The following is a 57671-nucleotide window of genomic DNA, read 5'->3' as shown; positions in this document are numbered from 1 at the left end:
CCATGTTTACAGTTGGCACAGCGGCAGGAACTGGGGCCTATATCTCAGAAGATCGCAGAACTAGTGGCATGTTCATCGAAGATGAGGGAATCGAGTTAAAGAGTGCGCGGCGCATTCATCAGCAATTTGGCAATAATGTGCACATCAATGTTACCAGTTATAACCGCCTTGTGCTGCTAACAGGAGAAGCCCCTACTGAAGCCGTTAAAACGGATATTGAAAGATTGATTATGGGCGTCGATAATGTGCGCAAGATCTACAATGAAATCGCTGTGGCAGGAAACACTTCTCTGACTTCTCGCAGTAACGATGCGTTGATCACATCCAAGGTAAAGACGCGCTTTCTCACTGAGCGCAAATTTCAAATCAATCACGTCAAAATTGTGACGGAAAATGAGGTAGTTTATTTGCTCGGGGTCGTTACACGGCAAGAAGCTGAAAACGCTGCTCAAATTGCCAGCTCTACCGCTGGTGTCAAAAAAGTTGTCAAAGTATTTGAATATATGAACTAATCTCTACCTATTACTTTCTTATGTTACCAGCTAATCTGCTAGCTCATTTGCATGCTGCATTTCCGCCTGATCGCTTTTATACGGATCCGGTGGATTGTTATGCCTACGCTTATGACAACAGCCGTAAAATCTTTCCACCAGATGCTGTGCTGTTTCCTCTGACGGCTAAAGAGGTGCAGCACATCGTTTCATTATGCAATCAATATCAGGTTCCTCTCATTCCCCGCGGGCGTGGCACTGGAACTGCTGGTGGTAGTCTGCCGGAAGTGGGCGGCATTGTTTTGTCCTTGGAGCGAATGCTTAGCATTATCTCGGTTGATCCCGCAAATCGGGTCATCGTGGCTGAGCCCGGCGTATTGAATCAATCTATACAGGACGCTGCAAAACCACATGGTTTCTTCTGGCCACCTGATCCTTCCAGTGCCACGTTCTCGAGTGTTGGTGGAAATATTGCAACTAGTGCAGGTGGACCTCATGCAGTGAAGTATGGCACAACTCGAGAACATGTTTTAGGTTTAAAGGCTGTGACCGGAGCAGGAAATTTCATTACGACTGGCTGCTACACCACCAAAGGTGTCGTCGGCTATGACCTTACGCGGCTTCTGATCGGATCGGAAGGCACATTGGCAATTATCACCGAAGCAACCCTTAAACTCACTGCACTGCCCGGTGCTGTTGCGGGTATTACTGCTCATTTCCATGATCTGTCAAGCTGTACAGCAGCTATTGTAAGAATTATGGCACTGCCACAGCTGCCAAGTGCATTGGAATTTTTGGACTCCGGTTCGCTAAACCTGATACGCGGGCGTTATCCTGATATGTTGCCTGCGGAAACAAACGCCATGCTAATGATTGAAGTTGATGGTTCTAGTACCGACATTTCTGCTGCTTTAGCTGCAATTCTTGAAGCATGCCAAACTGATGGATTGATTCATGCCAACCAAGTTGATAATGCCGAAGCGCTATGGAAAGCTCGCAAAGCTTTATCTCCTTTATTGCGTGAGATAGCACCCAAAAAGATCAATGAAGATGTTGTAGTACCCGTGAATACGTTGCCTCAATTTCTACACGAACTGGCACAATTAAGTGCCAACCATCAGTTACATAATGTTAATTTTGGGCACGCAGGCAATGGCAATATTCATGTGAATCTATTAATAGATCCGAATGATGCGAGTGAGGTCGCGCGAGCTGAACGCTGTTTGGATGAAATTTTTGACTTGGTTATTAAGCTTAGAGGTACATTATCAGGAGAGCACGGCATTGGCAGTGAGAAGCGGGCATTTATAACAAAAGAGATCGATCATGCTACATTGCAATTAATGAAGAACATCAAACAATTGTTTGATCCTAACAACATTCTTAATCCCGGAAAATTATTTCCTGCAGCCGAGTAAAATTAAGTTTCACTTTTCTTGCTCAATTTGCGCTTGCAATATTGCAAATGACCAACGATGTTGCAAGCGCGCAATGTGTTTTTATTGCTTAAAGTCTAGAAAAAGAAATAATGATCTACTAACAATGCTACAAATAGCAATGCTAAATAGAGAATCGAATAGCGAAATGCTTCCCGCGCCAACTGATCGCTATAATTACGATAAATTTCTATGGCATAGTACATAAAGATACCATTTAACAAAATCGAACTCACCAGATAGATCAGTCCGCTCATTTGCGTGATATATGGCAATGTTGTTACTATGCACAGAATGACTGTATACAGCAAAACATGCAAACGAGTAAATTGATCACCATGGGTTACTGGAAGCATAGGCATGCCAATCGAGGCATATTCATTCTTCCTATACAGAGCAAGAGCCCAAAAATGCGGTGGTGTCCAAGCAAAGATAATCAAAAATAACAATAACGCGTCGCTTGCAATTTCACCCGTGACTGCTGTCCAACCCAATACTGGCGGCATAGCGCCCGACGCACCTCCGATTACAATATTTTGTGGCGTTAATGGTTTCAAAATCACTGTGTAAATAATAGCGTAGCCCACAAAGGTACCCAGTGTTAACCACATTGTGAGTTCGTTAACCCAGTGATGGAGTATAAAAAGCCCTAATCCACCGACTATCAGCAGAAAAAAAGTTGTTTCTGGTACACTCACTTTTCCTTGTGGCAGTGGTCGACCTTTTGTCCTTGCCATAACAGCATCCATTTTTTGTTCTACCAGGCAATTTAAAGCAGCGGCCGCACCAGCTACTAACGCAATACCTACTGTCCCAAAAAACAAGACATCTAAAGGAACCGCACCAGGAACTGCCAGAAACATTCCAATAACTGCAGTAAAAACAATTAACGATACAACGCGTGGTTTGGTTAATCGATAAAATTGATTGATACGTGATGCTGTCTCATGCCAAGCTAAACTACTAGCCATGTCACTAATCTCCTCTATTCATACAAGTCGAATATTCTTTTTTTTAATTCATGCAGATCATCCGTTATGAATGCAATCTGTGCTTTTAATGCTCCAACTGCGATACGTGTAGTAATCGTTTTATGTCTTGACCCATTTTTGTGCCATTTACATTTTCAGGAAAACGCATCATTAAATTACCTATCGGGTCAATAAGATAGATATGCTTTGTTTGTGTTTCTTCAGTTTCAATAAAACTAAGAATTTCGCTTTCCTTTGCATTGACAAAGAATGTACCTTCATACTGCTTAATTAATTCAACATCCGGAACAACATTGTCATTAATGAGCCAAAGCCGCTCAATGCGATGCTTTTCTTTGCCTTGTACCAGCCGTACCTGACGCATGAAATATAATTTTTCCTGACAAGCCTTATCACAGTGGCCTGAATCTACAGTCACTAGAACCCACTTGCCTTGTAAATCCTTCATTCGGAGAATCGTATTGTCACTTTGATTTGTACCTTTTCCACTAACCTTGACAATAGGAATTAGATCGCCGTAATGAGTGCTTTCTGGTTTGTATTCTAATATATATAAGGTATAAGAAATAATCACCGGCGCGCACATGAGTGCCAGCAATAGTAAGAACTTACGCCTGTTAGCTTTTTGAATTTTTTCGTCTAACATTCAATACTAAAAAAATAATTATTGCTGTGGCTGCCAATGAAAACCATTGAACCGCATAACCTATATTTTTGGATGCACCAGAATCAGGTTTATCCCAATCTCGAACTAGACCATCTTCTGCTTGGTCTTTCTGTAGCACCATTATTGGTTGCATTTTTAGACCCGTAGCTTCCTGATATCGCTGCAGATCAAAATTGCTCCAAACCTTGCCGACCGGCAGTACCTTATCTGATAATTCTAAAGCTCTTGATTCTGGGGATACCACGACACCAGTTACTTTAACAGGTTCATTAGTTTCTGGAATCAACGGTAGTATTGTTCGATCATAACCTGTTGCAATCCATCCTCTGTTAATCGCAACATACAATGAACTATTCGCAATCTTAAGTGGTGTAACAACGTGATATCCTGCTCGACCTTTATAAGTTTTGTTGTCCAGATATACCGTATGCTCGGGCAAATACTCGCCCCGTACCTCTATATCACGGTACTGAAAATCTTCTAATTTTATTAATACCTCAGGAAGCGTGATGGCTGGCTCTTTCGCATATTGCTCTAATTGTTCATACCGTGCATTCTTTTCATCTGCCCGGGATAATTGCCACTTTCCTAATTCAATAAAAACAAATACTGAAACTGTAGTTGCGATAATCGCCCATAGCTTAGGCTCAAAACGGTATCCCAATACAATCATCTTCAGTTTGTATAAATTTTATAGGATTACTTAACCAACTATCAAAAAGAACAATTTCTATTTTTTTCATAGGGATCTGGAAAAAGATTCCGAGCTTTTACTCTTTACTCTTGGTGACCCTAAGCTTCAATTGCAATCAAGTAACTGAAAACCCGGAACCTTTATTTATGTTCCCAACTATCTGCTTACATCAAATATACGAAAATAAACAATCCTAACCATACCACGTCAACAAAGTGCCAATACCAAGCTACACCTTCAAATCCGAAGTGATGCTCAGGTGAGAAATGCCCTGCAACACTACGAAAATAGATGACAATCAGCATGATGGTACCGATGGTTACATGAAAGCCATGAAAGCCTGTCAACATAAAAAATGTTGAACCATACGCCCCGGTTGTTAATTTCAGATTAAGATCATTATAAGCATGTACATATTCATATGCCTGGCAGCCTATAAACAATGCACCCAAGAAAATAGTCGCGAGCAACCAATTTTTCAGAGCACTGCGTCTGTTTTCCTTCAATGCCCAGTGAGCTAGCGTAACTGTAACACCTGAAGTTAGCAATAATAATGTATTAAATGCTGGCAGCCCCCAAGCACCCATCGGAGTAAATTGCTCATGCACTCCAGGTCCAGCAGTCGGCCAGTTACCATCATATGTAGACCAAAATGTATTTCCTAATACTGTACTTTCTTCTATTAGCCATGGTATGGATAAATTACGCATATAAAATAAAGCACCAAAGAATGCGCAGAAAAACATTACTTCAGTAAAAATAAACCAACTCATTCCCCAGCGGAATGAAAGATCCACCTGCTCACCATACTTACCGCTTTCACTTTCCCGAGCTACAGTGCCAAACCAACCGAACAGCATATAGATCAAAATAGCAAAACCAATTGCTAATAAACCATAGCCCAATTCAATTTTATTCATGGTTAAAGCTGCACCAGTTCCCATAAAAAAAACTGCAGTCGATCCAATTATTGGATATGACGACGGAGCTGGGACATAATAATGCCCGGATTCCTGACTCATTCTTACCTCCTCCACCTTAATTTATTCATCTTTAATTAACAATTATCCTAACCAACAGTATCAAGCCTATTACAAATAATGCAGCCCCGATAATCCCACCTATAATTACTTGAGCTGGCTTTAATGTTGCAGCATCATGCTCAAGATCACTCTTTTTACGAATCCCCATAAAAGCAAACATTACTGCCTTGGCAATTTGCCAAATAATCGCACCAGTTTGTTTTTCAGTAACTTTATTCAAACTTTCGCTTCCTTATTTTTTGGCCGTACTCGCACTGTCAGGTAATTCAAAAAAAGTATATGAAACAGTCACAGTGTGTATATCTGCAGGCAATCCTGGCTCAATTACAAATTGAACTGGCATTTGCCTAGTTTCATTGGGCTTCAACACTTGCTTTGTAAAACAGAAGCACTCAAATTTCTTCAAATGCTTATCTAGAAAACGCGGGCTATAGCTGGGTATTGCTTGCCCGCTAATTTCACGATCTGAATTATTGGTAATCTCATACATTACACTGATCGATTCACCTGGATGAATACGAGCACTGGTTTGCAAGGGCTTAAATTGCCAAGGCAATCCTCTTGTATTGGCATCAAACTCAATTGTTACCCAGCGCTCTTCATCCACCCAGTTATCTTTCGCCAGTACATCTGGTCGCAACAGATTATTAATTCCGGTTACTTCACAAAACTTCTCATAGAATGGCACAAGAGCAAAGCCAAAAACAAACATTATCAATGTGAAAACTAACAGTTTTCTCATCATTAAAACGTTTGCCTTTATATTACTATTTACCATTCTTTTAATATAACCGTTATATAAATCGCTGCAACCATGATTAACAGAAATATTGCCGTTCTATATTTTTTACGCTTTATATCTGTCTCTTCTGACATATGTTTCTCTTGCTTATTTCTACTTAAGAACAGGTGGTTTTTCAAAACTATGATATGGAGCAGGTGTTGGTAAATGCGTCCATTCCAAAGTTGTGGCACCATCCCATGGTTTCTCCGGTGCTTTTTCTCCACCACGAATGCAATTAATCATAATGTACAGGAAAAGAAGCTGGGTCAATCCAAACCCAAATGCACCGATACTAGATATCATATTAAAATCTGCAAATTGCAGATTATAATCTGGAATTCTACGTGGCATACCTGCTAATCCTAAGAAATGCTGCACGAAGAATGTCAAATTAAAGAAGAACATTGACAACCAAAAATGCCATTTACCCAACGTTTCGTTGTACATACGACCGGTCCATTTTGGTATCCAGTAATAGGCACCCGCAAACAGTGAAAATAATGCTCCTGATACTAATACGTAATGGAAATGTGCAATTACATAATATGTATCTTGAACTTGTATATCAATTGGAACAATCGCGCAGATTACTCCACTCAATCCACCGATCACAAACAGGAAAATAAAACCTATTGCGAATAGCATTGGTGTTTCAAATGACATCGAACCGCGCCACATCGTCGCTGTCCAGTTAAATACTTTAACGCCAGTCGGCACAGCAATCAGCATGGTGGCATACATAAAAAACAATTGACCAATTGCTGGCATACCTGCTGTGAACATGTGATGCGCCCACACAATACAGGAAAGAATTGCAATTGATGCAGTTGCATAAACCATCGATGAATAACCGAACAGTGGTTTGCGTGAGAAAGTTGGAATAATCTCAGACACGATACCAAATGCAGGCAAAATCATAATATAAACTTCTGGATGACCAAAAAACCAGAAGATATGCTGAAACATCACTGGATCACCGCCACCAGCTGCATTGAAGAAGCTGGTCCCAAAATGACGATCTGTTAATAGCATTGTTACCACACCCGCCAGCACTGGCATAACCAGAACCAGTAAATAGGCAGTAATCAACCATGTCCATACGAACATGGGCATTTTCATTAATGTCATGCCAGGCGCCCGCATATTTAAAATGGTTGTAATGATATTAATTGAGCCCATGATTGAGGAAGCACCCAAAATATGAACTGCAAAAATCATCAGATCAACGCCTATACCCCCTTGAGTAGAAAGCGGTGGATAAAATGTCCAGCCACCTGCCGCAGCACCACCCGGCGCAAAGAATGAACCTACCAGCAAAGTTCCTGCTACTGGTAATAACCAAAAACTCCAGTTATTCATTCGCGCAAATGCCATATCGGGCGCACCAATCATGATGGGTACTTGCCAGTTAGCAAAACCCACAAAAGCCGGCATAATGGCGCCAAATACCATGATCAAGCCATGCAATGTTGTAAATTGATTAAATAATTCAGGCTCTAATATTTGAATACCCGGCTGATATAACTCAGCACGAATTCCCATGGCCAAAAATCCACCAATTAGGAACATCGTAAAACTAAACCACAAATACATTGAGCCAATGTCTTTATGATTAGTTGTTGTAACCCAGCGCATTATTCCACTGGGATGATGGTCATCATGTCCATGACCATGTACGTCACCATGTACTGCTGCCATAGTTATCTCCTTTTACTTATTTTCTATATGCATTGATGTTTTAACTGTAGATGTACTCAGCTGAGCAGCCGCCCATTTACTATACTCATCTGCTTCCATCACTTCTACCACAATCGGCATAAAACCATGATCTTTGCCACACAATTCAGCACATTGACCACGATAAATCCCTGGTCTATCTGCCGTGAACCATGTGTCACGAATAAAGCCTGGAATAGCATCTTGCTTAATACCCAGCGCTGGCACCCACCAAGCATGAAGCACATCATTTGCCGTTAGAATAACGCGCACTTTCTTGCCCACTGGCACAACCACGCGATTATCCACCTCTAACAAATAATTCTCACCCTTAGTTTCCTTATTCTCGACTTGAGCTCTTGGTGTAGATAATTTGCTAAAAAAACTAATTCCCTCGCCTTCACCCTGAAGGTAATCGTACCCCCACATCCATTGATAACCTGTAGCTTTAATGGTCATATCAGGACTTGAGGTATCTTTCATCGCAATAACTGTCTTTGTGGCTGGATATGCCATAAAAATAAGAATGAGACACGGTATGACAGTCCAGATAATCTCAACTGTTGTGCTATGATGAAAATTTGCTGCTTTATAGCCCAGAGATTTACGGTGTTTGAGTACAGAATAAAACATGACGCCAAATACACCGACAAAAATAGCCAAACAAACCCACAAAAGCATAAGATGCTGATCATAGATATCTTTTGCTATGATACTCTGCGGCTCGGGAAAGTTATACTTACCCACCGCCATGCTTGAGTATAAAGCGAGAGCAGATACTCCCGCCAAAGTTACTACTGATTTACTTCTCATATTTCCCCCACATGATTACTAATTTTACAGATTTCAGGTATGACCATGAACGAACGCTACAATCTGAATACCTATCTTGTTTAGTAGCTTACGGAAGTCATACACCAACATCTTATTTTTTAAAACCACACCATGATTGGCGATAATTACATTTTTGATTGAATTTCCTTGTTATCCGTAGCTTAGATTTCTTAGTTATAGATATCTTCTACATGCTAATTAATCAAGAAGAAATTTTAGCATGTCACTGCAGCCCAAACAAGGAAAATTCATGATTTTTATAGCAATATTACCCTGTTTATAAAATGGTATTGCTATTTTATTGTTTTCAAGAGCAGCTCTTTTCAAACAGAAAAACCTCCTTTTCTATAAATTTCATTCTTCTGGCATCTCACTTGTTTTATTCGATTTAATTAAGCACTCACTCCATCTAAATAAAGCACCCCGCCGCAAGCTGCGGGGTATTAACTGCGCTTTTCAATCTGCTGGTTTTTCAACCAGCTTTCGCCCCAAGGAGCGGAGAATTGAACCAGCAGAGATTAAAATCTGTTAAGCATCACGCCATTAATGGTTAGAAACTATTCACCGCTAATTTCCGATAAACTCGATATCAATTTTCCAAGATGTGCACCACATCGATCGATCTCACAATTTCTTATAACAATCAACACATACTCAATAAGTTGACAAAAGTGTGCCATGCATTTCTAGCATCGTCAGATGCTCGGTCAGCTGTAGTTTCGGACTAGGCCAGCATTGCGAAATTCGATTTTAAAACTGAATCTAAGATTTATTATAGATAATTAAAAGGCTTTAATCGGGGGGTAGGTACTAACAAAAACACAACCCTAAACTAACTTAATCAATAACATCACCAGCAAAACAATAATGATTATAGGTACAATAAAGCCCATCCAATCCGAAGAAGTGCCTTTAGGGCTATTTCTCATCCTATCCAAAGCAGCTGGAAACAGAATCACTATAAACATTACAAGCGCTAATGCAGAAATAATTTGCATCCAATCCATAAGAACTTTCCTTCATTCTCCATTTACCCAAAAAAAACCCCGGATAAACCGGGGCTCTGAATATTCATTTAAATATTGCTGGGATTAATCATCATTACCCATAATACCCAGAATTTGTAATAAGCTGATAAAAATATTGAAAATTGTCATATACAATCCAATCGTTGCTAATACATAATTGGTTTCTCCACCATGGATAATACGACTCGTATCATAAAGAATGAAACCACTCATAATCATGATCACAACAGCAGATATCATTAATGACATAGCCGGTATAGCTAGGAAAATGTTTGCCACTGCTGCAAGCAATACCAGCAGGAAGCCCACCATTAGAAAGCCACCCAGAAAACTAAAATCTTTTCGTGTGGCTAGTGCATAGGCAGATAAGCCCATGAATATAACACCTGTGCCCCCGAGCGATAGAGTAATAATATTCCCACCATTTGGCAAAGCAGCATACATACTCAGCACCGGTCCTAAACCAAATCCGAGCAAGCCAGTAATCAAGAAGACAATTCCGATACCAGCTGTCGAATGAGCAAAACGAGGCAGTACAAACATGGCAATTACCATACCGCCAATCACAGATATCAAATAAGTCATTGGTGGCATGTTCAGAAACATTGAAAGTGCAGCAGTAAAACCACTGAACAATAATGTCAGCGACAAGAGCATGTAGGTATTGCGCAATACTTTGTTAGTCGCTAAAGCCGATGAGGATCTTTGAGCAACTGTTGGGTAGTCTTGATTCATTTGAAATAACCTCCAATTTAAGAATTAAATACTGAACCATTCTAACAAGATAATAAGACTAATGTGTCTCATTTATAGTTCAAAACATACCAAAATGGGTAATTAGCTTAAAACTACAACCTCATTTTCTGAAAATCATAATTCCCATCTCATAACATACTTATCTTTTGGGCCGACTATTTTTCCGTAGCTTTCGTTAGCGTAAAATTATAAATTAAAAAGAATCCTCCCCGCTCCACCAAAGTAATATTTAAGTTAACAAGACCTGCGTCAAAGTTCGCAATGCCTGAATAATTGATGCGCTTCTCTCCCATAAGAGAAAGTGCGCTTATTGTACGCGAAAAATTAAGCTCCTGAATTGACCGAAACCGACCAAAACTACGATAAAAATCCATCAATTGATCGAGCTGCTCATCACTTACCGCTTGTTTGGCTTCGGGTGCCAAGTGAGTCAGAAGCGCACGTTTTTCCCAGCTGGAAATTTCCGTTAATATTTGCGCAACAGCAGGTTCCGCACTTTTACTATAATGGTCTTTTTCACGGTTGGTATAAAAATACAGCATCATAACCAGCGTTAGGAAGACGATTATAGTAATGCGTAATGTTTGGGTTTGCATGAATTTGAATTACCCCCAATCAATTATAAATTGCTCTCTTCCCACAGATTGCCATTGAGCCCATTTCCTGGTAAAGCAATACCAAAATGATGATAGGTGGCTATCGTAGCCATACGTCCCCTTGCAGTACGTTTAAGAAACCCTTGCTGGATCAAATAAGGCTCCAGTACATCTTCAATAGTATCTCGCTCTTCACCGATAGCTGCTGCAAGATTATCAACTCCGACTGGGCCTCCACTGAATTTTTCCAACACGGCTAGTAATAATTTTCTATCCATGACATCCAGACCTATGGCATCCACATCCAGCAGACTTAGAGCAGCATCTGCTACTGAACGAGTAATATGCCCATCGGCTTTAACTTCGGCAAAATCACGCACCCGACGCAGTAATCGATTAACAATCCGTGGAGTACCCCGTGAACGGCGCGCAATCTCAAATGCACCATCCGATGATATTTTCACATTCAATAATCCTGCAGAACGAATAACAATTTTGCTCAGCTCTGTTGGCGCATAAAATTCTAACCGTGAAACTATTCCAAAGCGATCCCGTAACGGATTAGTAAGCATTCCGGCGCGCGTGGTAGCGCCAACCAAAGTAAAAGGAGGCAAATCCAATTTCACAGAACGCGCAGCCGGGCCTTCGCCAATCATAATATCCAACTGGTAATCTTCCAATGCTGGATAAAGAATTTCCTCTACCACTGCAGAGAGGCGATGGATTTCATCAATAAATAAAATATCATTGGGCTCCAGGTTCGTCAGCAAAGCCGCTAAATCGCCCGGGCGTTCCAAAACCGGCCCAGAGGTTTGACGCAAATTAACTCCCATTTCCTTGGCAATAATGTGCGCCAAAGTAGTTTTGCCTAAACCTGGTGGACCAAATAATAAAACATGATCAAGCGCTTCGTTACGATTTCTGGCTGCTTCAATAAAAATCTGTAACTGGCCCCGAATTTTTTCCTGACCGACATATTCTTCCAGTTGTTTAGGGCGTAGCGCACGCTCCAGAATTTCTTCCTGAGGTGATGAAGATACTGCAGTAATCAATCGATCTGTTTCAATCATTCAGTAGCCCAGGTTTTGTATTTATCATCTTTCCTTGGATAACAATTGCAATGCCAGACGTATGCCATCAGTTACATTGGCATTAGCAGGAATTTGCTTGACAGCCCAACAAGCCTCCCGATCACTATAACCCAATGACAACAAAGCATTAAGCACGTCATTACCATGAATAGAAGCAGGTATGGCTCGATCTAAATTGTTCATTGCAAGATCCAATTTATCCCGTAATTCCAGCAACAAGCGCTCAGCCGTTTTTTTCCCAATTCCAGGAACTCTGATAAGCCGAGCGCTATCTTGCGTAGCCACAGCATGATGTAAATCAGGCACGCTCAAACCGGATAGAAGAGCTAATGCAGTTCTTGCACCGACCCCGGAAATCTTTACTAGTTGACGGAAGGTCCGACGCTCAGATTCCGTTGCAAAGCCAAATAGCAAATGCATATCTTCACGTATTACAAGATGTGTATACAACGTAGTTTGTGTCCCAATTGCTGGGAGATCATAAAAAGTACTCATTGGCACATCTACTTCATAGCCAACGCCTTGTACATCTAACAACACCTGTGGTGGATGTTTCTCCAGCAATGCACCGGTCAACCGCCCGATCATATCAAACGCCCTCGTTTCATACGGTAACCTGTTATTGAAATTCCTCCCAGTCCTAGTCCACCATGCGCATGACATATCGCGCACGCTAGGGCATCTGCGGCATCAACACTTGGACTGCTGGCCAAACTCAATAAGCGCATAACCATTTCTTGCACTTGATCTTTTTTTGCATGACCATTGCCCACAACTGCCTGTTTTACTTGCAGTGCGGTATACTCAGCCACTATCAGATTGTTCATCACTGCGGCGCAAATAGCCGCACCACGCGCCTGACCCAGCAATAATGTTGATTTGGGATTGATATTGACGAAAACCTGCTCAATGGCAACCTGCTCAGGTTGATATTGGATGATAACTTCATTCAAGTTATCCAGAATCAATTTGAGGCGAGCAGGCAACTCACCTTCAGATGTTTTAACACAGCCGCTGCTGATATAGATTAGATTGCCGCCTTTTTTATCTATTACACCAAAACCAGTAATCCGCAAGCCAGGATCTATGCCGAGAATACGAATTCTATCACCTGTTCTATAATTCTTATTCGTCAAAAACTACTGTGGTGTACACATTCTGCACATCATCAAGGCTTTCTAGCGCATCCAGTAATTTCTGCATTTTAACCGCATCATCGCCAACTAATAATGCTTCATTGATTGGTTTCATGGTTACTTCTGCTAATTCTGCTTTAAAACCAGCTTTCTCCAGCGCTTCCTTAACCGTTATAAACTCATAAGGCGCAGTAATCACCTCTATACTTCCATCATCATTATTAATCACATCTTCAGCACCTTCTTCCAATGCAACTTCCATGAGCTTATCCTCATCGGTTCCCGGTGCAAAGATTAATTGGCCGCAATGTTTAAATAAAAAGCTGACTGAACCATCCGTACCTAAATTACCACCATACTTAGTAAAAGCATGGCGCACATCAGCTACCGTACGAACGCGATTATCAGTCATGCAATCAACCATTACCGCAGCCCCCCCTATTCCATACCCTTCATAGCGAATCTCTTCATAATCCACACCTTCTAAATCCCCGCTACCACGCCTGATTGCGCGTTCAATATTATCCTTTGGCATATTCTGATCGTATGCTTTATCGACGGCTAATCGTAAGCGCGGATTAATATTGATATCTCCACCACCCATCCGAGCGGCAACCGTTATTTCTTTGATGAGCCGGGTAAATACTTTACCACGCTTAGCATCCTGCGCAGCTTTTTTGTGCTTGATATTAGCCCATTTACTATGACCTGCCATTTTATTTACACCCTTTGCCGAAGTAGGTCTATATTAATACCCCTAGGGATCAAGTTACTTTGATAACATGTTCTGTTTGTCAAAAAACCTCATCTGGCCCAAACATTGTTACTCGACTGTCACTGCTTTAGCCAAATTACGCGGCTTATCAACGTCCGTACCTCTCTCCAAGGCAACATGGTAAGCCAGTAACTGTAATGGAATGGTATGAAGAATTGGGCTAAGTAAACCTGCATGCTCCGCTAACCGAATTACATGCAAATGCTCACTTGGAGTTATCTGGGAATCAGCATCTGCAAATACATAGAGCTCACCGCCTCGTGCATGCACTTCTTGCAGATTTGATTTAAGCTTACCTAACAGCTGATCATTGGGAGCAATTGCAACAACTGGCATTTCGCTATCCACCAAAGCCAATGGACCATGTTTTAATTCTCCGGCTGCATAAGCTTCTGCATGAATATAGGATATTTCCTTAAGCTTAAGCGCTCCTTCCATAGCTATGGGATAATGAACACCTCGCCCAAGAAACAGCGCATGATGTTTTTTAGCAAAACCTTTGGCCCAAGTCTTAACTTGGGATTCAACTTGTAACGCATTCTGCAGCGCCGCTGGTAAATGACGTAACGCTGCAATCATCTGATGCTCACTTTCGCTGGACAATTGATGACGCATTTTCGCCAGCGTCACTGTGAGTAGCAAAAGTGATGCTAATTGGGTAGTAAACGCTTTTGTTGAAGCCACACCAATTTCAGGGCCTGCCCGAGTGAGGAACCGCAAGTCAGTTTGTCGTATTAATGCGCTTTCTGGCACATTACAGATAGCCAAGCTATACTGATGACCTAGTTTTCTAGCATAACTTAGTGCTGCCAAAGTATCTGCGGTTTCTCCCGACTGAGAAATCCCTACCACCAGCGTATCTGGATCTGCAATAGGGTCGCGATAACGATATTCGCTAGCAATCTCAACATTGCAAGGTAGCCCAGCAACAGTCTCCATCCAATATCGTGCTACCAAACCCGCATGATAACTGGTCCCACATGCCAGGATCAGGATATGTTTCGTTTTGGAAAATATTTTTTCCGCTTCACTGCCAAATAAATTAGGCGAAATTGACCGTGCATTAAATACCATTTCCAAGGTATTAGCCACAGCACTCGGCTGCTCGAATATTTCCTTCTGCATGAAGTGTGCATAAGGACCTAATTCAATTGCCTCATTCGATAAGTGGCTTTCATGTACGATGCGTTCTACCACTTCTCCTAATTGATTATGCAGACAATTTACAATTCGATAGCCATCGCTATTTAATTCAGCAACATCACCTTCTTCAAGATAAATGATATCCCGCGTAGCTTGTAACAAAGCAGAAGAGTCAGATGCTACATAATTACCATCTTTCCCTAGTCCTATAAGGAGTGGAGCGCCATTTCGCGCAGCCACAATACGTTCCGGATGCGCTTCTTCCATAACAGCGATGGCATAAGCGCCTTGTAACTCTGCGATGGATAAGCAAACTGCTTTAAACAAATCAGCCGTTTGCCTAAGCTTAAACGCTATCAAATGGGCAATTACTTCGGTATCAGTATCTGAGGAAAACTTGAATCCCTGATTTTTCAGATGAGCGCGTATTTCTTCATGGTTCTCTATGATTCCATTATGTACAACAGCAACTCGGGATTCCACTTCAGATAAATGAGGATGGGCATTGCGTTCTGAAGGCTCTCCATGGGTTGCCCATCGTGTATGGGCTATTCCAGCGAACCCCCATGCTTCTTGCTGTGCTGCAAGTTTGCTCAATTCAGTTACACGGCCTGTGGTGCGTAACCTTTGTAATCCATGATTGGTCACTACCAGGCCGGCAGAATCATATCCCCTATATTCAAGGCGCAACAACCCTTCCAATAGCACAGGAACGATATTGACATTCGCAATAGCACCCACTATTCCACACATCCAGATTTTCCTCCCACTTATCCTAATAGAAAAACAAATATGTCATACACTATTATTTTGACTTCGTTGGACGCTTCCATTCCGAGAAACTGACTTGTTTAACTCTCGTCAGAGTCAAAGCATCCCCTGGGGTATCTCTTGTAATCGTTGATCCGGCGCCGATTGTTGAACCTTTAGCAATTTTAACCGGCGCAATAAGTTGTGTATCAGATCCAATAAATACATCATCTTCTATAATTGTCTGGTGCTTATTCGCGCCATCATAATTGCATGTGATTGTTCCCGCACCGATATTGACATTTTCTCCAACTATAGAATCACCAATATAACTTAAATGATTAGCTTTACTGCCTAATGCTATGCGGCTATTTTTAACTTCGACAAAATTACCAATATGAACCTTGTTGGAAAGCCTAGTACCGGGACGAATGCGCGCATAGGGACCTATCTTACAATTTTCACCTATTTCTGTATCTTCAATTAAGCTATAAGGTGAAATAGTAGTATCTGCTGCTACAGTTACATTCTTTAATATGCAATTTGCACCGACTTGCACACGATCACTCAGTCTAACAATTCCTTCGAAAACACAGTTAACATCAATCTTAACATCAGCTTCACAAACAAGCTCTCCACGTACATCAATTCGCGCTGGATCTGCCAGACTGACTCCCTGATCAAGCAATTTATTTGCCTGTTCCTTTTGATAAATACGCTCAAGCTCGGCCAGTTGACGTTTATTATTAACACCCATCACCTCCCAAAGGTTTGTAGATTGTGAGGATGTAACAGGAACATTTTGCCTGCCTGCTATTGCGATTATATCTGTCAAATAATACTCATGCTGGGCATTCTTATTCTCAAGTTTGGGTAACCACTCGTGCAGATGAATATTAGGAACGAGCATGATTCCGGTATTAATCTCATGTATGCTTTGCTGCTCAGTGCTGGCATCTTTTTGTTCAACAATGGCCGTGATTGCTTTTGTTTCTGGATCACGCACAATCCTACCATAACCGTCTGGGTCCTCTACCACTGCCGTTAGCAATGCACAATATTTTCCTTGCGCTGTAATGATTAATTTCTGAAGTGTATCCAGGTTTATAAGAGGAACATCTCCATACAAGATAAGCGTCAAACCATCCTTATCAAGATGAGGTTGCGCTTGCATTAACGCATGTCCTGTTCCTAGCTGCTGCTCCTGCATGATCCAATCGAGATCATCGCCAGTGATCAATTGTTTAACCATTTCCCCTCCATGGCCGATGACAATGCAGATCTTATGAGGTAACAATAGCCTAGCTGTATTGACTACATGCAGGAGCAGCGGATTGCCTGCTAAAGTATGTAACACTTTAGGAAGAGAAGATTGCATGCGTTTTCCAGCACCTGCTGCAAGTATTACGACATTAAGCTTTGACATGATATTGCGCCTTTCTTAAATTTCAATGATTCGGTAAAATTCAGAACCATACATCAAGTATCTCAAGCTTCCAAAGTGAAATTTTAATGCAGTTAGCTTAGAATTACAGGCATAAAAAAGGCGACATATGTCGCCTTTTTTACTAGAAATATAATAATCAATGTTTACGTTTTCTTAGCTTATCAATCGCAGCCAATTGTGCCATGGCTTCCATTAATTCAGCTTGTGCTTTTGCATAATCCAATTCAGATTCACGATTTTTCATTGCTTCTTCCGCTGCGCGTTTCGCTTCCAAGGCCTTTGCTTCATCAAGATCATGACTACGTACTGCGGTATCAGCCAGTATGGTAACAATATCGGGTTGAACTTCAAGCATACCTCCCGATACATAGACAAGTTCTTCTTCTTTTAATTGCGCTTTGATGCGCACCATTCCCGATTTGATTCTTGTCAACATGGGCGTATGATGCGGATAAATACCTACTTCACCCATTTGAGCAGGCGCAACTAAAAATTCTACCGGGCCAGAATAAATAGATTCCTCGGCACTAACGATATCAAGATGAAAAGTGATACCCATCAAAATTATCTCTAAGTTATTGAATTGTTTTAGCCTTTTCTACAGCTTCTTCGATGCTTCCGACCATATAGAATGCTTGTTCCGGCAGCTCATCATATTCACCTTCCACAATACCCCTGAAACCTTTAATAGTATCTTTAAGAGATACATATTTTCCTGGAGATCCCGTAAAGACCTCGGCCACATTAAATGGTTGTGATAAGAATCGTTGAATTTTACGTGCCCGACTAACTGCCAATTTATCTTCGGGTGACAATTCATCCATGCCCAAAATAGCAATGATATCTCTTAATTCCTTATAGCGCTGTAATGTCTGCTGTACGGCCCGTGCAGTATTGTAGTGATCTTCACCCACAACTTGTGGATCAAGCTGGCGCGAGGTTGAATCCAAGGGATCCACCGCCGGATAGATACCTAAAGAAGCAATATCACGAGATAATACAACGGTTGCATCCAAGTGCCCAAAGGTTGTGGCTGGGGATGGATCAGTCAAGTCATCAGCTGGTACATAAACAGCTTGTATGGATGTAATAGAACCTGTCTTTGTTGAGGTAATGCGCTCTTGCAGTCGTCCCATCTCCTCAGCCAACGTCGGTTGATAGCCCACAGCTGATGGCATACGGCCCAATAATGCTGAAACCTCGGTACCTGCTAGTGTATAGCGATAAATATTATCAACAAAAAATAATACATCGCGACCTTCATCACGGAACGATTCTGCCATCGTCAAACCTGTCAATGCCACTCTTAAGCGATTACCGGGCGGCTCATTCATCTGCCCATATACCAATGCAACTTTATCAAGAACTTTAGATTCTTTCATTTCATGGTAGAAGTCATTCCCTTCGCGGGTACGTTCACCAACACCTGCAAATACTGAATACCCACTGTGCTCAATCGCAATATTACGAATCAACTCCATCATATTCACTGTCTTACCAACACCTGCACCGCCAAACAATCCAACTTTACCGCCTTTTGCAAAGGGACAGATCAGATCGATCACCTTGATGCCGGTTTCCAATAACTCAGTAGATGCTGACAATTCATCAAACTCGGGTGCTTCGCGATGAATAGACATGCTTTGTTCTGCGCCAATTTCACCCATTTCATCGATGGGACGGCCTAAAACATCCATAATACGACCTAATGTCTTAGTTCCAACAGGAACAGTAATCTGTTTACCGGTATTTCTAACTCTCATTCCGCGACGCAGACCTTCAGAAGATCCAAGTGCAATGGTACGCACCACACCATCACCCAATTGTTGTTGCACTTCCAATGTAAGTTCGGCGCCTTCCATTACTAATGCATCATAGACTTTGGGGATTGATTCACGTGAGAATTCCACATCAATTACTGCACCAATACACTGAACAATTTTTCCTTCACTCATTGTTGTTCCCTAAATACTAAAAATGTTTTAAACAGCCGCAGCACCCCCGACGATCTCGGACAATTCCTTGGTAATTGCCGCTTGTCGAGATTTATTGTAAATCAACGTTAATTCATCGATGACATTCCCTGCATTATCAGATGCAGCTTTCATAGCCACCATCCTTGCGGATTGCTCAGATGCCATATTTTCAGCAACGGCTTGATATATCAATGCTTCTACATAACGTATCATGATATCATCTATAACAGGCCTTGCTTCCGGCTCATAGATGTAATCCCATGGTACTTTTGGTTTATCATTATCTTGCTCACTGCCACGAATGCGCTCATCTGTCAGAGGAAGCAACTGCTCCATCACAGGTTCTTGCTTCATGGTGTTTATAAAGCGATTATAAAAAATATATACTCGATCGAATCGATCCTGCGTATAACCATCCAATACTACCTTAACTGCACCAATGAGCTTCGCCATATCGGGTGTATCGCCAAGCCCCACGACCTGTGAAGTCACATTGGCGCTTATCCGACTCATAAAACCTAACCCCTTGTTGCCTATGCAGCACACTTCTATTTGCTCACCTTCTGCTTGCCAAGCCTTCATTTGATTAAGCGCTTTGCGCAAAACATTGGTGTTTAATCCACCACAAAGCCCTTTGTCAGAGGTCACAACAATAATACCAACACGTTTAACAGTATCTCTTTCGATCAAAAACGGATGATGATATTCTGTATTTGCTCTGCTCATATGCGCAGCAACATTACGTATTTTTTCACCGTAAGGTCTAGCTTTTTTCATACGATCTTGAGCCTTACGCATTTTAGATGCCGCCACCATTTCCATGGCACGTGTAATCTTTTGCGTATTCTTTACGCTCTTTATTTTATTACGTATTTCTCTACTGCCGGCCATTGCTTAGTATGTTCCGTTTTGCTTGAATTCTTGAATTGCCGCTGCCAATTCTTTTTCTGTTTCAGCATCGAGTTCTTTATTTTTTTCAATTTTCTCAAGAATTGCACTATGCTGACTGCGTATATAGTTTTTTAAAGCAGACTCAAATGCCAGCGCTCGTTTAACTTCGACATCATCATAGTATCCATTGTTAATCGTAAACAAAGTGAGGGCCATTTCAGAAACACTTAACGTGGCATATTGCGGTTGCTTCATTAGCTCAGTTGCCATCTTTCCGCGCTCTAACTGCTTCCGTGTTGCCTCATCCAGATCAGATGCAAACTGAGCGAATGCAGCCAGTTCCCGATACTGAGCTAACGCCAAGCGAATGCCCCCGCCTAATTTTTTGATCACTTTTGTTTGCGCTGCACCACCTACACGCGATACTGATACACCTGCATTAATAGCTGGACGAATACCTGCATTAAACAAATCTGTTTCCAAAAATATCTGCCCGTCTGTAATTGAAATCACATTGGTCGGCACGAAAGCAGTCACGTCACCAGCCTGTGTCTCAATGATTGGCAAAGCTGTCAGTGATCCCGTCTTACCTTTTACTGCTCCATCTGTAGCCTTTTCTACATAAGCCGCACTGACCCTAGCCGCTCTTTCCAACAATCGTGAATGCAAATAGAACACATCACCAGGATAAGCTTCCCGACCTGGTGGACGTCTCAATAACAATGAAATCTGCCTGTAAGCCCATGCTTGTTTTGTTAGGTCATCATAAACAATCAGAGCATCTTGACCCTTATCGCGAAAATATTCACCCATGGTACAACCGGAATAAGGTGAGATAAATTGCATCGCTGCTGATTCGGAAGCGGTTGCAGCTACCACAATGGTATACTCCATTGCGCCATGCTCTTCCAGTTTACGTACTACATTTGCTATCGATGAAGCCTTTTGTCCGACCGCAACATAAATACACAGCATGTTTTGGCCTTTTTGATTAATAATGGCATCAATGGCAACTGCAGTTTTTCCTGTTTGTCGGTCTCCAATAATCAGCTCACGCTGACCACGTCCGATTGGTACCATCGAATCTACTGATTTCAGCCCTGTTTGAACAGGTTGATCCACTGACTGCCTCCAAATAACACCTGGAGCAATTTTTTCTATAGGCTCCGACCGCGCTGCGGTGATTGGACCTTTGCCATCTACAGGCTGTCCTAGTGCATTGACAACCCGCCCCAGCAAGCCTTCACCAACAGGCACTTCCAGAATGCGTCCAGTACATTTGACAGTATCACCTTCGCGAATATGCTCATAAGCACCCATGATAACTGCACCTACTGAATCACGCTCAAGATTCAGTGCCAGACCAAATGTATTGCCTGGAAATTCCAACATTTCACCTTGCATCACATCAGATAAGCCGTGAATACGAACAATACCATCTGTAACAGATACGATAGTTCCTTGAGTACGAACTTCTGCTGTATCAGCAAGTCCTTCTATCCTTTTTTTAATCAGTTCACTGATTTCGGATGGATTTAACTGCATTTCATTTAACTCCTAGCTTTTAAGGGCAACAGCCATGGATTCAAGTTTACCGCGAACTGAAACGTCAAGAATTTCATCACCAATCTCAACTTTAATCCCACCTATCAATTCCGGATCAACACTTACCTGAGCTTCTATCTTACGTTTAAATTTTTGCTCAAGATCATCAACTAATTTTTTTAGTTGTCTACTTTCTATTTCAAATGCGCTGGTAATTTTTGCTTCTAAAACGCCTTCATGCTGCGCTTTTAAATATTCAAACAGTTGACTGATCTCAGGCAGTACGGATATACGCTTATTTTCTGCCAACAACATAATAAGATTGTGAGCCTCAGCACTGAATTTATTTTTGCCAATCTCTAAAAATATCTCACTTAGCTGTTTCGTAGAAACCATCGGATTACCAATCAGTGACTTAACACGCTCATCTTCAACGATCTCTGCCGCAAGCTGTAATGTTTTTGACCATTGAGATAAGCCATTACTTTTCATAGCAAGCTTATAAACCGCATCTGCATACGGTCTTGCAACAGTAATCGCCTCAGTCATTATTTTAGATCTTCCTGTATAGAATCAAGTAGATCTGCATGCGCTTTCGCATCCACCTCGCGACGGAGTATTTTCGCAGCTCCCGCAACCGCTAGTTCAGCAACATGCTGCCGCAAAGCTTCTTTCGCACTAAACATTTCATGTGCGATATCTGCTTTTGCAACTGCAATCATCCGATCGCCTTCTTCTTTTGCTAATTTTTTTGCTTCCTCAACAATTTCTGTAGCCCTTTTCTCTGCTTGCAAAATTATTTCTGAAGCTCGCTGCTTTGCTTCCTTTAGCACATCCGATGAGCGTTGGCTTGCCAATTCCAATTCATGACGTCCTCTCTCTCCCGCAGCTAATCCATCAGCAATTGTTTTTTGACGTTCCTCGATTGCACGCAACAAGGGCGGCCATACATATTTAACAGTAAACCAGATGAATATTGAGAAGGCTATCGCCTGAGAAATTAAAGTAAAGTTAATATTCATGACAAGCCCATAATATTTAATCTATACAGCCATAACATTATTATTGAATCACTGCCAGCAAAGGATTACCGAACGCAAACAGCATTGCCAGACCCACAGCAATAATAAACGATGCATCCGTTAAACCCAGCAAAAGAAACACTTTGCCTTGCAAAGTCGGTATCATTTCAGGCTGACGTGCTGCACCTTCCAGAAAACGACTGCACATCACACCCACACCGATACATGCACCTGCCGCACCAAGACCGATCATCAAACCGATACCTATACCGGTATATGCTTGAATCATCGCCAAAAACTGCAAATTCTCCATTTTAAGTTCCTTTTATAAGATTAATGATTTACGAAATAAAACTTTTAGACTAATGCGATTCATGCGCCATTGATATATAGACAACTGTCAGCATCATAAAAATAAATGCTTGCAGAGTAACAATCAGAATATGAAATATCGCCCACCCCGCCCCCAAAATCGCACCAAAGAAAGAACCACTTATTCCGGTTGCAGCCCACATTCCGAGCAATAAGAAAATTATTTCACCCGCATAGATATTTCCGAACAGGCGCAGTGAGTGTGACAATGGTTTGGATACGTATTCAATGAAGTTAAATAATAAATTCAGCACCCAAAGAAGAGGATTTTTTCCAAAGGGTGTACAAAAAAGTTCATACGCCCAACCACCGACCCCTTTGACCTTTAGGTTGAAAAATATCATCAGAAACCAAACTGACAATGCCAATGCAAAGGTTGTATTCACATCAGTCGTTGGTACCGTCCGCCAGTTATGCAGCCCAAAGACGCGCTCATAAATCCAAGCCATAATATCAATTGGCAAAATATCCATGGCATTCATCATCAAAACCCACACAAAAACTGTTAGCGCAGTAGGTGCTACAAATTTATGACGATTTCCATGAAATGTATTTTTTACTTCTTTATCGATAAATTCGATCGTAAGTTCAACAAATGCTTGGCGTCTGGATGGCACCCCTGGTGTTGCTTTACGTACCACTAGCCAAATAAATCCAAAGCTTATAACACCAAGGATGATAGAGGTAATCAGCGTATCAATATGCAAAACCCAGAACGAACCATCCCCGACTTGCGTCGTTAGGTTGGTTAAATGATGATCTATATACGATGTTGGAGTTAATTCTGTGTCTGATGCCATGCGTTGCCTGCTTTTTATTTAATTTATCTTACTTTATATTATCCGATACAAACAACGCCATACTATGAGCCAATACAGTGAGAATAAATGTACCAATAAACGCAAATACATTAATACCTTCAAAATTCTTGAACACTATCCACAACAGAATCACAATTAGGCTTATCTTGATAAGCTCAGCCCTTACAGCAGTCCTAATCGCCTCACCAGCTGTATAACCTTTATGATGCGAGATAATTATTGCAAACACCGCGGAAGATATCAGACTAACCATTCCTCCCAGCATCGCTGATATTGCGCTATGCAAATCAGATAAAACAACAACAACACTCATCACAGCCAAAGTGAGAAATAATTGCACTCGTAGCACAATACCAAGCGGTCTATTTCTTATCCAAGACATCCTCTATTCTATCCTTGGAACAGACAGCGTTATCTGCACTTAAAAAAGGCCGTATGCTAAACTAATTAACTTATTCAGTCAATGTGCACGGAATTCCCAAAGCGATCCTTCTGAATTAACCGTCTTGTGATCTTATTCACTGCGTATTACATTTACGTTATTGTTAGATGTTCTATGCTAGAAGTAAAATTTTTATCCTTCGCCTCAGCGCTGCCGAGTTTTATCTGCAAACGAAGCTCATTCATGGAATCAGCATTCCGCAATGCATCTTCATAGCTAATTTTTCCCGCTTCATAAAGCTCAAATAATGCGGTATCAAATGTCTGCATCCCCATTTCACGGGATTTTTTCATTATTTCTTTAATTTCGTGAACATTTCCCTTAAAAATTAGATCAGCGATGAGTGGAGAATTCAGCAGCACTTCGATCGCAGCCACCCGTCCCTTTTCATTTTTTGCAGGTATCAATCGTTGTGCCACGAGCGCCCTTAAATTCAACGATAAATCCATTAACAGCTGAGTACGTCGCTCTTCTGGAAAAAAATTAATAATACGGTCGAGCGCCTGATTCGCACTATTGGCATGCAAAGTACCCATACACAGATGACCGGTTTCAGCAAACGCAATTGCATGCTCCATCGTTTCACGATCCCGTATTTCACCGATCAGAATCACATCAGGGGCTTGCCGCAATGTATTTTTCAAGGCTGCTTCCCATGACTCAGTATCAACACCCACCTCACGTTGAGTGATCACACAATGGATGTGTTCATGCACATATTCCACCGGATCTTCAATAGTAATAATATGACCATAGCTATTTTTATTACGATGGCCGATAAGTGCCGCCATGGATGTGGATTTTCCCGAACCGGTGCCACCTACAAAAATCACCAGACCACGCTTACTCATTACCACTTCTTTGAGCACCGGAGGCAAGCCTAAATCATCAAACTCAGGAATCTTGCTTGTAATCGTACGCAACACGATACCAACGCGTTGCTGCTGCACAAAAGTATTCACTCGGAAACGCCCTATCCCGGCAGGATTAATTGCGAAATTACACTCCTTGGTTGTCTCGAACTCAGCCGCTTGTTTGTCATTCATAATGGCTCTGGCCAGTATTTCGGTGTGTTGTGCAGATAATGGCTGCTGAGAAACTGGTGTCATTTTTCCATCAATTTTGAATGCAGGTGGAAATCCAGCCGTAATGAACAAATCCGAAGCCTTTTTGCCAAGCATCAGACGTAGCAGATCTAGCATAAATTTGGTTGCTTGTTCTTTATCCATAGCATATCCCTAGAATTCTGATCAATCTAAACAATTTTCAAATCTTGAAGTTATCTTTATTCATCGCCTTGCTTCGCGCCTCGGCCATAGAAATCACATTGCGCTTCACCAAGTCTATTAAATTCTGGTCCAATGTTTGCATGCCCACGTTCTGCCCCGTTTGAATTGCCGAGTACATTTGCGCAACTTTAGCTTCCCGTATCAGATTACGAATTGCTGGTGTACCGATCATGATTTCATGGGCGGCTACACGGCCCTTGCCATCTTTTGTTTTTAAAAGAGCCTGTGAAATAACAGCGCGTAATGATTCAGATAACATCGCACGAATCATTTCTTTTTCTTCTGCTGGAAAGACATCAATGATACGGTCAATAGTCTTGGCAGCAGAGCTGGTATGCAACGTACCGAAAACCAGATGCCCTGTTTCTGCAGCAGTCATTGCCAACCGTATAGTTTCAAGATCGCGCATTTCACCCACCAGAATGATGTCAGGATCTTCACGTAATGCTGAGCGTAATGCATTAGAAAAACTTAAGGTATCTCGTCCGACTTCGCGCTGATTAATTAAGCATTTTTTACTCTCATGCACAAACTCTATGGGATCTTCGAGAGTCAGAATGTGACCATAGTCATTTTCGTTAATGTCATTAATCATGGCCGCCAACGTGGTAGATTTTCCGGAACCCGTCGGACCTGTGACCAAAACCACACCGCGCGGTTGCTTAGCAATTTCAGCAAATATTTTGGGAGCTTTGATATCTTCTAAACTCAAAACCTTTGATGGAATCGTTCGCATGACAGCTGCAGCGCCACGTTGTGTATTGAACGCATTAACGCGAAAACGTGCAAGATTTGGAACAGCAAACGAAAAATCACATTCCAAATGTTCTTCATAAGATTTTCGCTGGCTGTCATTCATGATATCGTACACCATATTGTGTACTTCTTTGTGATTCATCTCGGGCAGATTAATACGCCGAATCTCGCCATGTACTCGGATCATTGGCGGCATACCTGCAGATAAATGCAAATCTGAGGCACTGTTTTTAACGACGAAAGCAAGCAGCTCTAATATATTCATTGGATGTCCTTTTGTGACAATGCGAAACAGGAATACCAATTGTTCGGAAAAACGTCACAATTTTAGGCAATAAACCTCTGAGTTAGCCTGCTTATTAACGGGACGAACATATGAAAATTGAGGAAAACTGACTATAAAATTACGCAGTAGTAAGCAATTGAAAATTGCTTTTATTAAATAATGGCTTATTTTCAGGAAAATAATTTCAAAGCATCACTGTATCGTTTAGCGATCACGATGATTAATCTTAATGGAATCCCTACGGCAATAAGATGATGGGGCGTTTTATGGCTAGAAAAGCTCATTTATTTAGCAGCAATCAATGACTGATACTTTGCTTGTAACTGCTCCTTACTCTCAATCCTATCAGGATTAGTAACGATACAATCGACCGGACACACTTCCACACATTGTGGCTCATGATAATGCCCGACACATTCCGTACATAAGTTCGCATTTATCTCATAAATTTCTTCACCCTGCGAAATGGCACCGTTCGGGCATTCAGGTTCACAAACATCACAGTTAATACATTCGTCAGTAATAATTAATGCCATTGAATACTCTCAAAATTATTTTGTTATTTTTTCGCGCAATTTCTGTGCTACCAAAGGATGTACAAAAGCATCCACATTACCACTAAGGGATGCAATCTCACGCACAATGGTTGCGGAAATAAACATATATTGTTCTGATGGCGTCATGAATAAGGTTTCCACATCAGGATACATCCCACGATTCATACCTGCCATCTGAAACTCATACTCAAAATCAGATGCAGCACGTAATCCACGTAAAATAATTCGCGCATTCTGTTGTCTCAGGAAATCCATTAATAAACCAGAAAACGACATAATTTTAACATTCTGACAATCTGCCAAGACTTTTTGTGCTAGTTCCACTCTTTCGTCTAAAGTAAAGAATGGTTTCTTACCGCTACTCACAGCCACCGCTACCACAACTTGATCAAACAAACGCGAAGCTCGTCGAACAAGATCTTCATGCCCACGCGTGATCGGATCAAATGTGCCAGGGTAAATCACCTTATCCATTAATTCCTTATCTCCAAAAGCTGGTAATATACTTCACCGGCCTTTCCGCTGCGCTTTGCCTGCCACTTTTTATCTGGAACCCAGACACCTTTCGTCTCAGTATATACCAGTCCATTTTTTGCAAGATGAGATGGTAACAATAGCAATAATTCTGGTAATAATCCGAGGCGATAAGGTGGATCAAGAAAAATCACATCAAATTTCCGCGCATCAGCATGCATGAAACTCAACGCATCCCTCAGAACTAGTTCAACCTGCATTGCCTGCAATTTTTTCTTGTTTTCAAGTAATGCCTTATAAGCTCTGGCATCTGCTTCCACCATCACTACTTGCCCCGCGCCACGAGATGCAGCCTCAAAGCCCAGCGCCCCACTCCCTGCAAATAAATCAAGACAGCTTAAGCCATCCAAATGTTGCCCCAACCAGTTAAACACTGTTTCTCGTATCCTATCCGAAGTAGGCCTTAAATCAGGTTGATCCGGAAAGACTATTTGGCGACTACGCCAATGACCGCCAATGATACGGACTTTTCCCTGGCCTATGGTCATGCATTTACAAGTTATTTTTGTTTTATTCCGCCGCACCCACAACAACAGTCACCATTCCGTCCGGTTTAATCCTTCGCTGAAATGCTTGCCGGATTTGTTCAGTGGTTACTGCTTCAACAGCGATCAAATAGTCCGTTAAATAAGTAAGCGGTAATTTATAAAAACCAATCAGGGAAAGAAAACTCAATATTTTGCTGTTACTATCAATTCGCAGCGGAAAACCACCAATAATATTTTGCTTGGCAGCCACCAGTTCTTCTTCAGTCGGACCGCCGCTAACGAAATCCTTGAGAACTTTCTGGGTCAGCACAAGCGCTTCTTCTGACTGCTCCTTTTTTGTCTGCAAGCCTATTTGGAAAGGTCCTTGTTCTTTATAGGGGGAAAAGAAACTGTGCACACTATAAGCCAGACCCCGTTGTTGACGGACTTCTTCCATCAAGCGCGAGATGAATCCTCCGCCGCCCAATATATGATTACCAACTAAAAGCGGAAAATAATCGGGATCACCCCGGCGTAAGCCTGGATAAGCCAACTGAATATGACTCTGGGTTGCCGGATGAGCAATTTTTTTTACTTCCGCTGTTGGAGTTTGCACTGTGGGTATTGCAATGGCCTGTTGGTTAGAAGACAAATTCATCGTTAAAAATTCTGCAATTGCTTCTGCCCCAATCCGGCTCACATCCCCAATAATGGCTATCACTGCATTTTTGGCAACATAGTAAGATCGATAAAAAGTCAGCAAATCTTCCCGCTGCAATAAATTCACAGTATCCACCTCACCCACATCATTTAATCCATAGGGGTGATTCCCATAGAGCATCTTCATCAATTCGCGCTCAACAATGTAATCAGGTTTGGTACTTGATTCTTTGATGCTCAAGATAATCCTGGCCTTTTCGCGCGCCAATACATCCTGAGGAAACTCAGGATATTGAATGATGCGCGCCAGTATATCTAATGCTTGCTTATGCTCTCGTTCACTACTTAAGGTGCGCAAAGCGATACCGGCACGATCTCGATCAAAATGACTATGTAACTGCGCCCCAACATCTGCTAATGCGGTAGTAATTTGATCCTCAGATAATCCTCCCGCACCCAAACTGAGCAAATGCCGGACCAGATTGGCACAACCCGACTTGCTGGGGATATCCATTCCACTGCCTGCAGCAAACTCTAAACTGATATCGAGCATTGGCAGATCATGATTCTCGACAAAATAAACCCGAGCACCGGAAGATGTTTGCCAATGCTGGATTGGCAGTAAAGCCCACGCCCATTGAGAACAAAAACCAAACAATAGGAATAGAATAAGTATGAATCGCTTTATTTGCACTAAAGCCTCCTCCCCCACGCTCTTCAAGAGCAATATTAAATAATATTTTTACTAACCACTATTGCGCAACCCAGCTGTCACCCCATTGATTGTAAGATGGATGGAACGCTTCACTTCCTCACTATCCTCACCAGAGCGGTAACGGCGCAGCAGTTCCACCTGCAGGTGATTGAGCGGATCAATATACGGCGTTCTGTTCCGAATACTCCGTGCTAACGTCGGATTATCTTGCAGTAGCTCAGTATGGCCAGTTACGGCAAACAGCCATTTTTGGCTTCTTTCCCGTTCTTCCTGAATACGTCCAAAAATCTGCTCACGCAACGCAACGTCATCAACCAATTCTGCATAACGTGAAGCAATGCCCATGTCCGTCTTAGCCAGCACCATATCCATATTGGATAATAATGTTTGCATAAAGGGCCATTCCTTGTACATCTCCTGCAATAATTCCAATCCCTGTCCAGCCTGATGCTCATGCTGAACAAAAGCTTCTACCGCATGGCCAAAACCATACCAACCAGGCAACATCATACGGCTTAAGCTCCAGCTAAACACCCAAGGTATTGCACGCAAATCCTCAATCGCATCGGAATTTTTGCGTGATGGCGGCCGACTGCCTATATGCAATCCTGCCATTTCCCGAATAGGCGTAGATTGCAGAAAGAAATTTTTGAATCCCGGGGTTTCGTAGACCAAATTGCGATAAGCTGCAAAAGAAGCAGCCGCAAGCTTTTCCATCGCAGAATAATAACGGTCGGCATTTGCACCAATCGAATCATGGCTCAGCAACGTTGCTTCCATTGTCGCCGCCACCAATGTTTCAAGATTTCGTCGCCCTATTTCAGGTTCCGCATATTTGCTGCTGATGACCTCACCTTGTTCTGTTACGCGTATTTGACCGTTAACACTGCCTGGCGGTTGCGCCAAGATACTTTGGTAACTGGGACCGCCACCCCGCCCGACGGTACCACCACGACCGTGAAACAAGCGTAACCCTACTTGATGCCTGGCAAAAATTTTAGTGAGTTCAATTTCAGCCTTATAAATCTCCCAATTAGACGTAATAAAACCGCCATCTTTGTTACTGTCGGAATAGCCAAGCATGACTTCCTGTACATTACCACGAGAATTCAGTAGCTTGCGATAATAAGGCAGTGAAAATAACTGATCCATAATAAGGCTACAACTGCGCAAATCTGCAATCGTTTCAAATAACGGAATAATGTTAAGATGCAGTTGAGGACTATCGCCAGCTTCTAATAAGCCCACTTGCTGCAACAGCAATGCAACTTCCAGGATATTGATAATACCGGTGGTCATGGAAATGATGTAATTGGGCATTGCGGCACGCCCAAACCGACGCTGAATCTCTGCCGCGCATTGTAAAATGCGTAACTCGGATTGCGCGGTTTCGGAATAGTCTGTATAGGAAGTCAGTAAAGGGTGCGATTGACTGATCTCGGCCAGCAGCCATTTGATACGTTCGTCGGTAGTTAATTGTAAGTAGTCTTTACGATGTGTGTTATGCTCAAATAACTCGGCCACTACTTGTTCATGTATTTTACTGTGCTGGCGCATGTCCAATGGCGCCAGATGAAAGCCAAATACATCAACCGCACGGCGCAGATTGCGTAATTCGCCGCGCGCCACCCAATAAGATTTATGCTGTTTTAATGAATGGATAATTACATCAAGATCATGCAAAAACTCAGTACTATCCATATAAGGCTTCCCAGCCTCTGTCGGATTCTGTTGCGTAATTGGATGACCTAAATGCTGACATGTTGCAATCAGACGTCTTCCTATACTGAGAAAGATTCGCCGGTATGGCTCGTCAGAACGGTTTGGAATGTCCGGAGAAGCTATCGCCAATTCTCTTACTTCATCGCTGACTTTCACCAAACGTTCAGTGAAACTCATTGTACGACCGATTTTATTGACCTCGCCCAGGTAATAATCTAAAGCCAGCGACGACTGGCGTTCGACAGCATGCAGCATCGCTTCATGCGTAACAAAGGGATTACCATCACGATCACCGCCAATCCAACTACCAATACGCAAGAAAGAAGTCACATACGGCGCATCGTTACCCAAACGACGCTCAAGCAAATCTTCTATTTTTGCATAGATATAAGGAATCTCCGTCAGGAAAGTATAACTATAGTAAGCCAAGCCATTTTCAATCTCATCATATACAGTCAGACGGGTTGGACGTAACATGCGAGTCTGCCACAAAATTTGAATGGTAGCGCGCAGGCCTTCCTCATTATGGCGCATTTCATTAGGTGTCAGTTCAGTACGTGCACGTTCTTTCAGTAAACGTTCAATAGTCAATTGACAATCGAGAATACTTCTTCGTTGAACTTCTGTGGGATGCGCTGTCAAAACCGGCGAGATAACCGCTCTATTAAAAAAGTCAGCCAAAATAACGGCAACATCTTTCCTGCCCTCCAGCACGCGTTCCAAGGCTAGCGTGACACTACCCGCCTGAGGCGGAGATCCTGCACGAAGGTGCGCACGTCGGCGCCGGTTATGATGAACATCCTCAGCAATATTCGAAAGTAAAGAAAAATAACTGAATGCGCGAACAACAGGCAGTGAGTCTTTATCACTTAACTGGTTGAGTATCGTATCGAGCTCATCGCGTGCTGTTGGATCTTGATCCCGATGAAAGCGAATTGCAGTCTGGCGTATATTTTCAACCAGCTCAAAAGCGTTATCTCCCTCCTGCTCACGTAACGTATCACCCAACATACGCCCTAGAAAACGAATATCTTCACGCAATGGCAAATCTTTATCATGCACCAACTTATTTTTGGCAACATTCTTCACTGAATCAGCAGCGTTCATTGCAGTCCATACTCACGATTAAAAATGCATCCAACACGCACTTGTAACAAGCCAAGTCAGTATCGACCATGCTAAAATAATTGCTTTTAAGAATTTTTTGTAATTTTTTCATTTTATATTATTTAATGCCCAATCCATTATTTCCTCAAAAAATTGTCATTGCATCACGAGAAAGCTTACTTGCGATGTGGCAAGCCACGTTTATTCAGAAATGTCTAGGTGAATTATACCCGCAAACTGAAATCAGCATACTCGGCATGACAACGCGCGGTGACCAGATCCTGGATCAATCTTTATCAAAAATTGGAGGAAAGGGGTTATTCATCAAAGAATTAGAGCAAGCCTTGGAGGATGGCCGGGCAGATATCGCTGTACATTCGATGAAAGATATGCCGATGGATGTACCAGAAGGATTCAAGCTTGCAGCGATTACTGAACGGGAAGATCCCCGTGATGCTTTTGTTTCCAATCAGCACAACAGCCTAGACGCATTACCCGAAGGCAGCGTTGTTGGCACATCCAGTTTGCGACGTGAAAGCCAATTGCGCGCGCAATTCCCGCATCTCCAGGTACAACCGCTGCGTGGCAATGTACAGACCCGATTACGTAAACTCGATGAGGGGCAATTTACAGCAATCATTTTAGCTGCGGCCGGTTTAAAGCGGCTTGAGTTATCCGCTCGCATCACCGCACTGCTGAGTCCCGAGCAAAGCTTACCTGCAGTAGGACAAGGAGCTTTGGGAATCGAATGCCGAGCTGATCGTACAGACTTGGTAAAACTTCTGCAGCCGCTACATCACCAGGAAACTGCTTATTGTGTAGAAGCAGAACGGGCCATGAGCCGCGTATTAGGCGGCAGTTGTCAGGTACCGCTGGGAGCTTTTGCCGAAATTATCAACGGCACACTTCAACTACGTGGGTTCGTCGCCCAGCCCGACGGCAGGCGCATTGTCAGTGATGCGTTACATGGCAAGCCAGACACTGGCATTACGATGGGACACCAATTGGCTCACCGGCTAATTACCCAAGGTGCTGATGAAATCTTGGCAAGCTTAGCCCCTGCTGATGGCTGGAAATAGCATTGCCAACAAGCCAGTCACTCACGGGTATTAATATTCTGGTTACTCGTCCAGCACATCAGTCTGCATTTCTTGCAAATGGCATTCGCGCTGCTGGCGGCAATCCCATCCTGTTTCCTGTATTGGAAGTAACTGATATAAAAGATTTAACTCCCTTGCTAAACTTAATCAATCGCTTAGACGAATTTGATTGGGCGATCTTTGTAAGCCCCAATGCTGTCAATAAAGCGATGAGTCTGATAGTCAAGCAACGCTCATTACCTCCTCATCTGAAAATTGCCGTCGTCGGAAAAGGCAGTGCAGATACGCTCAAAAACTACGGTGTCGATAAGGTGCTAGTTCCAACTGAGCATTTTGATAGCGAAGCATTACTCAAGCGTAAAGAGCTGCAGCACATGGCCGGTAAGCATGTTGTTATCTTTCGTGGTAATGGCGGCCGGCAATTGCTAGGCGACACGCTCATGCAGCGTGGTGCAATTCTTGAATATGCAGAATGCTACCAACGTAAAAAACCAAATGTGGATATAGCCTCATTATTAACCGCTTGGTCACAAGGTGAAATACACGCTGTGATCATTACCAGTAGCGAAGGATTACATAATTTATTTGACATAATAGGTGAGCTTGGCCAACAATTGCTGAAATTGACCCCAGTTTTCACAGTTCACGAACGTATTGCTCAAACGGCCAAAAATCTTGGGTTGGAGAAAATTGTGAAAGCACCTTCTACTGGAGATGAAGGTTTGCTAAAAAGCCTGCAGGGATACTTTAATTCGTAATCAGAAATATATAGTGTTAAGGAAAATATGGAAGAAAGCGCTCAGAACAAAGCTAGAGCAGGACGCTCCACCCCATCGCTTCTACCCATCATAATTAGTACTTATATAATTTATTATCTACGTTTTAATACTAACCCTTATCGATTCTACCGTTACAAGGAGAACATATGAAACTGATACTCTGGCTATTAGCACTCTTTGCTGCTGCTGTAGCTGTAACACTTGCTGCAAAATATACGACGGGCCATGCTTTATTGGTAATGCCGCCCTATCAACTCGATTTGCCCCTGGATTACTTTATCATTGGGTTAATCGTAGCATTTTTTATTTTTTACCTGCTGGTGCGATTTATTTTGGGAATCTTTGGATTCAGCCAGCGACATCGCCATAAAAAAACAGATGAAATGCTGTTATCTGGACTAAAAGCTTACTTTGAGGGCGACTATGTTAAAGCCAGGAAAAATGCTTCCATCGCTTTAAAATTGAGCGACTCATCTATCGTTACTGCAATCAGTGCAGTTATCGCAGCTCGCTCAGCGAATGAGCTTGATGAAATTGCAGCTCGCGATCAGTATCTCGCCACGGCAATAAATAAAGCCCCGGATGAAAAATCCTTGCCTCTCATGGCCAAGGCTGATTTTTTGCTGAATGGTAGTCATTCTCAAGAAGCACTTGAAACCTTACACTCATTATATGCAAAGGGAGGATTACAGCCTTCCGCCGCATTACAACTCGAGCTGAAAGCTCAACAGCAGGCCCAAAATTGGGATGCAGTCCTAGAACTAACTGATGTCCTTGCAAAGCGCCAATCTACTAATAAAGCATTGGTCAAAAAACTGAGACATGATGCACAAATGGAAAATATCAGAAGCAAGGCTTCAGATCCCCATTCACTGAATCAGTATTGGCAAAACATCTCTCCTTTGGAAAAAATGGATAGTAAATTAGCTGTCGCAGCCACACGGGCATATATTGCTTTGGGTAACTGCAATACGGCGCATCAGATCATTGAGCAAAATGTTCCCATTACATGGGATAACGAATTAATCGAGCTTTATGCAGAATGCCTGGGTTATCATGTACACAGGCAAATTGAATGTGCCGAAGTTTGGCTTAAATCACAACCCAACAATGCGCAGTTATTGCTCACATTAGGCAAGCTATGTACACATTGCGAGCTTTGGGGTAAAGCACAAAATTATTTAGAGGCCAGTTTGTCTGTAGAATCTGGACATAAAGCCCATTTTGCATTAGCGCAATTAAACGAAAAATTAGGTAAGCATGAATTAGCCATGGATCATTATCATAAAGGGCTTGAATTGACACTTAAGCAATTAAGTTAATTGCAATTTTTGTGTAGCTAGGGATTGCTGGTTGAAGGCGTAAACACATCAGAGAAAAATGCATCTCTTGGTAAATTACACTGATTGGTAAAGTCATAATAGGCAGCCTTTACCATACCAGGAGAACCGCAAGCATATACCTGATGTGTTTCCAAGCTAGGGTAATCTTGTAAAACGGCTTGATGCACTAAACCTGTTCTCCCTTCCCAGTTGTCAGTGAGTAATGGTTCAGACAATACCGGAACAAAGGTAAAATTTTCATGTTCTTGTTGCCATTTAGCTGGTAAATCAGGTAGATATAAATCAGCTCTTGTACGAGCTCCCCAGTAAAGAATCATTTTTCTTTTGCTGCTCCGACTACTCTCTTGAAAAAAAACATGCTCAAGAATACTTTTGATCGGTGCAAACCCCGTACCACTTGCTAGAAAGATAATTGGAACATCTTCGGGTGCATCACGTAAAAAAAAGGAACCCAGCGGCCCTGTAAAACGAAGCATATCTTTAACTTTCATATGCATAAACACATACTCAGCAAAGGTCCCTCCTGGATAATTACGCGCATGCAATTGTAGAAACTCGTCATCATGCGGTGCATTTGCCAAAGAAAAACTTCGGCGCTTCCCATCCTTGAGCAGGATATCGATATATTGACCTGCAAGAAACTGCAGTCGCTGATTGGTGGGAAGCTTTAAAGAAATAATCATCACATTAGGTGCAACAAGCTCAAGTTTATGCACACGACACGGTAAGGTTTTAATTTCTATATCCTTGGTAGCGCTAATTTCATGACATTCAATGACAAGATCAGATAATGGAGAAGCACAACAAAATAAGACCTTACCCGCTTGTTTTTCTTCTTCAGTCAAGGTTTCTTCATTATGATGCCCGTAATCTACCGTACCCTCTAAGATTTTACCTTTACAGATACCACATGAACCATTGCGACAGCCGTAAGGCAGCGAGAAGCCCTCGCGTAAAGCTGCTTCAAGAATAGTTTCACCGGATTCCACTTTCAGAACATGCCCACTGGGCTGAATAATGACTTGATGCGACATTGAGCAGCAGACAAATAAAAAATATAATAGTCAGAAACAGGTAAATAGTTTATATGAAAAAAACACTGCTAATTGCCGGCTGTGGTGATATTGCTCTCCGAGTAGCAACATTATTACAAAAACATTACCGAATTTTCGGTTTATATCGTAATGTAAGCAACTCTGATCATTTACGATTACATCGTATTATCCCAATATACGGAAACTTAGATTATCCGGATGATCTTGAAAAGCTCGCTGGAATTGCACAACTAGTCATACACTTGGCCCCTCCACCCAATCAAGGGCTACACGATTACAGAACCGCTCATTTATTGTCCGCCTTAACCAGCCGAACAAAGAAACACGCAAAGATTTTACCACAACGGCTTATCTATATCAGTACCAGTGGAGTGTATGGAAATTGTAACGGTGCACTAATTGATGAAACACGGCCTGTTCATCCGGAAAATGATCGAGCAATTCGTCGTCTCGATGCTGAGAAACAGATACGGGATTGGGGAAAACGCAATCATATTTCTGCTTCCATTTTACGAGTCCCTGGAATTTATGCGGCAGACAGATTGCCGTTAACACGCCTTCGAGAAGGTCATCCGGTATTAGTAGAAGCCGAAGACAGTTATACCAATCATATCCATGCTGATGATCTTGCACAAATAATTTGTGCTGCATTGCAACATGCAAAACCATGTAGAATCTACCATGCCTGTGATGATTCCCATTTAAAGATGGGAGAATATTTTGATCTCATAGCAGATCATTTTGGTCTTTCCCGCTCCCCCCGTATATCCCGCAGTCAGGCTAAAGAATGTATCTCTCCCGGTATGTTTTCTTTCATGAAGGAGTCCAGACGACTTAAAAATTCGCGCATGAAAAAAGAATTACATATCCGTTTACGATATCCAACCGTTTTGCAGGGTATTAAAGCTCTTACCAAGAATCCATAAAATCTGAAAACCAGCCTATGCAAATTTCACTTTTTTGATAATTCGCGCTAAGAATTTACAAAACTGTGCCGTTAGCTTTACACAACCTCAATTTAAACCTTGCTATTAACAATTACCACAGCAAATTTTGTGGTTTCTTCCAATTTATTGATTTTATTAATGTTTAGAGCCAATCCATTATGGCAACTGTGACAGCACATAGCAAAAAAAAACCTAAAGAAATTAATTTCGCTTGGGAAGGCAAGGATAAAACCGGCAAACAAGTAAAAGGTGAAATGCGTGCTGCCGGAACAGTTATCGTTACTTCCACACTTCGCCGGCAAGGTATTAAGGTCACCAAAATAAATAAAACTCAATCCAGTGGCAAAATTACCGACAAAGATATTACGTTATTTACACGTCAACTGGCCACCATGATGAAGTCTGGCGTACCACTGTTACAAGCGTTTGATATTGTTGGCAAGGGGCACAGCAACCGTGCGGCAGGCAAGTTACTGATGGATATCAAAGCCGACGTAGAAACTGGCAGCAATTTATCAGATGCGTTTCGCAAACACCCACTTTATTTTGATGCGCTATTCTGCAATCTGGTTCGAGCAGGAGAAGCTGCAGGTATTTTAGATAATCTACTTGATCGTTTAGCGACTTACAAAGAGAAAATTCAAGCTATTAAAGGAAAAATCAAATCTGCACTTTTTTACCCTATCTCAATTATAGTGGTTGCTTTTATCATTACCGCAATCATTATGATTTTTGTAATCCCTGCCTTTAAGAATCTATTTGAAGGATTTGGTGCTGAGCTACCTGCTCCGACACTTTTGGTTATGGCCATTTCAGACTACTTCGTAGCTTATTGGTGGGCCATTTTAGGGATCCTGTGCGGTGGAATCTATGCCTTTCTCTGTACTTGGAAGCGCTCAATTGCAATGCAGCGCGTCATGGACCGACTGATACTCAAGCTTCCTATTTTCGGAGAAGTGATTCGTAAAGCCACAGTTGCACGCTGGTCCCGCACACTTTCAACTATGTTCGCCGCAGGTGTACCGCTGGTAGAATCATTGGATTCTGTTGCCGGCGCGGCAGGAAATTATATCTATTACGAAGCTACGAAAAACATTCAGATTGAGGTCAGCACAGGCAATAGCTTAATGTCTTCCATGACCAGCACCCAGGTGTTTCCCAATATGGCTATTCAAATGGTTGCCATTGGGGAAGAATCTGGCTCACTTGATTTTATGCTTGGCAAGATTGCCGATTTCTACGAGGCAGAAGTGGATGACGCCGTCGCTGCACTTTCAAGTCTGATGGAACCAATGATCATGGTTGTATTAGGGACGCTCATTGGTGGTATGGTCATTGCAATGTATCTACCTATCTTTAAAATGGGTATGGTTGTTAGTTAAATTCAACTTTTCAGGATCTTTTACAAACTCGAATATCTACCCATGTCGTTCATATTCATCCTGCAAGACACACCCTCTTTTTTTATTTGTCTGATTACCTTTGTTGGTTTAATGATCGGTAGTTTCCTAAATGTTGTGATATATCGCCTGCCCGAAATGATGAAAAGAAGTTGGTTACAACAATGCGCAGAGTTACGTGGAGAAACCGTTGAACAACAACCTACATTTAATCTTATTACTCCGCGTTCCGCATGCATCCATTGTGATCATCAAATAACTATATTAGAAAATATTCCAATCCTTAGCTATCTTGCTTTACGAGGACGTTGCTCTCAGTGTGACACGCCTATTTCTCTGCGCTATCCTGCTGTAGAGGTGATAACAGCATGCATGAGTGGTTTTGTCGCTTGGCATTTTGGCGTTAGCTTGATCACGATTGCAGCACTAATTTTTGTATGGGCGTTAATTGCGCTGGCGGTTATTGACCTAAACACACAACTGTTGCCTGATGATATAACATTGCCTCTGCTATGGGTAGGCTTACTCATCAATATGAGCAGCCATGGCTTTACTGACAGCCATTCTGCAATTATTGGTGCTGCAGCGGGCTATCTTTTCTTGTGGCTAGTTTACTGGGGCTTTAAACTAATCACTGGAAAAGAAGGGATGGGATATGGTGATTTTAAATTACTATCTGCAATCGGTGCATGGCTAGGATGGAATATGCTTCCGTTGATTATTCTTTTTTCGTCATTGGTTGGGGCTGGGGTGGGTATCGGACTCATCATTGCCGCCAAGCTCAAAAAAAATATCCCAATTTCGTTTGGTCCCTACTTGGTAGGTGGAGCACTTATTGCTCTATTTTGGGGTGAAAAGCTGAATCATGCTTATTTTGGATTATTTTAATTCATGACTTTTATTGTGGGACTCACGGGGGGGATCGGTTGCGGAAAATCAAGCGCCAGCCGATTCTTCTCTGATTTTGGTATTGATGTGATTGATACCGATCTCATTGCTCAAAAATTAACTCAATCAGGTGGATCAGCCATTTCTATGATACGAGATACCTTCGGGAATGCTTTTGTTACTGCCGATAATGCACTGGATAGAAATAAAATGCGGAACCTGATCTTTTCAGACAGTGATGCACGACTCAAGCTTGAAAAAATCCTTCACCCACTTATTCTTAAAGAAACGTCGCTTCAAATTAAACAGACCCGCTCCCTCTACATTATCATCGCTGTGCCGTTACTGCTCGAAACAAACGATTATAACGATATCATTCAGCGCATTTTAGTCATTGATTGCGATGAGCAACAGCAGCTTTCACGCACCATGACGCGTAGTCAATTATCAGAACAAATGGTAAAAGCTATTATAGCAGCGCAGATTCCACGAAGAATCCGCTTACAGAAAGCAGATGATATTATTATTAATAATCAAGACATTGATCAACTAAAAGCACAAATACTCCACCTACACCATAAATACCTGACTCTCTCAAAGAGAGAGACTTCAAGCTTAAAAAACTAAAAAAATTTACCGCCCAAATTATTTGAAAAAGGTTTTAATTTTTATTTGTGAAATAATCCCGCTTCGTGCAAGATTCTATTCTTCTAATTTTCCTTGTGAATGCATACTATGGTGATTTGCTACGAACACCCACTTAACGAGCGTATCCGTACCTTGCTACGGTTAGAAGATTTATTTAATAAAATCGATTTTTTTTCAAATAAGAACACCGCTCATGAGCATCATGCTACGCTCACTGCGCTGTTCGAGGTACTTGAAATCACCAGTCGTGCTGACATTAAATCAGACTTATTACAAGAACTTGAGCGACAAAAACAGATACTCGAGGCGTTACGAAAAAATCCGAATGTTTCTGAAACAGCACTCAATGATGTGCTCAATAGCATAAAAATCACTTTTAGAGAGATGTTAGACTTACCTGGAAAAGTTGGCGAACATTTACGGGAAAACGAATGGCTCATGGCTATCAAACAGCGAATTGGAATTCCTGGTGGTTGCTGTGCATTTGATTTACCTTCCTATCATTATTGGCTGAATTTAGATCCTGCTCAGCGTCATACCGACATTAATGAATGGCTAACGCCGTTTCAACCAGTACGCAATGCCTTTGGAATTGTGCTTTTCCTATTAAGAAAAAGCGGAAGAACTTTACAAGCCGTAGCCAATCAAGGTGTTTTCCAGCAGACGGGATCAGAATATGCAGCACATATGTTAAGACTTACTTTGAGCAACGACTTGCCCTGTGTGCCTGAAATTAGCGCGAATAAGTATGCATTAAATATTCGCTTTATTCCTTCACTATCAGGACAAAGAAATAAAACTTACGAAGGTGATGTGACATTTAAGCTCACCTTCTGTAATCTATAATTAACATTTCAGCATTAAAATGGTTTGTAATCAGCCAATGCAATACGATTGCTGATTTGACCGAGTGATTGTTCAACCTGATCAACCAAAATAAGGCATAACTCACCATCTTCTATATTGGATAGCGCTGCATCAATTGCAATCGCCTCCCCGACAATTTCGCTTATCTTTTGAGTGCGTTTGGCATTACCCAAGCCTTCTCGCAATAAAGTCAATACTTCCCCGTCCGCACGCCCCCGTTGACATTGATCTTGATAAAGTACAACTTCATCGAATGCATCTCCAAGAATTCTGGTTTGTTGACGAATATCTTCATCTCGCCGATCACCCGCAGCGCTAATCACCACTGAACGTTTCTTCGATGGAATATTATCAATGGCACTGACCAGGGCTTGTATAGCATCTGGGTTATGGCCATAATCAGCGATTAAAGTAGCATTTCGATAATTGAACAGATTAAAGCGACCTGGTGCTGTTTGCATATCATTTACAAAACTCGTTAAACCAGCACGAATAACTGCCCAATCCAAACCCAGCGCCCAACCAGCCCCGATAGCAGCCATTGTATTTTCTACCTGGAAATTAATACTTCCATTCTTCGTTAATGGAATTTCATTTAACGGTATCTGATATTCACCGGCTTCCCCTAAAGCAACAATACAACGATTTTCCACATAGATTACTCGTTTACGCTGTGCACGATGCGTCGCCAATACCGGGTGGTGACTATCGCGTGCAAAGAAAATAACTGAACCGGGACAATGATCAGCCATACGGGCAACCAGTGGATCAGCCGCATTAAGCACAGCAAATCCTGTTTCAGGTGTTACATTCTGCACTACAATTCGTTTAACTGCAGCCAGCTCCTCTACCGTATTGACATAGGCCAAACCCAGATGATCTCCCATACCGATATTGGTCACTACGGCAACATGGCAATGGTCAAAACCCAAACCCTCGCGCAGCAATCCACCACGAGCAGTTTCTAAGACAGCAGCATCTACATCCGGATGAAAAAGAATATTTCTAGCGCTTCTAGGACCACTACAATCTCCGGTATCTATGCATTGCCCATCAATATAAACACCATCCGTACACGCAACGCCTATACGCTTGTTAGCTTTTTTCAATATATTAGCAATTAAGCGAGTGGCTGTCGTCTTACCATTCGTACCGGTTACTGAAATTACCGGAATGCGCGCATCATCCCCTTCAGCAAACATGTTATCAACAATAGCTTCGCCTACGGCGCGTGGCTTGCCGAAAGAAGGTTGTAAATGCATGCGCAAACCCGGTGCAGCATTTACTTCGATAATACCACCACCTTGTTCTTCTAGTGAATGCATCACACTCTCGCAAACAACGTCGACACCACAAATATCCAGACCCACCACTTGTGCAGCTGCAATTACACGCTCTGCCAGTTCAGGATGAACATCATCCGTTACATCAGTGGCTGTACCCCCTGTTGACAAATTGGCGTTATTGCGTAAAACGACATGTACTCCCTTGGCAGGAATTGAGTCAGCTGTTAACCCCTGCGTAGCCAGATGCGATAAAGAAATCTCATCCAAATGGATTTTAGTCAATGAAGCAACATGTCCCTCGCCTCGCCTTGGATCACGATTAATTTGTTCCACCAATTGACGAATGCTGCTGATACCGTCACCAATCACTTGTGGCGGATCACGGCGTGCAGCGGCAACCAGCTTGCTTCCAACAACCAGCATTCGATAATCATGTCCTGGAATATATCGCTCAACCAAGACACTATTGCTAAATTCAGTCGCAATTGTATAGGCAGCTTTCACTTCTTCTATGTTCGCAAGATTAACCGTTACACCTTTACCTTGATTACTATCTTGTGGTTTTATAACTACTGGGGTACCTATTTCGCATGCTGCCGCCCAGGCATCGTCAGCATTCTTTACATTTCGGCCGAGTGGAACAGGGATACCTGCTGCATGCAACAACGTTTTAGTCAACTCCTTATCCTGAACAATAGATTCCGCAACAGCACTAGTCATATCACTCTCCGAAGCTTGAATTCGACGCTGCTTGCTACCCCAACCAAACTGTACCAAACTGCCTTCAGTCAAGCGACGAAAAGGAATGCCACGAGCAATTGCAGCTTGAACAATAGCACGCGTGCTCGGTCCGAGGCGGATATCTTCATTGAGCTCGCGCAAACGAAGCAAAGCACCATTTAAATCAAAAACAGCATCGTCAATAGCAGCATTGCAAAGCGTCTGCGCCAATTCAAAAGCAAGCCTGCCGACTTTTTCTTCGCTGTACTCGACAATAACACGATAGGTATTGACCTCTGGTGCTTTAGCAGTATGGCTAAAAGTTACTGGGCAGCCCGCTTGAACTTGTAAGCCAAGAGCAACCAGTTCAAGCACATGGGCCACAGTGATTACCTCATGATGGCCAGCATGCTGAGGTAGAGAAATTTCTGGAAAATGGCTACGCAATTTTGCCTCAAAACCAGATAGATTATTAATGTTATTCTCTGATTCATTACACAAAATAGTAGCTTCAATAGAAGTATGTTGGCTCCATAAATTAGGTCCACGCAATGCTCGAATACGCAATACTTTCATAATTTAATTCCTTGAGTTTGTAAACCGGTAGGAAGATTCTGATTTTCGGGTTTATATTCTTTTTGACTGAAGCCAAAAGTCTTGATACCAGTCTGTATGAGCTCAGGTTCAATGCCGAGTGCCCATGCAGTTCCGACGGCGGCCAATACATTTTCTATATCTTGAATGCTATACACGCCAGTATCTGAAGATATTTCCGTTAGTTTTATCAAAGGCAGTTCAAAAGAATCAGCAACCAATGTGATTAAATCATTGCGCAAGATTACAGCACGCTTACCCTGCGTAGAGCCCGTTCCATGAGTGCAATGCTGAGTGATCACAGCCAAATCGGGCTCAGTGCTGAAGAAAATAACCTCACCGTGACATAATTCAGCCATCTCAATCAACATTTCTTCCTTGGCATTGAGTACCGCTGCGCTGATTGGCAGCTCTACATCCTTCTCCACATTATCAATAACTGCAGCCGTAGGGGCCACTACATCGACTTGAGTACGAAGCACGTCAAAAACTTGCTTAAGTGTTTCAATACCATCGCGACCAAAGTGATGCGCCGGGTCGACGTTCGTAACGACACCAACTTGACAGCTATCATAAGCCAATCCCTCATTCAGTAGCACATCAAAACCATTCTCAAATACTGCAGCTTCTACGGTTGGATTCATCAATACACGATTCGCCGCTGCCCAGTTTGCACTATCGTTGCTGTCAATTTTCCTGTAATCCAGATAAAGCCCATCACTACATGCCAATCCAGTTTTTTTACTTGAAAGGATCAGTAACTTGGAGACAAGATAAGCAACTGTGGTTTTGCCATAAGTACCCGTAATTCCTACAATAGGAATACAACCGTTATCTTGATTCGGAAATAAATGATCGACTATTGCTTCACCGACTGGTCGGGGAGCACCAACTGCTGGCTTGATATGCATCAGCAAACTTGGGCCTGCATTGACTTCAACAATTGCACCCCCTTGCTCACTCAAAGGACGAGAAATGTCGCTCGTTACCAAATCAATACCCGCAATATCGAGCCCAATAACACGAGCAGCCAGTGATGCAATCGATGCAGTGGCAGGGTGAACTTGATCCGTTACATCAAATGCATGATTACCGTTACGCTGGATCAAAACCTTGATGCCGGCTGGAACGATCGAGTCACTTTGATACCCCTGATGAGCAATTTCCATTTGCGCTGCACTGTCCAGACGTATCAAATTCAAAGGATGATTTTCAGTCGTTCCACGCCGCGGATCAGAGTTAATCTGAGACTCAATTAATTCAGTGATGGTTGACGCACCGTCTCCGATGACGGATACCGAATCACCACGAGTTGCGGCTATGAGCCGTCCGCCCACGATTAATAAGCGGTGTTCAGTACCTGCAATATAACGTTCAACCAATACACCCGTGCCTTCTTCCAGCGCGATGTGATAAGCCGATTCAATTTCTTCCCGGCGGCTTAATTCGATGAAAACACCGCGTCCATGGTTTCCGTCACAAGGCTTTACGACAACCGGCATCCCGATATCATTAGCGGCTTCCCAGGCAGCTTCGGCACTCTCAACGATATGTCCTTCCGGAACAGGAACACCGCAAGATTGCAGCAGGGCTTTGGTCAAATCCTTATCACGGGAAATGCTCTCCGCAATAGCCGGTGTGCGATCGGTTTCAGCGGTCCAGATGTGCCGGCAGCGAGCGCCGTATCCAAGTTGTACAAGATTGCCTTTACCAATAATCCGAATAGTTGGGATATTGCGCGCTACCGCAGCATCCACGATACACGCCGTAGAAGGGCCAAGCCATAGTGAATCCACCAGATCCCGCAGATGTTTGATAGCACTATCGACATCATAGAATGGGTGGGGAGATTGCTGGAAATTCATCGCTGCCAATATCAGTTCACGCGCTAAGTACATGGCAGCTCGTGTAATTTCCGCATGCCAGGCGCTAACTGCAACTTTATATACGCCACGTACCGAGGTTTCACGAGCCCTGCCAAAGCCACCACGCATCCCGGCTATGTTCTGTAATTCCAATGTCACATGTTCAAGAATATGACAAGGCCAGGTACCTTCCTTCACCCGCCGCAAGAAACCGCCACGCTCTTCATAGCTACAGCGATGTTCGATCAAGGATGGAAGCCATTCTGATAAACGCTCATAAAAGCTTGGAATCTTATCTGAAGGAAAATCCTCAAGTTCTCCAATATCAACAGTTGCCTCGAGGGCAGGATAGTAAGTCCACCTATTAGGACCATTCAAGTGCTTGATTTCAATAAATTTGATATCTTTTATACTGCTTGAATTTAAGTTAGACATACATTTGAATGAAATGGAAGATATGAGGATTTAACGCTGTGCAAACCTAATTGGTTTACAAGAAGAGCAAAATAATGCTCAAACACATCAAAGAAAATGATCTAGCAACTTGCGGCTATGACGGTCAAGCGTTAAACGATCACGAATTAGAAAATGAATACCATGACTATCTGTAATCATCAGTGATGTTGTAGTCAGACGGCGAATATCCTCTTCACCTTTAAGGATAAAAGAAACTTCTCCACGATCCGTTTCAACTTGCCAAGTACTCGGTGTGATAAAACTGGAAACTCTGAGCAAACGCCTTATCTCTGGCATAAATTCACGACTCGCAAGTTCCGCTTCAATGAGTAAGCGATAATCTTCTGGTAAATCAGCCAATCGCTCTATCCAGACCAATTCATGACCATGCGGGTCAATCAGGGAAATGCCCTGATCCGGATTAGTAATCGGGAAAGATCGCACTGGCACTATACCTTCCTGCGCTGAACCGAATCGATCCGTAAAAACCATCCGTCCATAAGCATTCCGGTGCAAGTGGTATTCTGGTGCGTTGCTCATTTCAACTCTCCTGCAGCGCTATGTTCCACAATGGGAACGACAAACGATCGGTCTTCAGTATCCACATTACGCGCCTGAGCTTGATACAGGCGGTAATAATAACCCTCTCGCGCCATCAATTCTGCGTGACTTCCAATCTCGACGATTTTGCCGCGATCAAGAACAATCAACCGACTGGCTTCGCGCAGAGTTGATAAGCGATGTGCAATAGCAATCGTGGTACGTCCGCGCACCAGATTGTCCAGTGCCTTCTGAATGTCTTTTTCAGTCGTGGTATCCACCGAAGAAGTCGCCTCGTCCAGAATCAGAATACGCGGATTAATCAATAAGGCACGCGCGATTGAAATACGCTGGCGCTCACCACCCGAAAGCGCTTGCCCACGTTCACCGACCAGCGAATCATACCCATGGGGCAGACGCAGAATAAATTCATGCGCATGCGCAGCCCGAGCGGCTGCAACAATTTCCGAGCGCGCTGCACCCGGTTTACCGTAGGCAATGTTTTCTGCAATGGTGCCATAAAACAGAAAAGGCTCCTGAAGCACCAGGCCAATATGCTTGCGATATTCAGCAATCGGTAACGAACGTATATCATGCCCATCCACCAGAATTATTCCTTCCGTGACATCATAAAAACGGCAGATTAAATTCACCAGTGTGCTCTTTCCCGAGCCACTGTGCCCAACCAGACCAACCATTTCACCAGGTTTGATCAGCAAGTTAATGTCGCGTGTGACGCTGCGTGTCCCATACCGGAAACCGACATTACGCAATTCAATCTGACCGTGCACAGTCGGTAAATGCACAGGGTTAGATGACTCTGGAACACTGGAAACATGATCCAGAATATCAAAAATACGTTTGGTTCCCGCAGCTGCTTTTTGTGTGATGGAAACAATACGACTCATCGAATCGAGCCGAAGGTAAAAACGACCGATATACGCGAGAAAGGCTGTCAGCACACCGACCGTGATTTCATCTTTCGATATCTGCCAAATGCCAAATATCCATACGATCAGTAAACCAACTTCGGTCAGTAGTATCACCGTCGGGGTAAATAATGACCAAATCCTGTTTACCCGATCATTGATCTGCAAATTCCGTTGGTTGGCGGCATGAAAACGCGCCGATTCCCTTTTCTCCTGGGCAAATGCCTTAACTACCCGAATACCCGGGATAGTATCTGCAAGTACATTGTTTACTTCAGCCCAGATGCGATCAACTTTCTCAAAGCCGATTCGCAGCCGGTCACGAACCAGGTGAATCAGCCATGCAATGATCGGCAGTGGCACCAGTGTCACCAGAGCCAGCCAGGGATTGATTGACACCAGAATCATCGCTGTCATCGCAATCATGATCACATCGGTAGCAAAATCAAGTAAGTGCAATGAAAGGAAAAGGTTAATACGATCGGTTTCAGCACCAATGCGCGCCATTAAATCACCGGTACGCTTACCACCGAAATATTGCTGAGAGAGATTAAGAAGATGCTCGTAGGTGGTAGTGCGCAAATCGGCACCGATGCGCTCTGAAATCAGTGCCAGCATATATGTTTTTGTCCAGCCCAGTATCCAGGCAAGGACCGCTGCCCCTAACAAGCCGGAGAGATATAACGTCACTAAGTCGGTATTGATCGGCTGACCATTCTGATAAGGAATTAATACATTATCCATCAATGGCATAGTTAAATACGGCGGCACCAGCGTGGCGGCAGTACTACATAAAGTCAGCAGAAATCCTATGAATAAACGCCACTTATAGGGCTTTGCGAAGCGCCACAAACGCAGCAATGTCCACGTAGAAGGGGGTGCATGGCTTTGTTTGTCACAGACCGGGCACTCTTCCTGATCAGCGGGTAAAGGAGCACCACACTTCGGACATTGCGCTTGTTCAGAAGTAAGTAGAGGTAATTTACCAGTGAGATGGTAATCAAGTTGCCGCATAAAGCAGCTGATCAATCGACTTACTGCGATATCATTACCTAGCCGATAACGCCAATATGTAAGTCGCTCATGCGCATCAAATAACTCGAGATAGCCAACCCCTGCATGATCGCGCTGCGTCAACAGTAATCCTGGCCGATAGCGCCATTCCTGCCAAATTTCATCGCTAGTCATTTTAGCCAGCAAGCGCTGATTGGTCACAACGATAAGGCCTTCAGAAAAATGAAGCTGTGTATTCAGGTCGATTTTGATCCAGGCGAGTACGTTTTCTCCGTCAGCTAATTGTGACAAAAGCGCATCAACCCAGGCTTGGGGTAAAGTATTCAGTGATGGATTAAGGGTCTGCTGCATTAGGTAGGTACAAGAAGAGAAAATTAAAGTTTCTCAGAAAAATAACCAAAAAATGCAAATCATTTTTCAAATGCACTGCTGACTGCAGATTTTGCTCAGCCTTCCTTTTTCAAGGATATGCCATTACTAGATCAGAGTGTTCTTAAATCAGCGCTATTTGTTAACGCCAAGGTTTTAGTCCCTTTTTTGGGACCTTCTGGCAATTGTTCGTATTCGTACCACCGCTGCTTGATTTCTTTACGTTTCTGAGTCGGCAATTGCTCCATTTTCTTGAATCTCTCACGCGCCTGTTTACGTTGCTCGGAGGTCAACGAATCCCAGCTACGCATTTGCGACTGAATGCGCTGCTGCTCTTGGGGCGCCATTTTTGGATAACGCTTTGCGATACCCAGCCACTTTTTCTTTCTATCCGGATCCATCACATTCCAGCTCTCGGCCAGCGGTTCCAGAATCCTCTGCTCTTGTGGCTTTAACTCCTTCCACAAAGGCTTATTAGATTCAGTTAAGGCTTCCGCGGGAAATAGAAAAAACAGCCCGAATACAATAATTACTCGGAATCCAGCCATTCATTAAACTCATTATCAATATAAGCATCTATCGGTAGATCATCAGCCAGAATCATGGTATCTATTGCAGCATTTTTATCAATATCCCCAAATTGAGAATAAACGATGTTCATCAAAACAAATAATATGGTTAAAAGCAGCAACAATTTTGCAGCGGGAAAATGGACTCCATGCCCACCATAAACAGAAGCACCACTGCCTAAATTCATTATCTTCAGTGGGGGGTGATAATTTTCCAGGGCCGCTCGACGGGCAAACTGTAATCGATATAAAGTACTTTGCTTGATATTCTCATCAGCACTAAAATCCAATAATTTTGCAATCTCTTTTCCTAACTCTTGCTCGCTCATAACTTAACCCCCTTCTTCCTGAGTATTGAAGCTAACGTACTAACTGCTCTCGAGCAGTGCGTTTTTACACTTCCTTCAGAGCAATTCATAATCACTGCCGTTTCCGCTAAACTCATTTCCTCCCAATAACGCAGTATAAATGCTTCACGTTGACGTGGCGGGAGAATTTCCATCGCCTTTTCTATCACATCAATTAACTGCGCTTTTTCGAGCTGTGCTTCAGGCTCTTTAGATTCTTGTTTTATATGTAAAGTTTCTAGAATATCGAAGTCTTCCTGGTTCCGATTTTTATCCTGTTCATCAGGTGCAAAGGCCGAAAAAAGCGTAGTCCATAGCGATCGGGTTTTCTGTCGGCGATAGTAATCGCGAATGGTATTCTGCAGGATGCGTTGAAATAAGAGAGGCAGCTCTTCGACTGGCCTAGAAGCATATTTTACTGTGAGCTTCATCATGGAATCCTGGATGATATCCAATGCCGCATGTTCATCTTGAACCGCAAACAGGGCTTGTTTATATGCACGCCTCTCGGTTTCAATCAGAAAATCTGAAAGTTCTTCTCGCGTAGCCAGGATGGCCAACCTTACTTATAGTTAAAATTATTAAAAATTAATTTGCATGAAATCTTTCATGCAACTTTTGAAGGGCTATTCTACTCATATTTTGTTAAAACGCGGTAAGCTTCTATTCTTAAACCATAACACAAAATGGTGAACTGTTTTTATGCAACAACATGTCGTCAACTGCCCGCAATGCGGTAAAAAAGTAATATGGGAACCAGCCAGCCGCTTTCGCCCATTCTGCTCTGAGCGCTGTAAAACAAGTGACTTATCTCAATGGGCTCAAGAATCTTATCGAATTCCGGAGCCTACACAATTGATTGAATCAGAGAAGAACTTAAAAGACAAAGAATGAATGCCATTAAGGATTCACAATTCCACGCATCAAGGCAATTCCATGCGCACCCATTCCCTGCGCTATCTGCAAATCTTCTAGCCGCAATCCCCCCAAAGCATACACCGGCAAGGGATAGTCACGAATCAGCGCGGCAAATTTTCTCCAGCCTAACGGAAATAACTCGGGATGGCTTAGCGTAGGCTGCACCGGGCTTAACACAACAAAATCCAACCCCAATTGCTGTGCTGCAAAAAGCTCCTCTGTATTGTGACAAGATGCGCCACATAATCCATATTCCGGATCAGGGCGGGATGACAACGCCATTAGCTGTGATGACGTCAAATGCACGCCATCGGCACCGATTTCACGGACTAGCGCCATATCGCTGTTTATCAATACCCTTGCCTGGTAATCATGCGCAAGCGCCAGTATCTGTCGAGAAAATTCCCGCAACAAATCTTTCGCCATCTGCTTTTCACGAATCTGAAGCAGGCGCAGACCATTTTGCAAGGCCTGTTCAATCTGCTTTAATGCAGGCTCAATACCGATCTCAGCCGCTTGGGTAATGGCATACAGCGGTGGCAACAAAAGCGCTTGTAAAATAGGCCCGTTGGCAGGCAGAACGGGAGATACTGCAATCTGATGCGGCCATTGCCAGAACAACCCTTGTTTTTCCTGGGGCGCAACTCTGCCTTCCCACTCGACTACACGAAAAAAATGCAGCCGTACTGTTGCATGCGAGTAGCTAAAAACCCGCGTTATCCAAGGATAAGGATGGCGGATCTGGATACCCAGTTCTTCCCACAATTCGCGCTCCAGCGCTTGCAACAGCGACTCATTATTTTCAACCTTGCCACCAGGAAATTCCCAGTAGCCAGAATAAATTTTGCCCTTGGGTCTGCGCGTCAGCAGAAACTGACCATTTGGCCGCATGATCACGGCCGCAACAACTTCAATGATCGGCATCGATTCAGCGACAATAGAAGTAGATAAGTGATTCACAGGCTTTGATGATTATAAAACCGACATTTGCCTACCGGCCAGATCACGTGCAAACTGCCAAGCCACCCGCCCACTACGCGAGCCACGTTCCAATGTCCATTGCAGGGCTTCAGTGCGTACCAGCGCAGTCATTTCACTGATCCCAAAATCGGCCAGCCAGTAACGCACGATTTCTAGATACTGATCCTGATCGAAAGGATAAAACGATAGCCATAAACCAAACCGCTCCGACAGGGAAATTTTTTCCTCTATTGCCTCACTGGGATGCACTTCCTCACCAATATGTCGGGTATCCAGATTGTCACGCATAAACTCCGGCACCATGTGACGTCGGTTAGAGGTCGCATAGACCAGCACATTATCGGAAACCGTGGCGATCGATCCATCCAGCACCACCTTGAGTGCTTTATATCCCGGCTCGTCGGTTTCAAAAGACAAGTCATCGCAAAACAGAATAAAGCGCTCGGGGCGCTGATAAATTTTTTCCACAATGTCATGCAGATCAACCAGATGATGCTTTTCGACTTCGATCAGGCGCAATCCCTCTCCTGCATATTTGTTCAGCAAGGCTTTAATCAACGAAGACTTACCCGTACCGCGCGCCCCTGTCAGCAATACATTATTGGCAGAAAGTCCCCGCACAAACTGCCGCGTATTCTGATCAATTCGCTGCTTCTGCTCATCAATTCCGCACAGCGCATCGAGTGTGATCCGGTGCGGATGCGTCACTGGTTGAATAAAAGCCATATTACCTTGCTTGCGCCAACGAAAAGCCGTTGCTGCCTGCCAGTCAGGATCGGGTTGTACGGAGGGTAGAAATTTCTCCAAGCGGTCGAGCAGTCTGTCCACCCGCCCAAGTAATTGATCTAAATCATCCATATAAGAATAGCTTAGCTACGATAACTCGCATTAATCCTGACGTAATCATAAGAGAAATCACAGGTCCACACGGTAGTAGAAGCTGAACCACGATTTAGCACCACGCGCACGGTAATTTCGGACTGATTCATTACGCGCTGCCCATCCTCTTCGCGATAGTGTGACGCTCTGCCGCCTTTCTCCGCCACCAGCACATCATCCAGATAAAGCTGAATGCTGCTCACATCCAAATCCTGAATTCCGGCATAGCCGATCGCCGCGAGAATTCTGCCAAGATTGGGATCAGACGCAAAAAAAGCGGTTTTGATCAATGGTGAATGCGCAATGGCATAAGCCACTTGAGTGCATTCATCGATATTCTTGCCAGCATCCACCTGCACAGTGATGAACTTGGTCGCTCCTTCACCATCACGCACAATCATTTTAGCCAGCTCGGCGGCAACATCGGTAACGGCTCGCTGCAACTGGCCGAATTCCGCGCTGTCCTGCCGGGTAATTTCGCGATGCCCAGCTTTTCCGGTAGCCAGCACAATGAGCGCGTCATTGGTGGACGTATCGCCATCCACGGTGATGCGGTTAAACGAATGATCCGCTACATGCCGTACCATGTCTTGCAGTAAAGCCTGGTTGATGACTGCATCGGTAGCGATAAACCCAAGCATGGTCGCCATATTCGGGCGAATCATGCCGGAACCTTTGGCAATACCGGTAATCGTTATTGTTTTTCCATCCATATGCACCTGCCGCGATGCCGCTTTCGGCACGATATCCGTTGTCATGATCGCCTGAGCTGCACTAAACCAGTTATCACGCTTACAATCATCGATGGCTGCGGGCAATCCAGTAACAATTTTCTCCACCGGCAACGGTTCCATAATCACGCCGGTTGAAAACGGCAGCACCTGCTGCGCAGCACAACCCAGCAATTCAGCCAAAGCTGCGCAGATCTCCCGGGTATGCTGAATTCCTGCCTCACCCGTACCGGCATTGGCATTGCCGGTATTCACTAGCAGCGCACGGATAGATGACTGCGCCAGATGCTGCTTCGCCACTATCACCGGCGCAGCACAAAAACGGTTCTGGGTAAAAACACCGGCAACTTTGGTATTTTCATCCAACAACATCACCAGCAAATCCTTGCGGTCGGTTTTTTTAATACCAGCTTCGGCAGTGCCAAGCGTTATGCCATCAATAGGCAATAACTGTTCGGGTTGGAGAGGAGGAATATTAACGGGCATGGTAAATAATCAGCGTCTTTTAAGAAGACGCTATGCTAGCGTATCTGCAGCAGCATTTTCTAGATATTTCTGATTTGTTATGATTCATTGTTTTTATAATAGCTACATCTCTAGACTATGGCACTCACTGCATTTCACAAGCTTGGTCAGTTTGTGTTTTCCTTTCAGCATCTCGAGCACATGGTAAACGAACTGCTTGTTCTACTGGCTAATGCAGATAGTGAGATTGTTTACATTCTGATCAACAGGCTTGAGTACAGCAATCGGTTGAAAACCGCAGATGTACTCTTTGCTCGCTTCGTCGATCTGCGTTCGAACATTGACTCTGCGATGAAAACAAAATTCCATGAACTTATGGTCGAGCTCGAAAAGCTCGGTACTCGCAGAAATGAGCTTGTTCATTCGAGATACAATCGATGGCTCAATGTCCAAGGCAGAGAAGGGCTACTTCGTACAAATTCGGTTCTCCGCGCAAAAATGGGGAAACGCGAAGAGCAGGAAGAAGAACTTCAACCTGAAGCATTCGACACAGATCTCAATTGCCTTAATATCGCTGCAGAAAAACTCGAAGAGTTCCGACTACAGATCATTTTCTGGATATATCCAGATGAAGTCTAATTTCTTGATTGAGGTCTATCAATATACTTACTACGCAGCGAATAACTTTTTAGACCCTGATTCTACTAATAAAAAAACCCCAGATTACCGGGGTTTTTTGTGTATCTAAGCTTTACGCTCGAATTTACTGAGGGACAATATTTGATGCCTGTTTACCTTTAGGGCCTGTCGTTACGTCGAAAGTAACGCGTTGTCCTTCGCGTAATGATTTATAACCACCGCTGCTGATTGCAGAGAAATGTGCAAATAAATCTTCTCCACCACCATCTGGTGTAATAAAACCAAAACCTTTAGAGTCATTAAACCATTTTACAATACCTGTTGCCATTTATATTTCCTTAAAAATAATGAACTTATATCTATGATAACCCATAATAGCCATCGAATATCAAGGAAAAAAGGTCAACCATAAGCATCACATTTCACAACTTGAATCCAAAAGACTTGAATAAGATACATGTTTGCTAACAAAGTTCAAGTGTTTATTCATAACGCGAACAGAAAGGGAGATGATTCTAATTAAAGATCGATCGTTCTGATGGTTTGAATAATCCTTCACTAATTTATCGGAGCTGTAAGAAAATCGCCGAACTAATGCTGTTGTCTTGAATTTAATTTAAGACCGTTTCTCCCCCTTATTTTCAATTTGCAAAAATTACATTTGTATGAAAATGACCTTAAAGGTAATATCTGTACTCATACTAGTCATTTTTAATTGATGGATTAGACAAATGATGGCTTTGAAACGTATCAGCAAAGAAGGATTTCTTGTCCTCGCTGTAATGTCGTTTTTCTTCTTGGCAAATCCGACACAAGCAAACCCTCTGCATGCTTCGATTGTCATTGATGCGAATACGGGTGCAGTGCTGCATCAATCGCACGCCGATGCCAGCCGCTATCCGGCTTCGCTGACTAAAATGATGACGCTGTATATGCTGTTCGAAGCGCTGGAGCAACGCAAAATGACTTTGGACACTCGCATGCCAGTATCAGCCCGTGCAGCTTCCATGCCATCCACTCACATTAATCTGCAGGCAAGTGATACGATCAGCGTGCGTGACGCAATTCCGGCACTGATTGTGCGCTCCGCCAATGACGTGGCAGCAGTGATAGCCGAAGCATTGGGAAATACAGAGGCCAACTTTGGCCGATTAATGACCGATAAGGCCCGCAGGCTGGGGATGCATTCCACCACTTTCCGCAATGCCTCCGGTCTGCCTAATAACGAGCAAAAAACCACAGCACGGGATTTGGCAACTCTTTCCTCACGGCTGATGAAGGATTTTCCGCAGTATTATCATTATTTTTCAACTCGCTCCTTCAGTTACAAGGGCGTCACTTACCACAGCCACAACCGTATGGTGCGCAATACGCATGGGGTAGATGGTCTGAAAACCGGCTTTATCCGTGCGTCAGGATTTAATGTTGCGACTTCCGCCAAGCGCGGCGACCGTCGCGTGATCGCGGTAGTCATGGGCGGCCAAACTGCCGCTTCTCGCGATCAACGGATGGCGCAATTGCTGAATCGCAGTTTTGCTCGCGGCAGCGTAACCCAAGTAGCCAAAAATACTGACAATAATCCTGGTGCACCTGTTGTGACTCAGAAAGCCAGCGCTTCAACGCCGGCATCCAAACCTGCTCCCGGGCTGAAAAAAATGCCTGAACCCGTGGTAATAGCAAAGGCTGTTCAGCCAGAAACCCGTGCCGAGCCGAAGAAAATGGCTGCAACGAACAGCAAAAGCTGGGAAGTACAGATTGGCTCTTACCTGGCGCACGACCGGGCACAAGCACAGGCTCAGGCCGCCACTCGCTGGATACCAGGTGCCGTGGTGATCACCGAAGTGGAAATCAGCAATCGTAAGCTTTATCGCGCCCGATTGGTCGGCCTGCACGAAAAGCAGGCGCGCACAGCCTGCCAGAGCCTATCCCGGCAAGGCATGGAATGCCTGGTAGTCCGCTCGCAAGGTTAACTGGCGCATCGGTTTCTGGAAACACCTATTGCACTGTTGTACGATGCACATTGATAAAGAATTAGATGTCCGCGGCTTAGTCTGCCCATTACCCATCTTACGTACCAAACAATCGCTGGCCGCCATGATCAGCGGGCAAATTCTGCAAATCGTTGCGACTGATCCAGCCGCTGTGATCGATTTCCAGGTTTTTTCGGATCAAACAGGGAATGAACTATTGTCTTTATCAGAAACCTCCGGTGAATTCATCTTCATACTAAAAAAGAAATAGCAAGCTATCTACTCAAAATGCCCGGACCATTCCAGGAAATATCATGACGATAATTATCGAGAGTGTCTGCAGCAGAATAAACGGAATCACTCCTTGATAAATTTCCATCGTAGTGACTGTAGGCGGTGCAACTCCACGCAGATAAAATAATGAGAATCCAAAAGGCGGAGTCAAAAAAGAAGTTTGCAAATTGAGTGCGACAAGAATGCCAAACCATAGCGGATCAATATCCAGTTTCAGCAGAATGGGTGAAATCATCGGGATAAAAATATAGGCGATCTCGACAAAGTCGATAAAAAATCCCAGCATAAATATCACCGCCATCATCAGAACAATAAAACCCCATTTACCGCCCGGAATGTATTCCATGATCTGCTCCACCGCTTCATCACCACCGGTATAAGTAAATACCATAGAGAAAAAAGTGGCACCGGCCAGTATGGCAAACACCATGGCACTGATCTTATTCCAATTACAGATAGAAACAGTAATAATATAAGCCTTTACCTTTGGTAGAGGTCATCATGGCACGGAAGGCAAGTGGAACGGAGCAACTTGAG

General features: G+C 43.2%; 60 protein-coding genes (1 of these 60 running past the window's edge). 14 read left to right on the top strand and 46 right to left on the bottom strand.

Annotation, left to right across the window (positions count from 1 at the left end):
- Nucleotides 1–512: the 3' portion of a BON domain-containing protein gene (locus BM021_RS06435; protein WP_090720048.1), read on the top strand. The gene continues 67 nt to the left of window position 1, outside the view; only the last 512 of its 579 coding nucleotides appear in the window; its start codon lies beyond the left edge, outside the window; the stop codon is at nucleotides 510–512.
- A gap of 20 nt (nucleotides 513–532) precedes the next feature.
- Entirely contained in the window at nucleotides 533–1909 is a 1377-nt protein-coding gene (locus tag BM021_RS06430) for an FAD-binding oxidoreductase (protein ID WP_090720045.1), read from the top strand.
- A 95-nt stretch (nucleotides 1910–2004) separates the two neighbouring features.
- Here BM021_RS06430 and cyoE read toward each other — a convergent pair whose 3' ends face one another.
- The 33 genes from cyoE to ppc form a co-directional block, all read right to left on the bottom strand.
- A complete protein-coding gene (gene cyoE / locus BM021_RS06425) occupies nucleotides 2005–2898 on the bottom strand; it encodes a heme o synthase (RefSeq protein ID WP_090720043.1) in 894 nt (297 codons plus the stop codon).
- Between the two features lie 85 nt (nucleotides 2899–2983).
- The gene (locus BM021_RS06420; protein ID WP_090720041.1) at nucleotides 2984–3565 is read right to left on the bottom strand and encodes an SCO family protein; all 582 of its coding nucleotides are present in this window, start codon (nucleotides 3563–3565) and stop codon (nucleotides 2984–2986) included.
- The gene (locus BM021_RS06415) at nucleotides 3537–4259 is read right to left on the bottom strand and encodes an SURF1 family protein (RefSeq protein ID WP_090720039.1); all 723 of its coding nucleotides are present in this window, start codon (nucleotides 4257–4259) and stop codon (nucleotides 3537–3539) included. The genes BM021_RS06420 and BM021_RS06415 overlap by 29 nt, the downstream gene beginning before the upstream one ends.
- A gap of 185 nt (nucleotides 4260–4444) precedes the next feature.
- Nucleotides 4445–5302, bottom strand: a complete 858-nt coding sequence (locus BM021_RS06410) for a cytochrome c oxidase subunit 3 (RefSeq protein ID WP_090720037.1) — start codon at nucleotides 5300–5302, stop codon at nucleotides 4445–4447.
- A 31-nt stretch (nucleotides 5303–5333) separates the two neighbouring features.
- Complete coding sequence (locus BM021_RS06405) at nucleotides 5334–5543, bottom strand: DUF2970 domain-containing protein (protein WP_090720035.1); 210 nt, start codon at nucleotides 5541–5543, stop codon at nucleotides 5334–5336.
- Nucleotides 5544–5555: 12 nt separating this feature from the next.
- The gene (locus BM021_RS06400; RefSeq protein WP_090720033.1) at nucleotides 5556–6101 is read right to left on the bottom strand and encodes a cytochrome c oxidase assembly protein; all 546 of its coding nucleotides are present in this window, start codon (nucleotides 6099–6101) and stop codon (nucleotides 5556–5558) included.
- Between the two features lie 117 nt (nucleotides 6102–6218).
- Complete coding sequence (gene ctaD, locus BM021_RS06395; protein ID WP_090720031.1) at nucleotides 6219–7805, bottom strand: cytochrome c oxidase subunit I; 1587 nt, start codon at nucleotides 7803–7805, stop codon at nucleotides 6219–6221.
- Between the two features lie 12 nt (nucleotides 7806–7817).
- Nucleotides 7818–8636, bottom strand: a complete 819-nt coding sequence (gene coxB / locus BM021_RS06390; protein WP_090720029.1) for a cytochrome c oxidase subunit II — start codon at nucleotides 8634–8636, stop codon at nucleotides 7818–7820.
- 848 nt (nucleotides 8637–9484) lie between these two features.
- Nucleotides 9485–9664 (bottom strand): hypothetical protein, encoded by a 180-nt coding sequence (locus tag BM021_RS06385; protein ID WP_090720027.1) that lies wholly within the window; start codon nucleotides 9662–9664, stop codon nucleotides 9485–9487.
- An 84-nt stretch (nucleotides 9665–9748) separates the two neighbouring features.
- A complete protein-coding gene (locus BM021_RS06380) occupies nucleotides 9749–10420 on the bottom strand; it encodes a Bax inhibitor-1/YccA family protein (RefSeq protein WP_090720025.1) in 672 nt (223 codons plus the stop codon).
- 176 nt (nucleotides 10421–10596) lie between these two features.
- Nucleotides 10597–11037, bottom strand: coding sequence for a hypothetical protein (locus BM021_RS06375; RefSeq protein ID WP_090720023.1), 441 nt, complete (start codon nucleotides 11035–11037; stop codon nucleotides 10597–10599).
- A 23-nt stretch (nucleotides 11038–11060) separates the two neighbouring features.
- Nucleotides 11061–12107 carry a Holliday junction branch migration DNA helicase RuvB gene (ruvB, locus tag BM021_RS06370; RefSeq protein WP_090720021.1) on the bottom strand — a complete coding sequence of 349 codons (1047 nt, stop codon included), beginning with the start codon at nucleotides 12105–12107 and terminating at the stop codon, nucleotides 11061–11063.
- A 24-nt stretch (nucleotides 12108–12131) separates the two neighbouring features.
- Nucleotides 12132–12716 carry a Holliday junction branch migration protein RuvA gene (gene ruvA, locus BM021_RS06365; RefSeq protein WP_090720018.1) on the bottom strand — a complete coding sequence of 195 codons (585 nt, stop codon included), beginning with the start codon at nucleotides 12714–12716 and terminating at the stop codon, nucleotides 12132–12134.
- Nucleotides 12713–13231 (bottom strand): crossover junction endodeoxyribonuclease RuvC, encoded by a 519-nt coding sequence (ruvC, locus tag BM021_RS06360; RefSeq protein ID WP_090720062.1) that lies wholly within the window; start codon nucleotides 13229–13231, stop codon nucleotides 12713–12715. The genes ruvA and ruvC overlap by 4 nt, the downstream gene beginning before the upstream one ends.
- 22 nt (nucleotides 13232–13253) lie before the next feature.
- Nucleotides 13254–13979, bottom strand: a complete 726-nt coding sequence (locus tag BM021_RS06355) for a YebC/PmpR family DNA-binding transcriptional regulator (RefSeq protein ID WP_090720016.1) — start codon at nucleotides 13977–13979, stop codon at nucleotides 13254–13256.
- A 108-nt stretch (nucleotides 13980–14087) separates the two neighbouring features.
- On the bottom strand, nucleotides 14088–15935 hold the full coding sequence (gene glmS, locus BM021_RS06350) for a glutamine--fructose-6-phosphate transaminase (isomerizing) (protein ID WP_090720014.1): 1848 nt from the start codon (nucleotides 15933–15935) through the stop codon (nucleotides 14088–14090).
- A gap of 52 nt (nucleotides 15936–15987) precedes the next feature.
- Nucleotides 15988–17358 carry a bifunctional UDP-N-acetylglucosamine diphosphorylase/glucosamine-1-phosphate N-acetyltransferase GlmU gene (gene glmU, locus BM021_RS06345; RefSeq protein ID WP_090720012.1) on the bottom strand — a complete coding sequence of 457 codons (1371 nt, stop codon included), beginning with the start codon at nucleotides 17356–17358 and terminating at the stop codon, nucleotides 15988–15990.
- Nucleotides 17359–17515: 157 nt separating this feature from the next.
- The gene (locus tag BM021_RS06340; RefSeq protein WP_090720010.1) at nucleotides 17516–17938 is read right to left on the bottom strand and encodes a F0F1 ATP synthase subunit epsilon; all 423 of its coding nucleotides are present in this window, start codon (nucleotides 17936–17938) and stop codon (nucleotides 17516–17518) included.
- A 16-nt stretch (nucleotides 17939–17954) separates the two neighbouring features.
- Entirely contained in the window at nucleotides 17955–19334 is a 1380-nt protein-coding gene (gene atpD, locus BM021_RS06335) for a F0F1 ATP synthase subunit beta (protein ID WP_090720008.1), read from the bottom strand.
- A 27-nt stretch (nucleotides 19335–19361) separates the two neighbouring features.
- On the bottom strand, nucleotides 19362–20246 hold the full coding sequence (gene atpG, locus BM021_RS06330; protein WP_090720006.1) for a F0F1 ATP synthase subunit gamma: 885 nt from the start codon (nucleotides 20244–20246) through the stop codon (nucleotides 19362–19364).
- 3 nt (nucleotides 20247–20249) lie between these two features.
- Nucleotides 20250–21791, bottom strand: a complete 1542-nt coding sequence (gene atpA / locus BM021_RS06325) for a F0F1 ATP synthase subunit alpha (protein ID WP_090720004.1) — start codon at nucleotides 21789–21791, stop codon at nucleotides 20250–20252.
- 12 nt (nucleotides 21792–21803) lie between these two features.
- Nucleotides 21804–22340, bottom strand: coding sequence for a F0F1 ATP synthase subunit delta (locus BM021_RS06320; protein WP_090720002.1), 537 nt, complete (start codon nucleotides 22338–22340; stop codon nucleotides 21804–21806).
- Nucleotides 22340–22813 (bottom strand): F0F1 ATP synthase subunit B, encoded by a 474-nt coding sequence (locus BM021_RS06315; protein ID WP_090720000.1) that lies wholly within the window; start codon nucleotides 22811–22813, stop codon nucleotides 22340–22342. Before BM021_RS06315 ends, BM021_RS06320 begins: the two co-directional genes overlap by 1 nt.
- 40 nt (nucleotides 22814–22853) lie before the next feature.
- Nucleotides 22854–23126, bottom strand: a complete 273-nt coding sequence (gene atpE, locus BM021_RS06310) for a F0F1 ATP synthase subunit C (protein ID WP_046848906.1) — start codon at nucleotides 23124–23126, stop codon at nucleotides 22854–22856.
- 49 nt (nucleotides 23127–23175) lie between these two features.
- A complete protein-coding gene (atpB, locus tag BM021_RS06305; protein WP_090719998.1) occupies nucleotides 23176–23985 on the bottom strand; it encodes a F0F1 ATP synthase subunit A in 810 nt (269 codons plus the stop codon).
- A 28-nt stretch (nucleotides 23986–24013) separates the two neighbouring features.
- Nucleotides 24014–24388 carry an ATP synthase subunit I gene (locus BM021_RS06300; RefSeq protein WP_090719996.1) on the bottom strand — a complete coding sequence of 125 codons (375 nt, stop codon included), beginning with the start codon at nucleotides 24386–24388 and terminating at the stop codon, nucleotides 24014–24016.
- Nucleotides 24389–24540: 152 nt separating this feature from the next.
- The gene (locus BM021_RS06295; RefSeq protein WP_090719994.1) at nucleotides 24541–25677 is read right to left on the bottom strand and encodes a PilT/PilU family type 4a pilus ATPase; all 1137 of its coding nucleotides are present in this window, start codon (nucleotides 25675–25677) and stop codon (nucleotides 24541–24543) included.
- Between the two features lie 37 nt (nucleotides 25678–25714).
- Nucleotides 25715–26758: a type IV pilus twitching motility protein PilT gene (locus BM021_RS06290; RefSeq protein ID WP_090719992.1), complete on the bottom strand. Its 1044-nt coding sequence runs from the start codon at nucleotides 26756–26758 to the stop codon at nucleotides 25715–25717.
- A 305-nt stretch (nucleotides 26759–27063) separates the two neighbouring features.
- Nucleotides 27064–27315, bottom strand: coding sequence for a YfhL family 4Fe-4S dicluster ferredoxin (locus BM021_RS06285; RefSeq protein ID WP_090719990.1), 252 nt, complete (start codon nucleotides 27313–27315; stop codon nucleotides 27064–27066).
- Nucleotides 27316–27330: 15 nt separating this feature from the next.
- A complete protein-coding gene (coaD, locus tag BM021_RS06280; RefSeq protein ID WP_090719988.1) occupies nucleotides 27331–27810 on the bottom strand; it encodes a pantetheine-phosphate adenylyltransferase in 480 nt (159 codons plus the stop codon).
- On the bottom strand, nucleotides 27810–28358 hold the full coding sequence (gene rsmD / locus BM021_RS06275; protein ID WP_090719986.1) for a 16S rRNA (guanine(966)-N(2))-methyltransferase RsmD: 549 nt from the start codon (nucleotides 28356–28358) through the stop codon (nucleotides 27810–27812). The genes coaD and rsmD overlap by 1 nt, the downstream gene beginning before the upstream one ends.
- Before the next feature lie 22 nt (nucleotides 28359–28380).
- Nucleotides 28381–29691 (bottom strand): M16 family metallopeptidase, encoded by a 1311-nt coding sequence (locus BM021_RS06270; protein ID WP_090719984.1) that lies wholly within the window; start codon nucleotides 29689–29691, stop codon nucleotides 28381–28383.
- Between the two features lie 51 nt (nucleotides 29692–29742).
- Nucleotides 29743–32541, bottom strand: coding sequence for a phosphoenolpyruvate carboxylase (ppc, locus tag BM021_RS06265; protein ID WP_090719981.1), 2799 nt, complete (start codon nucleotides 32539–32541; stop codon nucleotides 29743–29745).
- A 125-nt stretch (nucleotides 32542–32666) separates the two neighbouring features.
- Here ppc and hemC point away from each other — a divergent pair, with 125 nt between their 5' ends.
- From hemC to BM021_RS06250, 3 genes are all read left to right on the top strand, one after another.
- The gene (hemC, locus tag BM021_RS06260; protein ID WP_090719979.1) at nucleotides 32667–33620 is read left to right on the top strand and encodes a hydroxymethylbilane synthase; all 954 of its coding nucleotides are present in this window, start codon (nucleotides 32667–32669) and stop codon (nucleotides 33618–33620) included.
- A 2-nt stretch (nucleotides 33621–33622) separates the two neighbouring features.
- Nucleotides 33623–34399, top strand: coding sequence for a uroporphyrinogen-III synthase (locus BM021_RS06255; protein WP_090719977.1), 777 nt, complete (start codon nucleotides 33623–33625; stop codon nucleotides 34397–34399).
- 167 nt (nucleotides 34400–34566) lie between these two features.
- Nucleotides 34567–35742 carry a heme biosynthesis HemY N-terminal domain-containing protein gene (locus BM021_RS06250; protein WP_090719975.1) on the top strand — a complete coding sequence of 392 codons (1176 nt, stop codon included), beginning with the start codon at nucleotides 34567–34569 and terminating at the stop codon, nucleotides 35740–35742.
- 17 nt (nucleotides 35743–35759) lie between these two features.
- Here BM021_RS06250 and BM021_RS06245 read toward each other — a convergent pair whose 3' ends face one another.
- Nucleotides 35760–36797, bottom strand: coding sequence for a CDP-6-deoxy-delta-3,4-glucoseen reductase (locus BM021_RS06245; RefSeq protein ID WP_090719973.1), 1038 nt, complete (start codon nucleotides 36795–36797; stop codon nucleotides 35760–35762).
- A gap of 53 nt (nucleotides 36798–36850) precedes the next feature.
- On the opposite strand from BM021_RS06245, the gene BM021_RS06240 reads away from it, so the two are divergent.
- From BM021_RS06240 to zapD, 5 genes are all read left to right on the top strand, one after another.
- Nucleotides 36851–37744: an SDR family oxidoreductase gene (locus BM021_RS06240; RefSeq protein ID WP_090719971.1), complete on the top strand. Its 894-nt coding sequence runs from the start codon at nucleotides 36851–36853 to the stop codon at nucleotides 37742–37744.
- A 179-nt stretch (nucleotides 37745–37923) separates the two neighbouring features.
- A complete protein-coding gene (locus BM021_RS06235; protein ID WP_090719969.1) occupies nucleotides 37924–39147 on the top strand; it encodes a type II secretion system F family protein in 1224 nt (407 codons plus the stop codon).
- Nucleotides 39148–39189: 42 nt separating this feature from the next.
- Complete coding sequence (locus BM021_RS06230) at nucleotides 39190–40053, top strand: prepilin peptidase (protein ID WP_090719967.1); 864 nt, start codon at nucleotides 39190–39192, stop codon at nucleotides 40051–40053.
- A gap of 3 nt (nucleotides 40054–40056) precedes the next feature.
- The gene (coaE, locus tag BM021_RS06225; protein WP_090719964.1) at nucleotides 40057–40680 is read left to right on the top strand and encodes a dephospho-CoA kinase; all 624 of its coding nucleotides are present in this window, start codon (nucleotides 40057–40059) and stop codon (nucleotides 40678–40680) included.
- Between the two features lie 111 nt (nucleotides 40681–40791).
- A complete protein-coding gene (gene zapD / locus BM021_RS06220; protein ID WP_090720060.1) occupies nucleotides 40792–41547 on the top strand; it encodes a cell division protein ZapD in 756 nt (251 codons plus the stop codon).
- 14 nt (nucleotides 41548–41561) lie between these two features.
- On the opposite strand, the gene cphA (BM021_RS06215) is transcribed toward zapD, so the two are convergent.
- The 7 genes from cphA (BM021_RS06215) to BM021_RS06185 form a co-directional block, all read right to left on the bottom strand.
- Nucleotides 41562–44150: a cyanophycin synthetase gene (cphA, locus tag BM021_RS06215; protein WP_090719962.1), complete on the bottom strand. Its 2589-nt coding sequence runs from the start codon at nucleotides 44148–44150 to the stop codon at nucleotides 41562–41564.
- Nucleotides 44147–46468 carry a cyanophycin synthetase gene (cphA, locus tag BM021_RS06210; RefSeq protein ID WP_090719961.1) on the bottom strand — a complete coding sequence of 774 codons (2322 nt, stop codon included), beginning with the start codon at nucleotides 46466–46468 and terminating at the stop codon, nucleotides 44147–44149. The genes cphA (BM021_RS06215) and cphA (BM021_RS06210) overlap by 4 nt, the downstream gene beginning before the upstream one ends.
- A gap of 87 nt (nucleotides 46469–46555) precedes the next feature.
- Nucleotides 46556–47029 (bottom strand): cyanophycin metabolism-associated DUF1854 family protein, encoded by a 474-nt coding sequence (locus BM021_RS06205; protein WP_090719958.1) that lies wholly within the window; start codon nucleotides 47027–47029, stop codon nucleotides 46556–46558.
- Nucleotides 47026–49323, bottom strand: a complete 2298-nt coding sequence (locus BM021_RS06200; protein ID WP_090719955.1) for a cyanophycin metabolism-associated ABC transporter — start codon at nucleotides 49321–49323, stop codon at nucleotides 47026–47028. Before BM021_RS06200 ends, BM021_RS06205 begins: the two co-directional genes overlap by 4 nt.
- A 131-nt stretch (nucleotides 49324–49454) precedes the next feature.
- Complete coding sequence (locus BM021_RS06195; protein WP_090719952.1) at nucleotides 49455–49889, bottom strand: DUF3106 domain-containing protein; 435 nt, start codon at nucleotides 49887–49889, stop codon at nucleotides 49455–49457.
- Entirely contained in the window at nucleotides 49871–50239 is a 369-nt protein-coding gene (locus BM021_RS06190) for a DUF3619 family protein (protein WP_090719950.1), read from the bottom strand. The genes BM021_RS06195 and BM021_RS06190 overlap by 19 nt, the downstream gene beginning before the upstream one ends.
- The gene (locus tag BM021_RS06185; protein ID WP_090720058.1) at nucleotides 50236–50808 is read right to left on the bottom strand and encodes an RNA polymerase sigma factor; all 573 of its coding nucleotides are present in this window, start codon (nucleotides 50806–50808) and stop codon (nucleotides 50236–50238) included. Before BM021_RS06185 ends, BM021_RS06190 begins: the two co-directional genes overlap by 4 nt.
- A gap of 151 nt (nucleotides 50809–50959) precedes the next feature.
- On the opposite strand from BM021_RS06185, the gene BM021_RS06180 reads away from it, so the two are divergent.
- Complete coding sequence (locus tag BM021_RS06180) at nucleotides 50960–51151, top strand: DNA gyrase inhibitor YacG (RefSeq protein WP_090719948.1); 192 nt, start codon at nucleotides 50960–50962, stop codon at nucleotides 51149–51151.
- A 6-nt stretch (nucleotides 51152–51157) separates the two neighbouring features.
- Here the strand turns inward: BM021_RS06180 and BM021_RS06175 are convergent, their stop codons facing one another.
- Genes BM021_RS06175 through argJ form a run of 3 tightly spaced genes read right to left on the bottom strand, consistent with a single transcriptional unit; the run spans nucleotide 51158 to nucleotide 54252 of the window.
- Nucleotides 51158–52099 (bottom strand): Nudix family hydrolase, encoded by a 942-nt coding sequence (locus BM021_RS06175; protein ID WP_090720056.1) that lies wholly within the window; start codon nucleotides 52097–52099, stop codon nucleotides 51158–51160.
- A gap of 48 nt (nucleotides 52100–52147) precedes the next feature.
- On the bottom strand, nucleotides 52148–53014 hold the full coding sequence (locus BM021_RS06170; protein ID WP_090719946.1) for an ATP-binding protein: 867 nt from the start codon (nucleotides 53012–53014) through the stop codon (nucleotides 52148–52150).
- A gap of 11 nt (nucleotides 53015–53025) precedes the next feature.
- On the bottom strand, nucleotides 53026–54252 hold the full coding sequence (gene argJ, locus BM021_RS06165) for a bifunctional glutamate N-acetyltransferase/amino-acid acetyltransferase ArgJ (protein ID WP_090719944.1): 1227 nt from the start codon (nucleotides 54250–54252) through the stop codon (nucleotides 53026–53028).
- A 180-nt stretch (nucleotides 54253–54432) separates the two neighbouring features.
- Here argJ and BM021_RS06160 point away from each other — a divergent pair, with 180 nt between their 5' ends.
- Nucleotides 54433–54870: a hypothetical protein gene (locus BM021_RS06160; RefSeq protein WP_143074304.1), complete on the top strand. Its 438-nt coding sequence runs from the start codon at nucleotides 54433–54435 to the stop codon at nucleotides 54868–54870.
- A gap of 124 nt (nucleotides 54871–54994) precedes the next feature.
- Here BM021_RS06160 and BM021_RS06155 read toward each other — a convergent pair whose 3' ends face one another.
- A complete protein-coding gene (locus BM021_RS06155) occupies nucleotides 54995–55198 on the bottom strand; it encodes a cold-shock protein (RefSeq protein WP_090719941.1) in 204 nt (67 codons plus the stop codon).
- A gap of 403 nt (nucleotides 55199–55601) precedes the next feature.
- Between BM021_RS06155 and BM021_RS06150 the strand changes: the two genes are divergently transcribed.
- The gene (locus BM021_RS06150; RefSeq protein ID WP_218147823.1) at nucleotides 55602–56840 is read left to right on the top strand and encodes a D-alanyl-D-alanine carboxypeptidase family protein; all 1239 of its coding nucleotides are present in this window, start codon (nucleotides 55602–55604) and stop codon (nucleotides 56838–56840) included.
- A 43-nt stretch (nucleotides 56841–56883) separates the two neighbouring features.
- A complete protein-coding gene (locus BM021_RS06145) occupies nucleotides 56884–57111 on the top strand; it encodes a sulfurtransferase TusA family protein (protein WP_090719940.1) in 228 nt (75 codons plus the stop codon).
- A 12-nt stretch (nucleotides 57112–57123) separates the two neighbouring features.
- Here BM021_RS06145 and BM021_RS06140 read toward each other — a convergent pair whose 3' ends face one another.
- Complete coding sequence (locus BM021_RS06140) at nucleotides 57124–57573, bottom strand: TRAP transporter large permease subunit (protein ID WP_256207812.1); 450 nt, start codon at nucleotides 57571–57573, stop codon at nucleotides 57124–57126.
- Between the last annotated feature and the right edge of the window lie 98 nt (nucleotides 57574–57671).

Source organism: Nitrosomonas sp. Nm166 (assembly GCF_900112825.1).
Taxonomy (GTDB): domain Bacteria; phylum Pseudomonadota; class Gammaproteobacteria; order Burkholderiales; family Nitrosomonadaceae; genus Nitrosomonas.
The sequence above is the reverse complement of the archived record's forward strand: the minus strand, read 5'-3'. Positions and strand labels throughout refer to the sequence as shown.

Coding starts and splice junctions, on each gene's coding strand:
- BM021_RS06430 (WP_090720045.1), top strand. CDS start 533: ATGTTACCAGCTAATCTGCTAGCTCATTTGCATGCTGCATTTCCGCCT.
- cyoE (WP_090720043.1), bottom strand. CDS start 2,898: ATGGCTAGTAGTTTAGCTTGGCATGAGACAGCATCACGTATCAATCAA.
- BM021_RS06420 (WP_090720041.1), bottom strand. CDS start 3,565: ATGTTAGACGAAAAAATTCAAAAAGCTAACAGGCGTAAGTTCTTACTA.
- BM021_RS06415 (WP_090720039.1), bottom strand. CDS start 4,259: ATGATTGTATTGGGATACCGTTTTGAGCCTAAGCTATGGGCGATTATC.
- BM021_RS06410 (WP_090720037.1), bottom strand. CDS start 5,302: ATGAGTCAGGAATCCGGGCATTATTATGTCCCAGCTCCGTCGTCATAT.
- BM021_RS06400 (WP_090720033.1), bottom strand. CDS start 6,101: ATGGTAAATAGTAATATAAAGGCAAACGTTTTAATGATGAGAAAACTG.
- ctaD (WP_090720031.1), bottom strand. CDS start 7,805: ATGGCAGCAGTACATGGTGACGTACATGGTCATGGACATGATGACCAT.
- coxB (WP_090720029.1), bottom strand. CDS start 8,636: ATGAGAAGTAAATCAGTAGTAACTTTGGCGGGAGTATCTGCTCTCGCT.
- BM021_RS06385 (WP_090720027.1), bottom strand. CDS start 9,664: ATGGATTGGATGCAAATTATTTCTGCATTAGCGCTTGTAATGTTTATA.
- BM021_RS06380 (WP_090720025.1), bottom strand. CDS start 10,420: ATGAATCAAGACTACCCAACAGTTGCTCAAAGATCCTCATCGGCTTTA.
- BM021_RS06375 (WP_090720023.1), bottom strand. CDS start 11,037: ATGCAAACCCAAACATTACGCATTACTATAATCGTCTTCCTAACGCTG.
- ruvB (WP_090720021.1), bottom strand. CDS start 12,107: ATGATTGAAACAGATCGATTGATTACTGCAGTATCTTCATCACCTCAG.
- ruvA (WP_090720018.1), bottom strand. CDS start 12,716: ATGATCGGGCGGTTGACCGGTGCATTGCTGGAGAAACATCCACCACAG.
- BM021_RS06355 (WP_090720016.1), bottom strand. CDS start 13,979: ATGGCAGGTCATAGTAAATGGGCTAATATCAAGCACAAAAAAGCTGCG.
- glmS (WP_090720014.1), bottom strand. CDS start 15,935: ATGTGTGGAATAGTGGGTGCTATTGCGAATGTCAATATCGTTCCTGTG.
- glmU (WP_090720012.1), bottom strand. CDS start 17,358: ATGTCAAAGCTTAATGTCGTAATACTTGCAGCAGGTGCTGGAAAACGC.
- BM021_RS06340 (WP_090720010.1), bottom strand. CDS start 17,938: ATGGGTATCACTTTTCATCTTGATATCGTTAGTGCCGAGGAATCTATT.
- atpD (WP_090720008.1), bottom strand. CDS start 19,334: ATGAGTGAAGGAAAAATTGTTCAGTGTATTGGTGCAGTAATTGATGTG.
- atpG (WP_090720006.1), bottom strand. CDS start 20,246: ATGGCCGGCAGTAGAGAAATACGTAATAAAATAAAGAGCGTAAAGAAT.
- atpA (WP_090720004.1), bottom strand. CDS start 21,791: ATGCAGTTAAATCCATCCGAAATCAGTGAACTGATTAAAAAAAGGATA.
- BM021_RS06320 (WP_090720002.1), bottom strand. CDS start 22,340: ATGACTGAGGCGATTACTGTTGCAAGACCGTATGCAGATGCGGTTTAT.
- BM021_RS06315 (WP_090720000.1), bottom strand. CDS start 22,813: ATGAATATTAACTTTACTTTAATTTCTCAGGCGATAGCCTTCTCAATA.
- atpE (WP_046848906.1), bottom strand. CDS start 23,126: ATGGAGAATTTGCAGTTTTTGGCGATGATTCAAGCATATACCGGTATA.
- atpB (WP_090719998.1), bottom strand. CDS start 23,985: ATGGCATCAGACACAGAATTAACTCCAACATCGTATATAGATCATCAT.
- BM021_RS06300 (WP_090719996.1), bottom strand. CDS start 24,388: ATGTCTTGGATAAGAAATAGACCGCTTGGTATTGTGCTACGAGTGCAA.
- BM021_RS06295 (WP_090719994.1), bottom strand. CDS start 25,677: ATGGATAAAGAACAAGCAACCAAATTTATGCTAGATCTGCTACGTCTG.
- BM021_RS06290 (WP_090719992.1), bottom strand. CDS start 26,758: ATGAATATATTAGAGCTGCTTGCTTTCGTCGTTAAAAACAGTGCCTCA.
- BM021_RS06285 (WP_090719990.1), bottom strand. CDS start 27,315: ATGGCATTAATTATTACTGACGAATGTATTAACTGTGATGTTTGTGAA.
- coaD (WP_090719988.1), bottom strand. CDS start 27,810: ATGGATAAGGTGATTTACCCTGGCACATTTGATCCGATCACGCGTGGG.
- rsmD (WP_090719986.1), bottom strand. CDS start 28,358: ATGACCATAGGCCAGGGAAAAGTCCGTATCATTGGCGGTCATTGGCGT.
- ppc (WP_090719981.1), bottom strand. CDS start 32,541: ATGAACGCTGCTGATTCAGTGAAGAATGTTGCCAAAAATAAGTTGGTG.
- hemC (WP_090719979.1), top strand. CDS start 32,667: ATGCCCAATCCATTATTTCCTCAAAAAATTGTCATTGCATCACGAGAA.
- BM021_RS06250 (WP_090719975.1), top strand. CDS start 34,567: ATGAAACTGATACTCTGGCTATTAGCACTCTTTGCTGCTGCTGTAGCT.
- BM021_RS06245 (WP_090719973.1), bottom strand. CDS start 36,797: ATGTCGCATCAAGTCATTATTCAGCCCAGTGGGCATGTTCTGAAAGTG.
- BM021_RS06240 (WP_090719971.1), top strand. CDS start 36,851: ATGAAAAAAACACTGCTAATTGCCGGCTGTGGTGATATTGCTCTCCGA.
- BM021_RS06235 (WP_090719969.1), top strand. CDS start 37,924: ATGGCAACTGTGACAGCACATAGCAAAAAAAAACCTAAAGAAATTAAT.
- BM021_RS06230 (WP_090719967.1), top strand. CDS start 39,190: ATGTCGTTCATATTCATCCTGCAAGACACACCCTCTTTTTTTATTTGT.
- coaE (WP_090719964.1), top strand. CDS start 40,057: ATGACTTTTATTGTGGGACTCACGGGGGGGATCGGTTGCGGAAAATCA.
- cphA (WP_090719962.1), bottom strand. CDS start 44,150: ATGAAAGTATTGCGTATTCGAGCATTGCGTGGACCTAATTTATGGAGC.
- cphA (WP_090719961.1), bottom strand. CDS start 46,468: ATGTCTAACTTAAATTCAAGCAGTATAAAAGATATCAAATTTATTGAA.
- BM021_RS06205 (WP_090719958.1), bottom strand. CDS start 47,029: ATGAGCAACGCACCAGAATACCACTTGCACCGGAATGCTTATGGACGG.
- BM021_RS06200 (WP_090719955.1), bottom strand. CDS start 49,323: ATGCAGCAGACCCTTAATCCATCACTGAATACTTTACCCCAAGCCTGG.
- BM021_RS06195 (WP_090719952.1), bottom strand. CDS start 49,889: ATGGCTGGATTCCGAGTAATTATTGTATTCGGGCTGTTTTTTCTATTT.
- BM021_RS06190 (WP_090719950.1), bottom strand. CDS start 50,239: ATGAGCGAGCAAGAGTTAGGAAAAGAGATTGCAAAATTATTGGATTTT.
- BM021_RS06180 (WP_090719948.1), top strand. CDS start 50,960: ATGCAACAACATGTCGTCAACTGCCCGCAATGCGGTAAAAAAGTAATA.
- BM021_RS06175 (WP_090720056.1), bottom strand. CDS start 52,099: ATGCCGATCATTGAAGTTGTTGCGGCCGTGATCATGCGGCCAAATGGT.
- BM021_RS06170 (WP_090719946.1), bottom strand. CDS start 53,014: ATGGATGATTTAGATCAATTACTTGGGCGGGTGGACAGACTGCTCGAC.
- argJ (WP_090719944.1), bottom strand. CDS start 54,252: ATGCCCGTTAATATTCCTCCTCTCCAACCCGAACAGTTATTGCCTATT.
- BM021_RS06160 (WP_143074304.1), top strand. CDS start 54,433: ATGGTAAACGAACTGCTTGTTCTACTGGCTAATGCAGATAGTGAGATT.
- BM021_RS06155 (WP_090719941.1), bottom strand. CDS start 55,198: ATGGCAACAGGTATTGTAAAATGGTTTAATGACTCTAAAGGTTTTGGT.
- BM021_RS06150 (WP_218147823.1), top strand. CDS start 55,602: ATGATGGCTTTGAAACGTATCAGCAAAGAAGGATTTCTTGTCCTCGCT.
- BM021_RS06145 (WP_090719940.1), top strand. CDS start 56,884: ATGCACATTGATAAAGAATTAGATGTCCGCGGCTTAGTCTGCCCATTA.